The organism is Xanthomonas albilineans (assembly GCF_002939705.1).
In the GTDB taxonomy this organism is placed as follows: domain Bacteria; phylum Pseudomonadota; class Gammaproteobacteria; order Xanthomonadales; family Xanthomonadaceae; genus Xanthomonas_A; species Xanthomonas_A albilineans.
The window spans coordinates 1-57,671 of sequence record NZ_MDCB01000002.1 but is presented as its reverse complement, the minus strand read 5'-3'; the positions used below and the strand labels follow the sequence as shown (position 1 = coordinate 57,671).

Sequence of the window (57,671 nt, the reverse complement as noted above, 5' to 3'; positions counted from 1 at the left end):
GAGAACTTCATGAGCGTACTCAGCCTTCTCGCCTCGCTCCGCGCCCATGCCGGCGAACGTCTGACCCACGGCCTGGACGATGCCGACATCCTCCGTCTGGCCACCTCGCATCCGCAGCTTAGCGCGGCGATCGAGGCCGCGGTGCTCGAACATGCTCACCTTGCCAGGGAATTCGGCGATCTGCTCGATCTCGACGAGGCGGCGCAGATTCGCACCGTGCAAGCGGGCTTCGTGAATTTCTACGCCGACGATGTGGTAACCCCCTATGTGCCACTGACCGCGCGCGGCCCTTGGATCGTCACCCTGAAGGGCGCGGTCCTGTACGACACCGGAGGCTACGGCATGCTCGGCTTCGGCCATACCCCCGAGGCGGTGCTGGAGGCGATGGCGCGGCCGCAGATGATGGCCAACGTGATGACACCCAGCGTGTCGCAACTGCGACTGGAGCGCGCGCTGCGTACGGAGATCGGCCACCGCCGCGGCGGCTGCCCGTACAGCAAGTTCATGTGCCTCAATTCCGGCTCCGAGGCCGTCGGCTTGGCCGCGCGCATCGCCGACATCAACACCAAACTGCAGACCGATCCCGGCGCACGCCATGCCGGTGCCAAGATCAAGCGTGTCGTGGTGAAGGGCAGTTTCCACGGTCGCACCGACCGCCCCGGGCTGTACTCCGATTCCAGCCGCAAGATCTACCTGCGGCACTTGGCCAGCTATCGCGGCGAGGACTCGCTGATCGCGATCGCCCCCTACGATGTGGACGCACTGCGTCGCGTCTTTGCCGACGCCGCGCAGCACGGCTGGTTCGTCGAGGCGGTATTCCTCGAACCGGTGATGGGCGAAGGCGACCCCGGACGCGCACTATCGCAGGACTTCTACGCCGCCGCGCGCGAACTCACCCGCGCGCACGGCAGCCTGTTACTCATCGATTCGATCCAGGCCGGGCTGCGCGCGCACGGCGTGCTGTCGATGGTGGACTATCCCGGCTTCGAGCGGCTCGATCCGCCTGACATGGAAACTTATTCCAAAGCGCTCAACGCCGCCCAATATCCGCTGTCGGTGCTGGCGCTCACCCAGTCCGCCGCCCAGCTATACCGCAAGGGGACCTACGGCAACACCATGACCACCAATCCACGCGCGTTGGACGTGGCCACCGCCACCCTGACGCAACTGACCCCGCAATTGCGCGCCAACATCCGCGAACGCGGGGCCGAAGCTGTGCGAAAACTGGAGACGCTCAAGGCGCAACTCGGCGACGCGATCACGCATGTGCAGGGTACCGGCCTGCTGTTCTCCTGTGCGCTGGCACCGCAGTTCAAGTGTTACGGCGCCGGCTCCACCGAGCAATGGCTACGCCAGCACGGCGTCAACGTCATTCACGGCGGCGACAATTCGCTACGCTTCACCCCGCATTTCGCGATGGACAGCGAGGAGCTGGACCTGCTGGTCGGGCTGATCGGCCGCGCGCTGCGCGAGGGACCTCGACTGGCGCAGGCCGCCGCGGCCTGAGCCCAGGTGCGACATACGCTCGGCCCGCGCGCGATCCGAGCGACGCCGATGCCTGCCGCTTCGTCATCCGTTCGGGCTGAGGCCACACGCTACGGCACAGATCACCGGCGCACAATCGTCATTCAGCGCTGCAACACCTGCAACGCCGTGCTGACGTAGACCAGCGGGGCGTTCCAGTTGATCGCCACTTCGTTGGTCGCGTAACTGCACTCCTTATCTAGGTAGGACAACGCCGGCAGCGTCGAGGTGTAAGCATGCTTGCACACCTCTGCATCCTGCTGACCCGGCTGCGGACCGCCGACCAACAAACCGGGCACCGGCGTGGCGAGGCCGTCTGCAATGGAGATACGGTGATGAATGTGCATCGGCGAACGCGCGCCGATGCCGGTGACGAACGACATTCCAAGTGGGTTACGTCCCAGCACATAGTCCAATTGCGACTGTGCGGCCTGCAGATACTCTGGCTTGGGCTGCACCTGATAGGCCTGCAGTAACAGCATCGCCTGCCCCAGCACAGCGCTGTTGCTGCCCCACTGGAAATCCTGCGAGGTCATCGCGACCCGCCAGGCCGAGTGTTGCCAGACCTGCGTCAGATGGTCGGCCAGACCCTCGATCTCACGGGCGATGAGCGCCTGGTCGGCATGCCGGGTCAACCGCGCGCGATGCTGCGCCAACGACATCCAGGCCAAACCGCCGACATTGCCCCAATACGGCACGTTGATCGGCACATGGCGCGCCATCGCCGCGTCGTAATACGCGTTGTCGGCGGTGGCCAGATACAACTCCGTGGCGGCCCAGGCAAACTCGTCGTCGAGGTGGTCGTCCGCGTAGGCGCCGGTGTGCACATCGGGCGGTTGCCGATAGATCGCATCCGGATGCGCCTGCGCCCAGGCCCAGGCGCGATGCGCGGCCTTGAGCATGCGCGCGGACACTCCGCCGAACTGCGCATCGAACGGCGCATAAATGCGACTGGCCTGCGCCATCACCGCAGCGAAATCGAGCGTGGCCGCCGTGCTTTTCTGCACCACATAGCGCGGCGCATTCGCCTGATCCGGCATCTGCATGCCGGAAAACTCCAGGTTGGTCAGTTTGTGGTACACGCCGCCATCGTGCGGGTCCTGCATCGCCAACATCCACTGCAGGTTCCAGTCGACCTCGCGCAGGATATCCGGGACACCGCCGCCGCTGCCGGGAATCCCTTCCTTGTGCGTAGCGAAATACCCAGGGAACTGCTCGTAGGCGGCCAGCAATGTGTAGACGGTGATACCGGAATTGACCACGTACTTGTTGTAGTCGCCAGCGTCGTACCAGCCCTTGGGCGCGGCGATCACGGTACCAGCCGGACGCGCGGGCGACGCTGCCGAGGCGTGGATCAGCACGTGGTCGTCGGGATGGCCGGCGGCGCGCGCGTGACGGCCGGCGTACTTGCCGGACAACGCAGTGCTGGCGCGGTTGTAGTAATAGGCTTTGAGCGCGGCACGCGACAGCGCGTCGTAGGCGTTCTCGGCGATGGCGAAATCGTCTGATGGGGTTAAGCCATCCACCCGCAGCCGATAGTGGCCTGGGGCGCGCAAGGCGGAGAAATCGGCAATCCGCACCGTCTCTTGCGCCGGTGGCCAGAGCGCCGCCGCGCCGAGGGTACCGCGCAACACCACCTCGCCCGAGTCGGCCCGCTCCACCGCGAACGCGGTGCCGTGACCATCCGGTACTACCGCCAGCTTACTGGCAGCCGGCAAGAAACCGACCTGGTTGAGCCGGATCGGCGATGGTAAGGCCTCCTCATCGGCGCGCGACGCGCAACCGCCAACGAGCAGGCACATCAGAGACAGGGACCACAGAGGATGGGATCGTTTCATATGCCGATACTCGCCGGCCACGATGACGGCTGCAAGCACGGCGTCGCTGCCCTCCCCTGCCACGACGCCGTTCAGCCTGCCAGCGCGTGCGCCTGTAACGCCGACAGTGCGTGCGTGGTGACGAACCGGCCCTTGGGGTCGCGCTGCAACTGCGCCAGCGCACAATCCGGATCGTGGGTGAAGAACAGACGCACATCGCGCGCCAACGCATCCTCCAGGAACGCGCGCTTCTCGTCGATCAGCAACTCGGCGTTGCGGTCGTACCCCATGGTGATCGGCACATGCACCCAGGCACGACCCGGGATCAGGTCGGCACAGAACGCAACCCCGCTATGCGCCCGGCCATCACCGCCATTTGTGGGGCCGACGATCTCGGCCAGCATCAGCCCCGGCGTGTGCCCGTCGCTGAAACGGAACCGCACCGCCTCGCCGAGCGTGCGCGAGTACGCGCCATCGACCAGTTCCAGGCGGCCGCTGGCCTGGAGCAATTCCGGCAGCTCGGGGATGAAACTGGCGCGGTCGCGCGGATGCGGCTGCAGCGCGCGCTGCCAGTGCGCCGCACCAACCAGGAAGCGCGCGTTGGGAAACAGCAACTCCGGCGCGACGCCCTCACGCCACGGTGCCAGCAGCCCGCCAGCATGGTCGAAATGCAGATGACTCAGCACCACCACGTCGATATCGGCATGCGCGAAGCCGGCCACCTGTAACGACTCCAGCAGTACATGGCCCGCCTCCTGCACGCCGTAGCGCTCGCGCAACGCGGGCGGGAAGAACGCACCGATGCCGGTCTCGAACAGCACGGTCTTGCCGGCCAGCGGACTGGCCAACAACGCGCGGCAGGCCAAGGCAATGCGGTTACTTTCGTCGGGCATCGCCCATTGCTGCCACATCGCCTTGGGCGCGTTGCCGAACATGGCACCGCCATCGAGTTTCTGGGAATTGCCTAGGATGGACCACAGTTTCATTGCCCAATGCTAACGCATCGACATCCGCGCATCTGCACCGATGCGGACTCCCCTCGCATCGCGGCGGGCCGGCACCCAATCCACACTGGCCTCAATGGCGCATGGCTTGCGTAACAAAATACAGTGACCGCCGCAGTGAGCGGACTCAAGTCTGATTCTCAACGCAGTTGAGCAAGCCCTCGGCGAAAGCTCCGAAGCGCGTTTTAAAATGGCACCGCGCGTGCTGGTTGCGACGCAGTTGGTGGCTGATCGTGCTCGGGGCACATTCAAATATCTCAGCAATGGCACGCATCGACATGCCGATTTTTACAGCGCATGGAGACAGTATGGTGCTGACAGATTCAGGCGTCTGGATGACATGGGCCACTCCACTCAGCCGCGAAGTCGTCCAGATCAGGTCGCCCGGAGCACGTCACAAACACCGCTGTTGCGATCCAGAGTTGAACTTGCCCTGCTCACATTGTCTACCTAGCGCCGACGATACTCAGCATACTGAATATTTAATTGGTCAGCGTAACGTGATGCTAGTCCACGACGATCACCGATACGCCGCTGACACCGCTGTCCGGCACCAACCCGCAACCGCCGGCCGGCCCCGGCGGCTTGGCAAATACCAAACTGGAAACCTATTTCCAGGATAGCCACAGCGACTACAACTTCGCGTTCAGCCGGCTAAGCGATCCCCCAACGCTCAACCAAAGCTCCAAAGAGACCCCATGAAACAACGAACGCTCGCGACGCCACTGACCTGGAACAAGCCATTGTTGTATCAGCACCTGCAAGGTGCGATGGATCTGGAACTGTGGACCATTCCCTACTACCTGACCGTGCTTTACTCGATCAAGGACATCAGTTCGGTCCCCTACCGGCTGATCCAATCGGCGGTATACCAGGAAATGCTGCATGTACAACTGGTCAGCAACATCGCCAATGCCTACGGCTATTCACCGACGCTGACCACACCTGTCTATCAAGGCACTGCGGTCCCGCACCTGGACTTCAACTTAGACACGCCCAACCCTACCGAGGAATTCACCCCATATAGCGCCGAACTGGGGCCACTGGACGCAGCGCGCATCAACACCATGTGCATGATCGAGTATCCGCAATGGCTGACAGAACGCGAGCCGGACCTGTCCGACACACAACAGAAATATGGTTCGATCGGCGAGTTCTACGCTGCACTGCGCAACGGCATGGCGGAACTTCGCCAGCATGTGCAGGGCGGCGTGCGCCAAATGGACGAGTTCGGCCCGTTCTACCAGAAAGCCGGCGACCTGACGGTGAGCGAATATGGCGACGCCGGCTTTCGTCAGGCACTGACCCTGACCGACATCATTATGGACCAGGGCGAAGGCCAGAGTGAGGCAACCGAAACCGTGGACCTGCCATACCAGAGTACCGCCGACAGCTTCCACAACGCGTGGTCGCACTTCCAGAAGTTCGACTACGTGCGCTGCTTGCCACAACGTCCAGACACCTATAGCGGGCAAGCCAACCCCGCAGAAGATACGCCGGGATATGCGGCGCAGCAGATACTGATCCGAGATTTCGCTTCGTTCCTTGGGACATTGAATGGGATTTTCCGCGGCGAACAGATCCCCCCCGCATTCGGCGTGCAAATGGCCAAGCTCGGCGGCGACGTGCTGTCATGCTGGCAACACAACGCAATCCCACGTTTCTCCTAAGAGGCGCCCATGTCGATATCCAAGGCAGTGTTTCGCATCCATCCGGCGTTCGGCATCGCACGGGTAGGCAACAGCGAAGAGTTTTATCTCGGACCGGAAACGATGGCAGGTCTGCCTATCCCCGAAGGGATCGACACCGGCAATCCACATGTCAGCGGTGGCCTGCCGATCAAGCCGGATACCGAGGCGGAGGTCATCTCCAGCAACGATCTGCGCGACCGCAGCGGCCGCATGAAGCGGCAGGCAGCGCGGTTCCGCATCTATCACTATCCATCCGGCAGCAGCGACAACTATCCCAGTGGCGCCGGCACCGAAGTGGTCGTGGGCACGAAAGTGGGCAGCAAACGGGTGCGCGATATCGTCTGGACAGTGCACCTTGCCAACAAGAAAGCCAACGCGCACGTACTCAATGACGAGCTCGGCATCGCGGTCTACGAATCGGCCAACGCCGCACAGCTGCGCCTGCGCAATGCCGCCGAGGGCAGCGATCCGAACAACGCCGCGCGCCTGAAGAAGCTTGTGATCGATCCCGGTCCGCGGGCCATTCGTGGCACACAATCCGAGGGCGTGCACCTGGACAAGGCGACCGTCGCCAGCTATGCAGATGCCGACACGACCATCCGGCCGATGCCCTACTACCCCAAATCGTTCCCGGACGATGGGTTCGGCAAGCTCTATACCCCCACGGGCAAGATCGAGACACTGGGCGAGCTGCGCACCGACGCGCGGGGCCGCTTGTTGGTGCTACCGGGCTTTGGGCGCGCCTGCAGTTGGCTACAGCCGGACGGCACGCCGTTCCCGTTGCTCAGCGGCATGATCGCCCCACACGAATATGGCGACGTCAATGCCGACGGCTGGTTCGACGACACCGGCGACGGCCCGGTCTCGGCGCTGATCGTGTTCGATGACGACAGCATTGCCGAGGTGGTGCCTGCCTGGGCCATCACCACCGACCCGAGCTACGCCCCCCAGGCACTGAACGTGGTGAGCCTGTGGGACGACATCTACGACACCTGGGTCAGGCGTATGAAATTAGTGCCGGCCCTGTTCAAGAATCGCTTCGACTCCACGTTCCGGCCATCGTTCGCAGATCACTTGCAACCGATCTTCCGCGCGCCGGCACTGCAACGCTGGAATAGCAATCTGCCGCAGCGCGCGATCGCCGCGCACGACGCCGTCGGCGCGATCAGCGCGCACAACGCACCGGCCGAGACGATCATGAATGGGCTGGCCTACGTCCGCGATCCAAACCCAGCGGCGCAATCGAACATCGGCGCACCGTTCATGCCCTTGGCGATGGGTGACGTTGGCAAAGCGTTCCTGACGGTGACGCGGACCCAATACTTTTTCCTCAGCCAGTGGAACCGCGGCGAGTTCGAGGCCGAGGCACAGATCGAATTCGGACCTGGCGAGTACTTGGACCGCGCTGTGATGGTCAACTGCCAGGGTGGAAGCTTCGCTCCCGGCATCGAGATGACGTTCGTCGTGCGCGATCCGGCGCTCTACCGCGCCGACTGGCAAAGCAGCGGCTGCGGACCATTCCGAATCCGAGGACGTGCGTTGGACTACGCCAGCGTGCAATACGGCCAGCCATTTCTGAGCGTTGGCTATCTCCCCTACCAACCCGGTCCGGATGGCATCGACCCCGCGCCGCTGGAGCCAGGCGACCTCTCCAAGTTTATGTCGATTCCTTGGCAAACCGACTACAACGCCTGCGCGACGTTCACTGCCGACCCGAATCCGGACAACAGCACCACACTTTACTGGGCCTGGCCAGCACAGCGCCCATTCACCGTGCATGTAGCCACCGATGTCAGGGACGGCAAGCCAGGCCCGCAACGCTATTCCATTCGCGGTGCGGGCACCACATCCGACGATCTGAGTAACGCTGGCCGTTTCCAAAACCATATCGACATGGTGAACAACTGGCACCGCATCGGCTTCGTCATCCAGGGCAGCGCGATCGACGGCGATATTCGCTACAGCCCGGACATGTACCTGGAAGTGGCCAGTCAACTGGACGAACCGGAGATCGCGCCCTGGCCGATGAATGCCAACAGCGCGGACACTTGAAGCATGAATACCCACTGCGACGTGGCGGTCATCGGCGCAGGGCCGGCGGGATGCGCGGCAGCCATCGCATTGCGCCGTGCCGGCGTCGGCAGCGTGGTCCTGATCGATGCCGGCGACGGTCAGCGCCCGCGTTACGGCGAGAGCCTGCCTCCGGCGACCGGCCTGCTGCTGCATGCACTGGGCGTGGCCGATACCTTCGCTGCGCTGGACATGCGCAGATGCATCGGCAACGCCTCGTCATGGGGAGCGCAAACGTTGGGCTACAACGACTTCCTGTTCGATCCACACGGGCCCGGTTGGCAGGTGGATCGCCGCGATTTCGATGCGTTCCTGCTGCAACAGGCGAGCAGCGGCGGTACCGGCGTGCGCTTGCACACCCGCCTGGAGAGTGCCTCCGACGCGGACCCGGATGGTCTGCGACTGCGCTTGCGCTCGCACGGCACGGCACTAACCACGCTGCATGCCCGTTTCGCCGTCGATGCCAGCGGCCAACGCGCACGGCTGGCACAGGCGCTGGGCGCCGAACGCGTCACCGGTGATCGCTTGGTCTGCCTTGCCGCGCTGTTGCCGGTGGACACCACGAGTCGGCTCGGGCAACGCTCGCTGCTCGAAGCAGTCGACTATGGCTGGTGGTATGCGGCACCGTTGACGTCCGGCGAAGCCATCGTCGTCCTCGCCACCGATGCGGCGGTCCTGCGCGAACAGCGTCTGCAAGAACCCGCGCGATGGTCGGTGCGGTTGGCACAAACCCACCATATCGGCGCCACCGTCGGCTGGATGCGCAGGGCACCACCATACTGCCTGTCCACGCGCCAGGCGCGCTCTGCACGATTGAGCCACTGCTGTGGAGCGCGCTGGCTGGCAATCGGCGATGCAGCGTCCAGCTACGATCCGCTGTCCTCACAAGGCGTGCATAAGGCATTGGCCGATGCGCTCGCAGCCGCCCCGCGCATTTGCGCCGTGCTCGAACGACACCAAGACACTGCGGTGATGGAACAGGCACAGCAGATGCTGGCGCGTTTCGAAGGCTACCAGCGCATGCGCGAGCATTTCTATCGGCAGGAAGCACGCTGGCTGGATGCGCCATTCTGGCGCCGGCGCCGTGCCGCGCAAATACCTGCCCCGCCCCACACGGACCATTCCCCTATAAAAACCCACCGCATGAACGTATCGCCTTGAGCGATCATCAATACAACCAAATACCCACGACATAGGTTCATGCTGGGACGACGACACTGCACCTGAACCACATGCCGATGTTCGGCTAGCAGGACCGCATCCTGAACAGCGCTGCCGCCCGCGCAGCACGCAAGCCCGCCCGGATGCACGACGTGCAGCGCGGCACCAGGATCGCCGACGCGCGCATCGCGTGGTCAGTGCGCCGGCATTGCCAGTTGCACCTCGGCACTACCGACCTTGTTGCGCGGGTCGCTGGCGGCACCTAGCTCATCGCGGCGTTTGTCCCATTCCACCGTCTGCAGGTTGCCCCAGACATGGCTGGAACCGCGCCCGTCCTTGGCGCTGTCGCCAGGCAACTTGAGCGGATGGTCCATCGCCTTCAGCCCCTGCACGGTGGCTGCATCGAAGGTACCGGTCTCGGCCTCGATCACGTCCGGCAACCACTGGTGGTGGTAGCGCTTCAGCGCGGCGACCTGTTGCGGATCCAGACCGTCGTCGTAGCCGAGGATGCCAAGCAGAACCATGGTGATGATACGACTACCGCCCGGAGTACCGAGCACGATCGCCTTGTCCGCGTTCTCCATGAAGGTCGGCGTCATCGAGCTGAGCGGGCGCTTGCCCGGTTTGGGTGCATTGGCCGCATAGCCCATCACCCCGAATACGTTGGGCGTACCCGGACGCAAGGCGAAGTCGTCCATCTCATCGTTGAGCAGCACGCCGGTGCCCTTGGGGATCAGTCCCGAGCCGTACAACAGATTGACCGTCTGGGTGGCGCCGACACGATTGCCTTCACGGTCGATGATCGAAAAATGCGTGGTCTCATCGTCTTCCAGCGGGGTCGGCTGACCCGACAACAGGTCGCTGGGCGTGGCCTTGTCCGGGTTGATGGTCGAACGCAGGCCCACCGCATAGTCCTTGCTCAATAAAATGCGCTGCGGCACAACGGTGAAATCCGGGTCGCCCAGGAAGAAGGTGCGGTCACGGTAGGCACGGCGCATCGCTTCCACGGTCAGATGGATCCGGTGCACCGGGTCCATCGCCTTGAGATCGTAGGCTTCCAGGATCTGCAGCATGCTGGCCAGCGCAATGCCGCCGGAGGATGGTGGCGGCGCCGTGGTGATCGTCCAGCCCTTGTAGTCGAAGCGGATCGGCGTGCGCTGCTTGACCGTGTAGCCGGCCAACTCGTCAGCGGTCCAGCGGCCACCGGCCTGCTTGACCCCAGCCAGCAGCTTCCTGGCGGTGACGCCGCGATAAAAGCCGTCGAAGCCCTTGTCGGCCAGCAACTGCAGAGTGACGGCCAGTTCCGGCTGCTTGAACAGGTCGCCCTCGGCGATCGGCCGGCCATGACGCAGATAAACCTCGCGCGTGCCCGGATAACGCTCCATCACCTTACGCCGGGCCTGATAGCCCTCGGCCATGCGCGCATACACCGGGAAGCCGTCGCGGGCGATGCGGATCGCCGGCGCCAGCGACTGCCGCAGCGGCAACCGACCATGCCGGGTCGCCAACTCCACCAGCGCCGCAGGCAGACCGGGAATGCCAGCGGACCATGGGCCGTTGACCGAGCGGTCGTGGTCCAGTGCGCCCTTGGCGTCGAGGAACGTGTCGGGCGTCGCCGATTCCGGCGCCACTTCGCGCGCGTCCAGCATCGTGTCCTGGCCCGTCCTGGCATCGTGCAGGAGAAAGAAACCGCCGCCGCCGAGACCGGAGCTGATCGGTTCGACCACCGACAGCGTCGAGGACACCGCCACCGCCGCATCGAAGGCATTGCCGCCCTCGCGCAGGATCTGCAAGCCCGCCTCGGTGGCGAGGCGGTGGCCGCTGGCGATTGCGTCACCGGGCGGATGCGACGTGGGCGCAGCGGCGCTCGCACCGAGCGAGGCCTGGGCCCACGCCGATGACATCAGCCCCCAGGCAAGCAACAGGACACAGCGAACGCTACGCCTCATGCGCAGCCCCCGCTCCGTGTGGGTACAACTCGGGGTGGTCGCGGCGCAACCGCGCCAGCTTGGCCAGCAACTGCGGATGGGTTTCCGGAATCGCCGGATCCGGATCGATGCACTCCACGGGGCACACCACCACGCACTGCGGCTCATCGAAATGACCGACGCATTCGGTGCAGCGGGCCGGGTCGATCACGTAGATCGTCTCGCCCATGGAGATGGCCTGGTTTGGGCAGGCCGGTTCGCAAACGTCGCAGTTGACGCAGAGCGCGTTGATCTTGAGGGACATAGTGCGCCATCGGACCCTGACCAGCGCATCTTACCGGATCGTGATGACACGACCATGCATTGACCTGTACAACGGCGCCACCGCCTACGCCTCGCCGCTGCGGGCGACGCGTGCGTGAGGACGCCGGCGCGCGCAACGCGCGCCGGGGATGCACAACCTACTTGGCTTCGACGAAGATGTAATCGGCGCCGGTCGGCTTGACCACCGCCTCGACACGGGCATTGTCGGCCGGGGCGCCGATATAGACCACGCGCACGCCCTTCATGCTGTTCGGCTCGACCTTGGCGAAGGCCGCTGCGATCAGGTCGGCCATCTTGGACGATGCCGAGGAGCCGAACGCCAGCATGTTCCCCGGCTGAATACCACGACCGACGGCGGTGGTGGCGCTTTCGACCTGACGCTCGTACTTGGCCTGGAACTCCGCATCCGACTCCGGCGGCAAGTAGTACAGGAACGGGCTGTTGGTGACATTGCCCATGTTCTGGATTGCCACTTGCTGCAGGTATTTTTTCCAACCGGCATCGTCGTCCTTGGCCGGGGCAGTCAGCGCCGGTTGCGCATCGGCGACCGGTTTGGCCGCCTCTTCCTTTTTGCAGGCGCTCACGCCCAGGGCCAACGAGACAATCAACAACGCGCGTGCGGTGGTCTTCATGGAACGGTTTCCTCTGTGTAGTCGATGAATGACGGGCGGCTCAGCCCCGCGTCGCGGCCTGGCGGGCCTGAACCAGCGCCTGCAACACCGACGGCGGAACGAAGCCGGACACGTCCCCGCCGAGGCGCGCAATCTCGCGCACCAGCGAGGACGAGATGAAACTGTGTTGCTCAGCCGGGGTGAGGAACAGCGTCTCCACCTCGGGGATCAGATGCCGGTTCATGCTCGCCATCTGGAACTCGTACTCGAAATCGGACACCGCGCGCAGGCCGCGCAGCAGAACCCCACCACCGACCGAACGCACGAAATGCGCCAACAGGGTGTCGAAGCCGATCACCTCCACGTTGCGGTGTCCAGCCAGCGCCTCGCGGGCCAGGGCCACGCGCAATTCCAGCGACAGGGTGGGCCCCTTGGACGGACTCTGCGCCACGCCGACCACCACCTGCTCGAACAGCGGTGCGGCCCGATTGACCAAATCGATATGCCCATTGGTGATCGGATCGAAGGTGCCGGGATAGACGGCGATGCGGCTATTGGCCACGGTCATGCGTAGGATACCGCGTGAAAGTCGCCGGGCAGTTTAGCAGCGGTGCGTCGGTACAGGGCAGCACGGACCTCGCGGCTACCGCCCTCGCGGTACAACGCCCAGCCGACCGGCAGCGCTGGCGCCTGCCCGGCGGGCGATTCCAAGTACAACCAGGCATCGACCGCCAGGCGTGCCGGCAAACGCTGCAACGCCGTCTCCCACAGACCGGCCGTGAAAGGCGGGTCGACGAAGGCGATATCGGCCAGCGCGGCGCCATCGTGTTCGGCCAGCCAGCGCAGCGCATCGCCCTGCACCACCTCCACCTGAGTCTGGGCCTGCAATCTGGCGACGGTGGCGCGCAACTGTGCCGCCTGGGCCGGGTCGCGTTCGATCAGACAAGCGCTGTGCGCGCCGCGCGACACCGCCTCCAGCCCCAGTGCACCGCTGCCTGCGAACAGGTCCAACACGCGCGCACCGGGCAGTATCGGCTGCAACCAATTGAACAGTGTCTCGCGGACCCGGTCGGACGTCGGGCGCAGCCCGGCCAGGTCGGGCACCGGCAAGCGCGTATTGCGCCAACGCCCGCCGATGATGCGTACCTGCCCCGCACCGGGACGGTTCATCGGCAGCCTCGCGCGGGTGTGACGGCAACAGAAACCAGGCGCAGGGTCGGCATCGACGGCAAGCGTTGCGGAACGGAACCCGGATGATAGACCAGCCCCCTCTGCGGCGTATGCATCGGGCACGGCTTGAAGCCGGCCTCTGCCGCCACCATGTCCGCTGACAGAGCCGCGCGCCCCCGCGCACGGCCATCCGTCCTCCATGGAGCACCTACCGATGAGCGTGGAAACCCAAAAAGAAACCCTGGGCTTTCAGACCGAAGTCAAACAGCTGCTGCAGCTGATGATCCATTCGTTGTATTCCAACAAGGAGATCTTCCTGCGCGAGCTGATCTCCAATGCCTCCGACGCGGCCGACAAACTGCGCTTCGAGGCACTGGTCAAGCCGGAACTTCTGGACGGCGATGCGCAACTGCGCATCCGCATCGGCTTCGACAAGGACGCCGGCACCGTCACCATCGACGACAACGGCATCGGCATGAGCCGCGAGGAGATCGTCGCGCACCTGGGCACCATCGCCAAATCCGGCACCTCCGATTTCCTCAAGCATCTGTCCGGCGATCAGAAGAAGGATTCGCACCTGATCGGCCAGTTCGGTGTCGGCTTCTACAGCGCCTTCATCGTCGCCGATCAAGTGGACGTGTACAGCCGCCGCGCTGGGCTGCCGGCCAGCGACGGCGTGCACTGGTCCTCGCGTGGCGAAGGCGAGTTCGAGGTCGCCACCATCGACAAGCCCGAGCGCGGCACCCGCATCGTGCTGCACTTGAAGGAGGAAGAGAAAGGCTTCGCCGACGGTTGGAAGTTGCGCAGCATCGTGCGCAAGTACTCCGACCACATCGCCTTGCCGATCGAGCTAACCAAGGAACACTACGGCGAGGACAAGGACAAGCCGGAAACCCCCGAGTGGGAGACCGTCAATCGCGCCAGCGCGCTGTGGACACGGCCGCGCACCGAGATCAAGGACGAGGAATACCAGGAACTGTACAAGCACATTGCCCACGACCACGAAAACCCGGTGGCGTGGAGCCATAACAAGGTCGAAGGCAAACTGGAATACACCTCGCTGCTGTACCTGCCCGGCCGCGCCCCGTTCGACCTGTACCAGCGCGATGCCTCGCGCGGGCTCAAGCTGTACGTGCAGCGCGTCTTCATCATGGACCAGGCCGACCAATTCCTGCCGCTGTACCTGCGCTTCATCAAGGGCATCGTCGATTCCAGCGATCTGCCGCTGAACGTCTCGCGCGAAATCCTGCAATCTGGCCCGGTGATCGACTCGATGAAATCGGCGCTGACCAAGCGCGCACTGGACATGCTGGAAAAGCTCGCCAAAGACGATCCCGAACGCTACAAGGGCGTGTGGAAGAACTTCGGCCAGGTGCTGAAGGAAGGTCCGGCCCAGGACTTCGGCAACCGCGAAAAGATCGCCGGCCTGCTGCGCTTCGCGTCCACCCACAGCGGCGACGACGCCCAGAACGTGTCGCTGGCCGACTACGTGGCGCGGATGAAAGACGGCCAGGACAAGCTGTACTACCTGACCGGGGAAAGCTACGCGCAAATCAAGGACAGCCCGCACCTGGAGGTGTTCCGCAAGAAGGGCATCGAGGTGCTCCTGCTCACCGACCGCATCGACGAGTGGCTGATGAGCTATCTCACCGAGTTCGACAGCAAATCCTTCGTCGATGTGGCGCGCGGCGACCTGGACCTGGGCAAGCTGGACAGCGAAGAAGAAAAGCAGGCGCAGGAAGAAGCCGCCAAGGCCAAGCAAGGGCTGGCCGAGCGCATCCAGCAGGTACTCAAGGACGAGGTCGCCGAGGTGCGGGTCTCGCACCGGCTGACCGATTCGCCGGCGATTCTTGCCATCGGCCAGGGCGACATGGGTCTGCAAATGCGGCAGATCCTGGAAGCCAGCGGGCAGAAGCTGCCGGAGAGCAAGCCGGTGTTCGAGTTCAACCCCGCGCATCCGCTGATCGAGAAACTGGATGCGGAACCCGATGTCGATCGTTTCGGTGATCTGGCGCGGGTGCTGTTCGATCAGGCCGCGCTGGCCGCCGGCGACAGCCTCAAGGACCCGGCCGCCTACGTGCGTCGGCTCAACAAGCTGTTGCTGGAGCTGTCGGCGTAAGCAGTGACGCACCTGCGCGTCGCACCGCGCGACGCAGTCCACAGCGCACCGACATTGCAAAGAAAAGCGGAAACGAAAAAAGGGCCTACGGGCCCTTTTTTCTTCCATCGTCGACATCGGCTTGCAGCGCACGAGCAACGCTGTAATGCGCCGGTGCATCACGCTCCCGACGCGACCAGCAGCACTCACGCCTGCATTAACTTAAAACCTCACCAGCTTAGAACTTCACCGTCGCCCGCGCCCAGTAATAACGCCCGAGTAGATCATAGGTCGCCACATCGGTGTTGGCATTGACGACGTTGTTGGCGTAGTACAGTGGCGGCTGTCGGTCGGTCAGGTTGTCCACGCCCACTTCGAAGCGGGTGTGCCACGGCTTGACCTGATAGCCGACCTGCACGCTGTGATAGACATAGGTACCGATGTCGCGCACCACATTGGCCTGACCGATATCGGCCGACAACCCCTGACGCGCGTCGGCACTGCCAATCTCGGTGCGGCCGACATAACGCACGCGCCAAGACGCACTCCAGTCGCCCAGATTCCAGCTCAACGTGCCGAGGCCACGCCAGCGCGGAAAATTGCCGTAAGCGTAGGTGTACTTGCCGGCATTGTGGATGGTGACGGTGTCGGGATCGGCGGTATTCGGATTGATATCGTAGCGGATCACATAGGTGCCGTTGAGGCTGGCATTGAAGCTACCCCAGGCGGTCTGCGGCAAGCGATAGTTCAGGCTGAAATCGGCACCGCTGGCCCACAACTTGCCCAGATTCACGGTCGGCTCGGCGATATAGTTGATCGTGCCATTGTCGTTGCGATGGATCAGCGGACAGAACGGACTCGCGTCGTTGGCGTAGCACTGGTTCAGCACGGTCTGCGCCGACACCTGGGTGATGGTGTCCTTCAAGTCGATCTTCCACAGGTCCGTGCTCAGCGACAGGCCGTCCACCCAACCCGGGTCGTAAACCATGCCGAAATCGTAGGACTTGCCGGTTTCCGGTTTGAGCCGGTAGCCGGCCACCACCGCGCCTGAAGCCTTGGCGGACACCTGATTGTTCTCCTGCTGGTAGCTGCCATCGGTGGGCACGTGGGCACAGGCAGCCGCGTGTCCGCCGCTGTAGCCGTCGCACGGATCGTTGACCGCCGGGGCATCACCGACCACGCCGGAGTAAAGCTCGCTGATGTTGGGCGCACGGAACACCTGCGAGACCGTGCCGCGCAGCAACAGGTTCTCGACCGGACGGTACTCCAACGCCAGTTTGCTGTTGGTCTTGCTGCCGACCGTGTCGTAATCGGAAAAGCGGCTGCCGACGGTCAGGTTCAGCGAATGCACGCCAGGCAGCTCCGCCAGCAACGGGAACAACGCCTCGGCATAGGCTTCCTTGACGCTGAAACTGCCACCGAGCACGCTGGCGCAGTATTCGAGCACCCCGCAGATGCCGTTCTCGTCGCCCGTCCACAGCGGATCGGCGGCGGTCGAGGTGCGTTCCTTGCGGTAGGCCACACCGGCCGCCAGACTCACCGCGCCGGCCGGCAGATCGAACAGGTTGCCGTTGACGTTGGCTTCGAACTGTTTGACGGTATACACGTTGGTCACCATCGGATTGACTTGCAGCGCCCGCAGCGCGGCCTGGTTCCCTGGGTTGTTGAGGTTGAACACGTCGATCGGGGTGCAGCCGGCGATCACCGCACCGGCGCTGCCGCACTTGACCGTGCCGTCGCGATCCAGAAACGACGGCCCGACCGCGGCATTGAAACCGGCGTAGTCCAAGAAGCCCTCATTGATCGATTTCTGCTTGACCTTGCCGTAAGTGACGCTGGCATCCCACTGCCAGGAACTGTCGCCGAAGCTGCCGCGCAGACCGGGAGTGATCTGGAAATTGTAAGTGTTGTATTCATAGCGGCGGTTGCCCAGCACCGTGGCACGGGTATTGAAGCTGCTGTAGGAGTTGCCGGTACTGCGGTCGGTGCCGAAGTCGATGCCGAATGGGTTGTAGTAGCTGTTCGCCGAAACTAGAAAATTGTCGCCGTTGGCGAAGAGTGGGATCGGCGCGATCACCGAGGCCGAGGAGGTCTTGCTGAAGTACGTGTTGACGTAGCCTTCCAGGTGATCGTCGAAGCGAAACGTGCCGATCACAAAGGCATTGGTGCGCTTCTGTGGCGTCTGCAACAGGTTGTACGGCTGATAGTTGTAGGAATCGGTGGAAGCGACGTAGCAGTGATACTGGCTGGGGTTGGTCGGGCTGCTGCTGCCTCCATTGAAGGTCACCCGCGAACAGCCGTTGCTGGCCGCCAGCGCATCGGCGGCGGGCGAGCCATCGTTGAAGCTGACGGTGCCGGTGGGCGTGGCCGAGGAACCCTGCTTCACCGACTTGCCATTGATCAGCGACAGCGCGTTCCTGGAGTAGCTGCGCGCCCCGGCAGAAACCGGATCGATGTCGTGATAGGACAGCCCCGCGACGAGACTGCTGCGCTCGCCGGTCTTGCCCGCTGTGAGCGAAAAATTGCGCCGGTTGCCATCGCTGCGCGCGCTGGTACCGAAGTCGCTACTGAATTCGATGCCATCGAAGCCCTTGCGCAGAATGAAGTTGACCACCCCACCGATCGCATCCGAACCGTATACCGCCGAAGCACCGTCGCTGAGCACCTCCACTCGCTCGATCATCGTCGCGGGAATCGCGTTGACATCGTTGTTGGCCAGACGCGTACCGTTGACCAGAATCAGCGTGCGCTTGTCGCCGAGACCACGCAACGAAACCACCGAAGCACCGGTACCGCCACCATTGTTGGTATTGGGGTTGGTCGCGTTGCCGGCGATCGACGGCAGTTCCTGCACCAGGTCGCCGAGCGTGGCCTTGCCGGTCGACTCGATCTGGGCGCGGTTGATCGTCACCACCGGATTGGCGGTCTCCGCATCGACCCGACGCAACCGCGAGCCGGTCACCACAACACTATCCAAGGTCTGCGGTGCACCGTCGGCAGGCATCTGTTGCGCTTGCACCGACCACACACTCCCCAGCGAGGAGGCGACGGCGACCGCCAGTGCCAACGGCGATACGACATGACGATGAGAAGAAGGGTATGGCGGCGGAAACGGCATGGAAAATCTCCTTGGGTGATGACGAAGCAAAACAGCATTGGAAAAACGCAGACCGAACGGCACCACACCAGCACTGCGCCAGCGGGCGGACCACATAACGAACATGGCACCTGGAGGGCACCGGAGACGCTACGGCGGGTTCAGTCCGTCGACCGGCCGCATTGCGGGATGAAAAACCTCCATCGCGTTGCGCAAATCCCGACGCGTGCATGAAGGACGAACCAGACCGCCTGCGCGCTGCAATCTCGCGCGTAGGCGGATAAACCAAAAAAACTTAGATCAAATCTTCATAAACTGGTCACAATTTGCACCGGATCACGCATTCGCGTCTTGTCGCAATTAGCGGTTTCGCATGCGGAATAACGCATGGTCGTGGTGACGCGGCACGACGACGCCAGCGAGCGGCAGGCATGCGCAATGTGTCCGATCAGAGCAGACACCGCAGCCATCGACCGCTCTATCGGGCCACACGCGCAACACACAAGCGAATGCGCGGCGTCGCCGATGCCGCGCACGACACTGCATCCACCTTGCTGACGACTCAATGCCTGCGTGCAACCTGCGGCGGCGACAGCCGCAGCAATACCACGCCATGTGCAGCGACCTGCACGCTGCGCAGTTGGCGCGCCAGGCGCGTCTGGCCCTGCCATAGATCGCGCCAGCGCCGGCCCTGCAATGCGGTTCCGGCATCCTGCGCGGTCAGCGCCACCCGGTGCGGCTGTGCGTCGCGGTTGAACACGCCCAACACAACGCCGCCATCGGCCAACGGCTTGCGCCAGATTTCGATGGCGCCGTCCTTGCGCACTGCCCTGCCCTGCACACCCAACGCATCCTGGTCAATCGCCAACACCGCTCGGTTACGCAATAACGCCACCGTGACCGGGGTCATCTGCCGCAGGTCGTTACCCAACAGCAACGGCGCCGCCGACATGGCCCACAGCGCCAGATGCGTGCGGTATTCGTCCTCGCTCATGCCGCCATTGCCGATCTCGAGCATGTCCGGATCATTCCAGCCACCAGGTCCGGCATCGGCCGGATCGCCGTTGTGGTCGAAGCCGTTGGCGGCCATTTTCGCGTAGGTGTCCTCGATGTCGCCGGTGGTGCGCCACAAATGCCCGCCGACCTCGCGGCCCCATTGGCCGACATGATCGCGCCCGTACTCGCACAGGCTATAAACGATGGGTCGCCCACTGGCGCGCAACGCCTGGCCCATCTGCAAGTAGGCGCGGCGCACCTGCTGCGGTTCGCGGAAGATGCCTTCGCCCGAGCACAGGTCGTATTTGAGATAGTCGATGCCCCAGCCCGCCCAGGTGCGCGCGTCCTGTTCGACGTGGCCGTAGCTGCCGGTATAGCCAGCGCAACTCTTCGGCCCCGGCGAACTGTACAGGCCGAGCTTGAGCCCCTTGGCATGCACGTAGTCGGCCAACGCACGCATGTCGGGGAAACGTGCGTTCGGCTGCAATACGCCGTCGCGGTCGCGCTGGCCCTGCCAACCGTCGTCGATGTTGACGTAGACGTAACCGGCATCGCGCAAGCCGGACGCGACCATGGCATCGGCGATGCGGCGCACCGTAGCGTCGTCGATATGCTCACCGAAGCGGTTCCAACTGTTCCAGCCCAGTGGCGGAGTTCGCGCCAGGCCATCGCTCGGCAACGGCGTGTAAGCCGGCAGCGGTGCGAATTGGAACGCCAGCCGCGCTGCGTCGGTCTCGCTGCCGCGGGTAGCACGCAGGTCGATCTGTTGGTACCAGATGCGGCCGACCAGATGCAGTTGGCCGTGTTCCAGTGTCGCGGTCCATGGCTGCGCCGGCAAGCGCGTATTGCCGTTGTCGATCGCGAACCGGGCCACTGTGCCGTCCAGGCGCAACAGCTGCATCGGCAGATCGCCGTACCAGTCGGTGGTGATGCTGCCCTGCGCCCGACCGTCGCGCTGGGCGATACGCAGATAACGTAGACCGGGAAACGCCGCCCCCTGAGCAATTACCCACACCCCTTGCAACGGACTGGCCGCCACCATCGCGGCGGCTGAAGGCGGCGCATGCGCGCAACCCGCGCCGCCAAGTGCAGCCAGAGCGAACAGGCACCGCCACAGCCAGCGGCTGACGGAGGGCACGGCGCGCACGCGCGAGGCAGCCATCGAGTCGCGCTCGAACACGCCGCCCGGTGCAACGCGGGTGGTCATGCGCGGGCGGCTGGGATCAGCCAACCGCCAAACAACGGCCCAGCGGTATCGCCATGCTGCGGTTCCAGGCGAAAAGTCAGCACCGCGGCATCGCGGGTCAACGCCGGCGGCAGCGAATAGTTGCGATCGACGAAATCGATCACCTGCCCGCCTTCCACCTGGACCTCCACGGCCAGTTTCCCGTTCACCAAAATATTGAAGCGACCCTTGTCGCTGCCCCAGAACCGCAGGCGCAGCGCCAACGGCTGTTGACCACCACGCATCTGGAACTCGACGAAACCCTTGCCGCGCACATCGCGACATTGCTGGCGGCGGTAGGCGCCACCGAAGGAGGTATCGCTGCGCAGTTTGTGCGCTTTCTCCGACGCCTCGTCGCCGAACTGGATCATGTCCACCGCAATCGCGCGCAGACTATCCTGCTCGGCCTGCCGGCGCGCGCGCCGCGCCGCTTCCTGCGCCCACTGCGCCGGCTGCATCCGCTTGAAGTACAGCGCACTGCGCCGTTCGTACTGGGCATAGAACGGCACGAAGGTCAGGCCCGGCGGCTGCGTGTCGCTGGCGAGGAAATGCCCGGGCTGCGGCAGTTCGACAAAACCGGCCAGCGGATCGGCCGTCGCCACCAGCGCCGGATCCGGTGCATCGTAAGGCGTACTGACCGGCCCGAGATCGGCGGCCAAGGCCAGCGGACCGCGCATCACCACCACGCTCTCGGGATCGCCCGCCGCATGCTCCAGCCGCAGCGGCGTCGCCAGTTCCAGTTCAATCACGTCGCCACTGCGCCAGTCGCGCTCCAACGCCAGATAGCCATCGATGGGCGTGCGCCGCAGCGGCTTGCCATTGAGACGCAGCGTATAGCGTCCCTGGCACCAGGCGGGCACCCGCAACAGCAGGCGCCGCGGCGCGCGCGCACCGGCACGCAGCACATGCAAACGCACTTTGCCGTTTTCGGGCACGCCGCTGTCCAGTTCCAGCGCCAGATCGCGCTCGCTCCAATCCAGACGCGAGGGAATGTACAGGTTGACATACAACGCCGCCTCATCCTGCCAGTAGATCGCGTCGCCGAACTGCGCATGCGCCTCCATGCCGCTGCCCACGCAGCACCAGAACGAATCGAATTTCTCGGAAAACCCGCGCTCGCCACCGCTGATCATCGGCGTCATGTAAGTAAACATGCCGGTGGCCGGATGCTGCGCGGCCATCGTGTGATTGTGCAAGGTGCGTTCGTAGTAGTCGAAATAGCGCGCCTGCGGCGTCCATTGGTACAGATGCCGGGTCAGCTTGAGCATGTTGTAGCTGTTGCAATGCTCGCAGGTCTGCTCGGTGAGGAACCCGGCGATGCTGTCCGGCTCCTGGAAATACTCGCGATCCGAATTCCCGCCGATCACATAACTGTAGTGCGCGGTCACCGTCTCCCAGAAAAAGCGCGCAGCCGCCGCCGCATCGGCATCGCCTGCGACTTCGAACTGGCGCGCCTCGCCGATGAACTTGGGCACCTGGGTATTGGCGTGAATGTGCGGCAGCACATCGTGCCCGGCCGCCAGCGGATCGATGATCTTCTCGTGGCGCAGGCGCTTGCCGATCGCAATCCAGCGCTCCTGTCCGGTGCGCGCGCCCAGCTCGATGAAGGATTCGTTGAGCCCGCCGAACTCGGTGTCCAGCAAGGTCTGCATCTGCGCATGGTCGAGCGCGTCGAACACCCCGGCGAAGTAGCCGGCCACCTTCACCAGCACCGTCAGCGCCTGCGCGTTATCGCCCAATGCATGCGCGTCGAGCAGGCCGGCGAACAGCTTGTGTTGGGTGTACAGCGGCGACCAACTGCCGTTGAGATTGAACTTGCCGCCCTTGATGATGCCGCGGCGCAGATCCTCCAGCACTGCCTTGCCGCCTTCGATCTTGCCGTTGTCGTTTTTGCGGGTAAAGCCGCCGACATAGCCGTCCGGATCCTGCGCCTGCGCGCGCGCCAACTCGGCGACGATGTAGTCGATGCGCGTGCGCAAGCTGCTATCGCGGGTCTGCGCGTGCATCTTGGACAACGCGCTGAGGTAATGTCCCAGGGTGTGCCCGGCGATGGTATCGCCCTCCCAGCCGCCGTAGACCGCCCCCTTCGGCGGCAACCCGGCATACTGCAAGAAGTTATGCAGCAGGCGGTCCGGCTCCAGTTCCAGCAGGTAGCGGCGGTTGGTTTGCAGCGAATCCAGAAACAGCGACGGCTTGAGCGTGACCTGCCGCAGCGGCAATGCCTGCACCCGGCCGGGGGTGGAGGCGGCGGCATCTTGCGGGAAGCGCAGCAATCCGGCCGCCATCGCCAACGCGCTCCATTGCAGGAAACGACGCCGCGACGGATCCAGCGCCGCGCCTGCGGCGTGATCGCGATGACGCCCGAAGGCATCGCCCATTGCGCCATCGCAGCTCCAGGGTGTCTTGCTCATCGCACGCCCTCTTCCAGACTGACGAACGATACACGGCTCAACATCGGCATCTGGCACTCCTCCTCGACGACCACCCGCACGGCACGGATGGGATGACGCACGTGCATTTCGGAATGACCCAGACACAGCAACAGCGCATCACCCCGCACAACGCCCCGCACTCTGCTTGGACTATCCCATCGCACCAGCGCACTGTCTTGTCGGCGACGGCGGCAATGCATGCGGAAGTTGGCACGAATTCCGACCATCGTCCGCCTCCTCGGCGCTGCATCGACCATGCCAGCAACCGACACCGCATGCCCCCAACGTGCGGTATCGCAAGCGCGACCCCAGCGCATTGCGCGGTGTTCTCGCCAGCGCTGCGTTCCGCATGAGGTTGACAGTCGATGTCGGAAGCGACGTGCCGCGCCAGCCGCTACCGAGGCAAACCCGGCCACGCTCGGCTCAATTCCAGTTATAACGGATCGCAAAGCTTGCCGATCGCGGTGCCAGGTAGGCGTGCCCGTCGTACCGGTTCTCTCTGACCAGGGTCGAGCCGTTGTAGTAACCGTAATACGGGTCGACGAATACAAGCGTTTGCTTGTTCAGGAGATTGCCGATGTTGAACTCCAGGCGCAGCCGGTGCGGCCCCCAGGCATGCTCCCAGGCGGTATTGGCGTTGAGTAGCCACCAGCTCGGCAAGCGCCCCAGACTGCCGCGACTCACCGCGACGCCCCCACAGTAATAGGCATGTTCGCCCGCGGTGCTGGCGGCATCGGTCAGGATGGGATACTGCGAATAACAGGATTTGTTCGCACCGCTCTGCCAGTTCACCCCCAGTCCGGCGCTGAATCCGCTACTGCCAAACGTATGCGCGGTATTGAGCACAAACGCGTGGCGGATGTCCTGCGGCAGGTTGCCGCTCGCCCCATGGGTCAGCGCGGCGTATTGGAAGACCTGCGATCCGAGCATATTGCTGGCCGGGTCGCCTTCGGCGTAATAGCCTTCGTAATTGCCCCAGACATGCTTCCAGGTGTAGCTCGCCTGTAGAAAGAAGGGCTGCTCCGGGGTTTCCGGATGGACCATCTCGGCGACGAAGGTATACGCCTTGCGCTTGGGCTTGGGCAAGCCCGAGGCCCAGGCCGGAATGACAACGGTTTTCAGCGTGCCGTCGTGATCGAAGTCGTTGGTCAGGACGATATCCCGCCCCGGATTGACCAGCACGACGTTATCGATGTGAGGATCTGCATCACCCAACGATCGCAGGTAGTGCTCGGCGGCGCTGCCATGGCCCGGCGTGCTGAGGTCGCGCCAGGCTGAAATCGCACGCTTGACGTTCGAATAGTTCAGCTCAACCGTTTGCGACCAATTCGGGAACGTTCCGTTGTCCTGGAAATACAGCCCGATGTTCTGCTGCTGCGAGGTCTTGATGTTCCGCGACGCCACCACACGCGGGTCGGAGACCTTACTGACGACGGTGTAGCTGCCGAACTGTCGTGGATCGACCGGCGTCCCATCGGCATGGATGCCGGCATAGGTGTAGTAGGTGTACTGCTGCATGGAATCGTTCAGGGCGTTGTCCAGAATCACCCCTGGCACCGCCATGCTGTACAGGCCATAGGTAAAACCGGCCTTCATCGAACTGTCGCCCCTGACGTCCCACGACAGCCCGAACCGCGGGGACGTGGTCCAGAAATTCAATGCCCTCTGACCGGTGTCGAGCATCGACTGATTGTTGTCGCGGCGCACGCCCGCATACACGACCAGATCGTCCAGCGCCTGCCAGTAATCCTCCACGTAAGTACCACGATTCACCTGGGTCAGCGGCCCACCGTAATAGGACACGAAGGAACGCAAATACGGCGTATTGGCGGGAATGGCGATGCCGCTGACGTCGTCTCTGCTCGGCGATGCCACGGCGTAGTCGAAGTAGGTGTAGTGACCGCTCTTGCCGTACGTGCTTTGGTTGTTTTCGTAGAACCTATAATGCTCGGCACCCGCGCCGATCTTGTGCGCACCCAGTTGCCAGACCCAGTCCGCGCGGAACCCACGTTTGGAGTATTGGAAAGGAGTTTCGCTGTCGGGGGAGCCATCGGAGAGCACGTTGTAGATGTTTTTCCCAGCCGAATCGTGACTGATCCGCTGCGCGAAGATGTCCGAGCCTGTGAACAGGTTCTGCTCGGAATGAGTGAAATAGCCCCCCATCAGCGACAGGTCCATGCTGTCGTTCATGTGCCAGCGGTAGCGTCCGACGTAGAAGTCTTCCTTCATGTTGAACAGCACGTTGCGGAAATAATCCTTCGACGATTGCGGGTCTCCAGGCGTCTCCAATTTCCAGATCGTGGTGTAGTCCTTGGTCTTGTTCCTCGCCACCACCAGGTCCAGCGTCTGATTCTCGGTGATGTTCCAGGTCAGCGTCGCTGCGGGGTTGTGGTAGGTATGCATGAACTGCGCGAAATAGCCCAGCGTGCTGCCATACATATAACGGCTACGCGAGGCCGGCTCGGCATCTTGGTAGGCCAGATTGACAAACAGGCGGTCCTGCACCAGCGGGCCGGAAACCCAGAAGGTATTGTTGAACGCGGTCTGCTGCTGCCCGTTGGTGGCGCTGCCGCCCTCCAGGAACCAGGTCCTGTTGCCGTCGGCGTCGATCAGCGCATAGTCCTCGGTATGGCGCCTGAGCAGCCTCGAGTAAGGCGGGACGATATAGGAGGAAAAACCGGCACGCCAGGTGTTGTCACCCGACTTTGTCGCGGCCGACACCGAGCCGCCCATCGCATTGGAATACTTGGCCGAAGCGCCATTGGCGATCACCGTGGCGTAGCCGATCATCTCCCCTGGCACCATGTTGGCGCCAGCGCCGTTGTAATCGAAGGTGGTATCGAATTCGTTGACGTAATAGCGCGTCTCGGTGCCGGAACCGCCGCCGAAAGACGCGTAGCCGGAACCGCCATAGGGCTGCGAAGCGACCTGCGACATGAATTGCTGCGGGAGTGCGGTCAGCAGATTGCTGTACGGCCCGCCCGTGCCATTGTTGCCGCTGGTGTCCACGCCGGTCTTGCGAAATAGGTTCTGGGAATATTGCCGCACCAATTCCGGCGTGCTGACGTCGATCGGCGCGGTGTTGTCGGTGGCGTTGTTGATCCCCCTGGCGGTGACCTTGACCTCGCCCAGATCGGTGGCGGCGGCCTGTCGCCCATCCAGTTGCGCCACCGCGGTGGAACTGCCCGGGCGCACCACCGCCCGTGTGCTCGCTACGGTCTGCTCGCCGGACACCAGCGCGATCTCGTACTCCCCCGGACTCAACCCGCTGATCGCGTACTTGCCGGACGCATCGGGCCTGCGGCGCTGCGTGGCGTTGGTGTTGACGTTGCGGATGACGACCTGTGCGCCGGCATCGCGCGCTTGCATGCCGACGGCGCCGTACAGGCCGCCACTGGATTCCTGCGCATGCAAGGCGGGAAGCGCCACCGTCGCCGCGACGATGGCACCGAACAGCAACGACCGGGCCATACGGCCGCGACGACAGGAGTTTCGACAGACGATCTCGCTCATTGAAAATCTCCGTGATCCTTGACGCGTAGGAACATCCGGCATGGAAACCGGGCACGATTGCCACATCCGCGACCAGGCGCGGCAGAACACCCGCTCCCGCTCATCGCACGAGGAACGGGCCAACGACATCCGCCGCCTTTACCGCAATCAACAGATGGCGGCAGCGTCCTGTTCGCAAACCGGTTGCATCCCGACTCGCCGGACGCAACGTCCCACAGCCCTGCCCGCGCGCACCTGCGGCCTCACGGATCTCCGGGGCGCTGCGTGGTGGGCGAACGGTTCCAATCGGGGGTCGGCGCGTGCTGCATCCAACGCACGAAGAAATCCAACAAGCGACGCTCGCCATATGCGCCACCGGCGCCGTGGTCGCCACCGGGCACCAGCAACAAATCGAACTCCTTGCCGGCCTTGATCAGCCGATCGACCACCTGGAAGGTACTGGCCGGATCGACGTTCTGGTCCATGTCGCCGGTCACCAGCAGCAGATGTCCCTGCAAACGCCAAGCGTTGTCGACATTGGACGAGGCCGCGTACCACGGCCCGATCGGCCAGCCCATCCACTGCTCGTTCCACCAGATCTTGTCCATGCGATTGTCGTGGCTGCCGGAATTGGCCACGCCAACGCGGTAGAACTCGGGATGGAACAGCAGGGCGCCCAGCGCATTCTGACCGCCGGCGGAGGTACCGAACACGCCGATGCCGCCCTCGATCGCATACCAGGGATAACGGGCCGCAGCGGCCTGGTGCCACAGAATGCGATCGGGAAAACCGCCATCCTTGAGGTTGTGCCAGGCTACGTCGTGGAAGGCGCGCGACCGGTTGTTGGTGCCCATGCCGTCGATCTGCGCGACCGCAAATCCCAGCGCGGTCAGCGCTGGGACCCACGTGGTGAACGTCTTCGGCACGAACGAGCCCTGCGGCCCGGCATAAATGTCCTCCACCACCGGATACTTGTGCGCCAGATCCAGTGTTTGCGGACGGTGAATCACGCCCCATATCTCGGTGTGGCCGTCGCGCCCGGGCGCATGGAACGGCAACGGCGGCTGCCAGCCGGCGGCGAGCAGGCGGGAAATATCGGCATGCGCGATGGTGCGCACCACCGTGCCGTCCTCGCCACGACGCAATACCAGCACCGGCGCCTGATCCAAACGCGAATACAGGTCCAGCAACCAGTGTCCGTCCGGCGATGGGAACACCTGGTGGTCGGACGCCTCCGGGGTCAACGCCACCGGCTCGCCGCCGTCCAGGCCGATGCGATAGGCATGGCGGTAGTACGGATCCTCGCCAGGGTTCATCCCCGAAGCGGTGAACCAGACCTGGCGCGTCGTCTGATCGACGCGATCGACCTTGCGCACCACCCACGGCCCGCGCGTGACTTGCCGCACGACGCGCCCGCTCTTGCCGTCGTACAGGTACAGGTGTTCCCAGCCATCGCGCTCGGAGGCCCACAGGAGTTGCTTGCCGTCGTCCAGATCCTGGCGGAAGTGCTTGCCGCCGTTGATGTGGTCGCCACTGAGGTCGGAATATTCGATGAAGGTGGGCGAGGTTTCCTCGATCAAGGTGCGCGTGTGGCCGCTGTGGCCATCGGCTTCGATCACTCGATACAGCTGGTGGCCGCGCTGGTTGTACTCGAAGGTGAAGCTGCGGCCATCGTCGCGCCAGCGTGGCGGGCTGAGCTCGAACGGATTGGGAAACAGGGCATTGTCGATCTGGATCGCACGCCGGGAGGCGACCTCGAACAACACCGGACGGATGACAGCCAGTGGATCGCCGGGCTTGGCATAGACTTGTTGATGCAACTTCGGTTGCAACTGATCGGCTGGCGCCGATTCGATGTAATACACCACGTGCGGCGGCGCGGGCGTGACCCGCCAAGCGACCAGCCGGCTGGAATCCGGTGACCAGGCAATGCTGTCGGCGGCGTAGTAGTCGTCCTTGCCGCCATCGCGGCTGAGCTGAACCTTGCCGCTGCCATCGGCGCGCTCCACCACCAGATTACCCTGCTCCACCCACGCACGCTGGCGGCCATCCGGAGACAATTGCGCATGTTCCGGGCCTTCCTGGCGTAGCGGGTTCAAATCGTAGGAATCCTCCGCCTCCGCAGCACTGTCGCGCTGCCGTTCGCAGCGATACGCGTGCAGATCGCAACGCCAGTGTGTCGCGGTACCGCGCGCAAAAGACAGCATGCCATCGGCGCGCATGCTCACCTGACGCAATTCCAGATCGTCGGCGGCAACCGTGCCGTCCCCGCCGTGCGTCAGCGCGTCGGCCAGCCGCTGCGGATCGAACAGGGGATGCTGCTCGCCGCTACGCACATCCACCAGCAGATAGTCCTGCCGTGGCGCCTTGCCCGCGCGCATCCGGCCAATGCGGTAGAGAAAGTGTTCGCCATCGACCCAGACGGGATTGGACGGTTGCTGATCCACCAGCGCGGCATAGCGTGCGCGCAAGGACTGCGCGTTCCGGTAATCGGCCTCGCTGGGAGCGCTGGCCGCCAACGCCCACAAGGGGATTGCCGTCAGCAACAGCATCAGGCAGCCGCGCACTCCCATGGCGACCGCCTGCGGCGACCTCCATGCCTGCTGCAACCATCGTGCGGCAGCCGCCGTCTTCATGGACTCACGTTTTGATTTCATGGCATGTCTACTCTCGTATCACAAGATGCGTCCGCGTGCGGCGGCGCACGCGGCGGTAAAATCTGCGCTCGCGGTGCGAGCATTTCCCACTCCTGCACCGCCACCGCGGCATATGTGCGGCCATCGCCTGAGGCATCGAACACCGCGCGCACGCAGCGCGTGCGCACCGGTGCGAAGGCGACCTGCTGGAATCGTCCCGGCGCGGATCGGTATTGGCTGGCTCCCGGCACCGGCAACCAGCGCCCCTGCGTGCGGTATTCCAGGTGCCAGGCGCGTGGCGGCGCCACACCGATGGCGGCGCCGGCGAGCTGGTCGGCGAAGAACACGATGCGACTGCCGTTCAAGGTCACCGGTACGTCCCAGCTGTACTGGATCCATTGCTGCGGCGGATTGTGCGAGGTCCAGCTCCCCCACATCTGCGGCGGCAACGGATGCGCCTTCACCACGCCATCGTTGAGCGCGGCGATCCAGTACTGCACCGGAATGGCGGGGCCATTGGACGCGGTGGCGATGGCCGCTGCGGCGAGGTTGCGCGACGGCGACGGCGTTGGCCTGGGCGGGCGCGTGGGCACCACCTTGCGCATGCGCGCCGGCGTGACGCTGTCGTCCCACTGCAATGCATCGATGGCGACGCTACGGCGAAAATGACCACCGCCCTTGGCATCGGCGGTGTGATAGACGAGGTACCACTGGCCCTTGAACTGGACGATGCCGGGGTGCGAGGTGGTCGAGGACACCGGATCCAGCACCACGCCGCGATACGTCCACGGCCCCAGCGGCGATGGCGCGGTGCCGTAGGCGATGCAAGCGTGATACAGCGTCGGCGTACACGCCGAGCCGAGGCCGGCGTTGTTGGCGGCGTAGGCCATGTAGTAAGTACCACGACGCTTGAACAACCATGGCGCCTCGAAATATCCATCCAAGGTGTTCACCGCGACCACCGGCCCCTTCGGCGTGACCATGTCGCGTTCCAGTTCGATGCCGAACAATTTCCCGAAGGTGCCCCAATACACATAGACGCGACCATCGTCGTCGACCAACACGGTCGGGTCGATGTTCTGAATCGTGTTGCGCACCGGCAGCGACTGCGACAGGATCGGCCCTTGCGGATGCGCATCGCGCCACGGCCCCAGCGGACTGTCGGCCACCGCCACGCCGATCGCGAACGGATCGGCATTGCGCGAGTGCGCTTCTTGCACCGGGGCATACAGGTAGTAACGTCGATCCGTGCCCTGCACGATCTGCGCCGCATAGGCGTGCCCCGGCGCCGCCCAGGCGAACACCTGCTCCGGGCGCAGCAAGGCCGGATAATGGGTCCAGCGACCACGGCCGACGTCGTCGGTGACCAGCAGTTGCCAACGCGGGATGACGAAGTCGTTGACATCCGGTGGCGCTTCGTCGCGACCGGCGATGATGTACAGCTTGCCGTCGGCCACCAGCGGCGCCGGGTCGGCAGAGTAATCGCGGCCATCGGCCAGGATCGGATTGCCGAGCGCCTGCACCTGACGCGAACGTAGCGCCACTGGCGACGCTGGCACGGCGCCAGTCGTCGCGCAGCATGCCGCCAGCAGCAACAGCGCCCGCGCGCACTGCCCGCTCATGGCGCCAACGCCGGGTCGATCAGCAATTGCACACGGACCGGCATGCCACCGCGACCGTCGCGGCCTTGTACCTGTCCCTCGACGCTCACGCTGCCCGGCATGGCATCGACCGTCGGCGCCAACGGCGACCAGCGCACCGGCACGCGCTCGCGCGAGCCGTCGTTGTACTGCACGCCGACGAAGGCCGGCAGCACCGGCGTTTGCCCGACACGCACATGCAACGGCGGCGGCGCCTGCACCGTGTTGATCTGGCCCGGCGGATTCGCGCGCACCCAGAGGCTGGCGCTCACCGGCACGGCGCCATCGGCCAGGCCCTGCACTTGGACACGGCCCTCGGCGGCCAACGCGGCCGGATCGAGCGGCGACCAGCGCACCCCCAACCAGGCCCAGCTGCCATCGGCGAAATAGCCGGCGATCCGTTCCGGCAATGCCGGCAGTTGCCCCGGCGCCACGCGCACATCCACCGCCTCGGTGCCCACCGCGCGCTCGGCAAACACTTGCCATTCGTCGATGCCAACCGCCGCATGTCCTTCGCCCTGCACAGCCGTCTGCAGGATCACGCGCAGCGCGGTGGTGGTCACCGGCGCGAATGCGACCCGACTCGCTGCGCCGCCACCTAGCACCGGATAGCCACCGCGCACGACCACATCGCGCCACTGCGTGCCATCGCGATACTGCAACGTCCAGCCGCGCGGCAAATCCACACCGCCGTGCGGCTGATCGTCCCAAAAATACAGCGCCGTCGCATTCAAGCGTTGCGGCTGCGGCCATTGGTATTGCACCCACACCGACGCCGGCTGCGCGCGCCCCCAACTGCCCCAGCGCCGATCCGCCGCCGGCACCTGCTCCGACGCCGGCCTCCACCCATCGTTGAGCGCCTGCAGACGGTGATGGGCCGCAGTGAACTGCGCGCTGGGTTCGGCCTCGCTCTGCACTTGCAATGCCTGCTCGGCGGGCAATGCTGGAGCGATCACCTCGACATCCGCATGCCCCTGCAATGCACCGTCGTCGGTCTGCAAGCGCAGCGTGTAAGCACCGGGCACAGTGAAGCGCACTGTACTGCTGGCGTCCTGCGCTTGCGCGAAGATCGCCGCGCCGCCAGGCGGCGTGCGCAGTACCCGCCACTGCAACGCCAGCGTACCGTTCGGTCGCGCGTCGTCGCCAACCCGGCCGGTCAGACGCACGGCACCGTCGGCCGCAACAGCATCCTCCTGCCAGGCATCGACTTGCGGCGCCTGGTTGGCGCTCGCCACAGGCGCCGCGATGCCCGTGGCGTAGGCCTGGATCTCTTTGATGCCAGTGCGCTGCGGGCCAGCGTGGGTCACCTGCACACGCCAGCGCTGCGCGCGCAAGGGCGGGAAACGGATGCGGTTGCGATTGCCCTGTGCGATCGGCCTGTCGCGCACCTGGCCCGGCACGGTCTTCCAGACGCCGTCGTCGAAGTACTGCAACACGTACAACCACGGCGGCGCGTAGCCGGCGCGCGTGCCCGAGGGGGTACCGTGTTGCTCGCCGGGCGGCGATGAACTGCGATAGAAATACACACGCACGTCATCCAGCGTCTGCGGTTGGCCTAGATCCAAGGCGATCCAGTCGCTGTGCGTCGCCGATCCGACGGTGCCCCAGAATGGTTCGTTGGCGGTGCTGCCATCCACCGCCGCCGTGGCCGGGAAGCCCTCGGCGGCGAAGCTGGCGCTGACCGCCGCGCCTTGCGCCAGGTTGCGTGCAGTGGCCGGTAGGCCGATGTCCACACCGGCGTCCGCCAGGACCGCGCCAATCCGCGCCCCTGCGGGGAAACGCACCTGCTGCGGTGTCTGCAACGCCAGCGCGTGCGCGGCCAACACCTGCACCTGCGCGGCGTCGGCGTTGACCGCATCCGGCGCCGCCTGCACGCGACCACTTGCCGGATCGTAGAGCACGTGCGCCAGGCGATCGACGGTGAAGGCGAGCTTGCCATCCAGATACAGCGAATACCCCTTGGGCGCAGCGCCCGCGTAATGACGGCCATCGCGGTCCCAGACAATGCTCAAATCGCGATTGCGATAACGCAGGCGATCGGCGGCGAAGTGATCCCAGCCGATGTCGATGGGATACAGCTCGATCATGGCGTCGCTGCGCGGACGCAGGCCCATCGCGTCCTCGATCACGGTGAAGTTGGTGGCGCCGAGTTGGGTATGGTGGATCCACGAACGGTAGCCGATCCGGCCACCATCAGCGGCACTGCCCTCGGCCCAGAACTCGTTCTGATCGGGATAACGATTATCGCCATCCACATAATGCGCCCAGGCATTCCAGTACAGCAGCTTGCGATAACTGCCAGCGTCCAGATAGGGGCTGGGATAATCGCGCAGCACGCTGCCGAGCAAGCGAAAGGCGACGGTGGCATTGATCACCGAGAAGTTATTGCTACCGCCACCGCCACGCGCGCGCAGGTCGGCCTGGTTGGCGGTGTAGAACGGGAACAGCGGAAACTGCCGGGCGTCGGCGAACAGGCGCAACGCGCGCACGTACTTGGCGGCGTCATCCGGGTCACCGCGCTTGGGCATCAAACCGACACTGAAGGGGTAATAGTTATTGGTTTCCTTCCAGTCCACCGGCAAGCGCGCACCCTCGGCCTGACGTTGCTTGAGCAGGTCGCCATGCAGGCCCATGCTGTCGGTGCTGGCGCTGTGGTCCTGCCACAGCACCTGCAGCACGGCACGGCGGATCTTCGCCGCCAGTGCCTGCATCCGCGTTGCGGTGGCGGTGTCGCCGGCGAGTTGCGCCGCCTGCGCGGCCGCCTGCGCGTTGGCGTACACATAGGCGCTCTCGCTGCGGTCCATGCGCGCCTGGCCATGGTGCCTGGCCCAGTCGAAAGAAACCGCATCGGCATCGTTGCCGGTCATCGCCGCCCAGTCGTACTCGATCAACCCGTTGCCGTTGCGATCGTAGGCACGCAGCAACGCGTCCACGTCGGCGCTGGCGTAGCGCGCCAGTTGCGCGGCAATCGCCGGCGGCCCGCCATGCACCTGATAGGCCCGCCATGCCGCGGCGCTGAGATACTGGGCGTAGGAGTTAGACCAGTTTTCCGGCGCACCGGGGTTGTCCACGTACTTGCCGCCACCGGCGGTCTCGCCCGCACCGAGCCAGGAACCGTAGGCAGCCGTCGGATCGCGCAGGTACTTGAGGTCGTCGATGAACATGCCGGTGGTCAGCACGATTGCGTTGTCGTAGCCGAGTACGCCTTCGATCGCCACCGGAAACTGATAGTCGTTGCCGGGCACCGCGGCATCGAGGAAATTGAAACGCAGCAACCACCAGCGATAGAACAGGGTCTTGTCGAGATTGTCCTCGGGCGTGTCCAGATACGGCAGGTTGTCGGCCCACCAGCGGTTATAGGCGACGACGTGCTCGGTGTAGGCCTGCTGCGGCGACTGCGCGGCGATGCGCCGGTACTCCTGTCGCGAAGCCGGCAGTTCGCGTGTAACCAGGCCCAATTGCACCTTCAACGTGGGCGACGACCCGGTCGCCGGGACAACCACGCGCCGCACCAGGCCGCCACTCTCCAGAGCGAAACCGTCCCCGGACAGGCGCGGAAAAACCGTGGTAATCGCGTTGTGGGTGACGAAGGCACCGATCAACTCCGCGCCATCGACGTGCGTGGCCATCGGCGAGATCGCACGCACGCGCAACGTGCGTGCCACGCCATCGGTGCTGGACAAGGTGATCTCGGCCACGGCCACGTTGTGTTCGGTGATGAACTTGACCAGATGCAGGCGCACGCCTGCGCCGGTGTACACGCTGCTGAAATAGCTTGGTGTCTGCCGCCGTTGCGCGCTGTCCTCGGTCAACGCCAGCGGTGCGCCATCGCCGTCCACCTGCAATCGGAACAAGGCGTCGTGGCCGGTCTTGTGCACATAGGCGACATCGCCGACGAAACCCGGCACCTCGGGTCGATGGGTGTACATGTACGCGGCGCGGCCACGCGTGAACAACCAGCGATTGCCGTCCTCATTATTATCACTATCGCTGCCCCCCCCCGCGACCTCGACGCGCGAGCATGCGATCGATCCAGAAATCCTTGCCGGGCGCACTGCCGGCGCCAGCCGCGCGGTCGGCCGCGAAGACCCGAGGCAGATAGCCTGTGCCCGGAGCGAAGGCCACGCCGGTAGCCGGGACGGGCTGCGCATCGCCCTTGAAACGCGGCATGCCGAGCGCGGCGTTGCTGCGATCCAGACCTTCGCCGTCATCGGCCTGCGCCGCGGCGCTGGCCTGCGCGCAGACCACGGCGAGCCCCAGCAGCGCCGCGCCGACCAGCACGCCGGCAGCGTGCTGCCAGCGCCGCAGGAGCGCGTCCCGGCCTTGCCGCTGCCTCAAAACTCGGTCCTGATCCGCGCCCAGAAATAGCGTCCCAACGTGTCGTAAGTGGAGGCATCGGTATTAGCCGCGCTGGAATAGCCGTAATAGCGCGGCGGCGTGCGGTTGCCCAGGTTGTTCACGCCAGCCGACACGGTGCTGTGCAGGCGGTCGAACTTCCGGCTCAGGGTCACGTCGTGATAAGTCACCGTGCCGACGTGAAAGTACACGCAACTGCCATCGGCGGCGGTGTTAATGCAAAGATCTTCATAGGCGCTGCCGACCGTGGTCCGCCCGATCAGCCGCGTGTTCCAACTGGCATGCCACGGTCCGTTGTCCCAGCTCAGATTGAAGTTGGCGCGCCAGCGCGGCGTGTTGCCGTAGATCCAGGTCTCGCCAACGTAGTTGTGGGGATCGCCACTGAAGGTATAACGGGACAGGTAGGTCGCATCGACACCGGCATGGAAGCTGCCCCAGGCCGTATCGCGCAACGCGTACTTGATGCCGACATCGTCGCCACGAATATCGACCTTGCCGCTGTTGATCGTAAACGGCACGGTCACGCTGACCAATTGCCCGGCAGTATCACGCTGGATCAAAGGACAATACGCATTCTGCCCGTCGTAGCAATTCTGCAGCACCTCGCTCACGCTGGTGCCGTTGAGCATGTCCTCGAGCGACACCCGCCAGTTGTCCACATTCAACGACAGACCCTCGGCCCAGCCCGGATCGTAGACCACCCCCACATCGTAGGAGCGCCCTTGCTCGGGCTTGATCGCGAAACCGGCGTTGGCCGACCCCGTGGTGATCACCCTGAACGCGGAGGTGTTGACGAAACTGCCGTTGCGCGGCACGTTGACGCAGGCCGCAGGATTGCCGCCGCCGGTATAGCCATTGCACGGATCGCTATAGTCGCCAGTGTCGTCGATCACCCCACTGAACGGGGAACCGTACAGGTTGCCCAGCGATGGCGCGCGGAACACCTGCGAGCCGGTGGCACGGACCAGCAGATTGTCGAGCGGCCGCCACTCCAGCGCGACCTTGCTGTTGGTAGTGTTGCCCCAATAGTCGTACCTGGAATAGCGCGTGCCCAGGTCGAGGTTCAGCGCCTGTGCACCGGTCACGCCCTTGAGTAGCGGGACAAGCACTTCGGCGTAGGCCTCCTTGATCGTCTCGTCGTGGCCCTGGTTCATGATGCAGCCGTCGTTGTAGTCACATTTGCCATCCGCATCGGCGGCGGCCACCGGGTTGCTCGTTCCCTGTGCGAAGCCATCCTTGCGCAGCGACAGCCCCAACGCGGCCTGCACAGATCCGGCGGGCATCGCGAACAGATCGCCATTGACGCTGGCCTCGGCGAATTTCATCGTGCTCTTGTCCACCAGATCCACCACGCTCTGAGTGGCCTTGATCCCGGCGATGGTGGCCGGGTCATCCGGATTGAACACGTTGATCGGGGTGCAGTCGGCGATCACATTGCCGGGCGTGCCACATTTGATCGTGCCGTCGCTGTCGCGGAACGAAGCACCCACCGCGTTGTCCAGCCGCGAGGTGACCGAGAAGCCATGACGAATCAGGGTGTCCTTGTAGCGGGCAGTCCCCGCCGCCGCATCCCACTGCCAACTGGTGTCGGCGAATTTTCCGCGCAACCCGGCGACGATGTTGGTCTGGTACATCGTCGAAGTGAACACACGGGTATTGGCCTGCACCGAACGCAACAGATAACGGGTCAGTGCGCTGCCGAACGGGTTGTAGTAGTTCTGCGCGGCATTGGGCATTTCCAGGCCATAGGCGCCGAGTTGCGAGGTGGTCTGGCTGCGGGTCCAGAACATGTCCAGGTACCCCTGCACGTCCGCAGTGAAATCGAAACTGGCATGCGCCGACGCGTTGGTGCGCTGCACCGGGGTAATCAGGTACTGCTCGTCATAGATGTTATGCGTATCCAACGTCAGATCGTAGGGATGAAAATCCTGGGTGCCGACCGCACCTGGCGCAAGCGGATGATTCGGAACCAGTACACGACCGTCGTCCAGAAACGCGCGGGTGCCGCCGCTGCGTATTTCCTTCGGCTGGCCGTTGACATACTGCAACGCCGTCCTGGCGTAAGGGCGATCCGCATCGTAGAGGGCGTTCATGGAATTCTGGCTCAGACCGAGAATCAGCCCGCCACGCTCCCAGCTCTTGCCCCACTCCACACCCAACGTACGGCGATTGCCATCGCCATGCGTACTCTGGCCGTAATCCGCAGTGGCGGCAAAGCCATCGTATTTGTCCTTGAGGATGATGTTGATCACCCCGGCGATGGCATCGGAACCATAGACCGAAGAAGCGCCGTCGGTCAGCACTTCGATCCGTTCCACCATCGCCGCCGGAATCGCGTTGACGTCCACACCGGGGGCCGCGGCGACGCTGCTGGCAGGCCCGGCCATGCGGTGACCATTGACCAGAACCAAGGTGCGCTCGGGACCGAGATTGCGCAGCGAAACCAGCGCGCGACCATGGCTGAAACCGGAATTGAGCGCGATGTTGGGCATATTGCCGGCCATCGCCGGCAGTTGCTGCAGTAACTGGCCCAGGGTGTTCTGGCCGCTATCTTCGATCCGCTGGCGGTCGATGGTGATGACCGGGCTGGCGGTCTCGGCATCGATGCGGCGGATATGACTACCGGTTACGCTGACCCGCTCCAATGTGGTCGCCGAGGCGTCCTGGGTCTGGGCCTCCTGTGCCTGCACTGTAGACAACGGGAGCAGCGCCAGCGCTGCGCAGATCGCCGCAGTCAGCGGGGCTTGCCGCTGCGCGTGACGCCATGAACGGGGAAACAGCGGCACCACGCATTCGAGTAGGGACGGCATCGGATTCTCCTTGGCTGCACGCTGTGCGATCGGTGAGGCGATCCCTTCATCGGGCCTGCACCTCATCGCCAGCGCATGTGGGCGAGTACGGATACGAACGTGTCCACGCGTGCAGCGGGAGCCAAAACGCCCCGACACTGCACGCACGACGACGCCCGAGGTTGCGCTGTATCGTGCAGGAATTTCACCCTCAAAATTCACTACACGGACACAATGTGCGCGTATGGCCGATATCTCGTCTTGTCGTATTTATCGGGAAACCGTGCGGAATATCGCACTGCCCGACACCCAGGAGACGCTCCCGAGATTGCAGACGATTCCGCGACTCAAGCGTAGACGGCGGCAATCGTCAGGGTTTCGGCACGGCCAGCCGGCACCTGCACACGCTCGTTGCGTGGACCGGACAGCGGCACGGCCTGCCCATCCAACATCACCTCGCGCAAGCGCGTGCCGGCCGGCACGCGCAGGGTCAACCAGGTGCGCGGCGGACGCGACGGCGGCAAGCGCACACGCCCATCGATGCGTTGCCGTGCCGGATCCGCGCACAAGCTCAACGACACCGTGCCCCAGCGCGTCGGCGCATCGGCGATGGCGATTGTCTGGCCACTGCCCAACCAGTCGCGCGGCAGCGCCCGCGCCAGGAACAGTTCCTCGCCGGCGCTGTCCTCGAACACCAGCATCCAGCGCAGCAACAGCGGGATCGTCAGTTGCGCCGGGATGCAGAACAACGGCATGCCGCCAGTGATGCCGCTGACCTCGCCCGCGGTCCAACTGCCACGGGTATGCACCTGGTAGCGATGCGCGTACAGGAACAGCAGGTATTCCTCGATCCGGTCCAAACGCAGCAACTGCTGCGCGTAGCCGTAGGAGATGAAACCCAGCAGGTCGCGTCCCTCCGGCGTGGGCGCGGCGATGTTGCCGACCACGCCGAGGCTGGTGCCGCCATGGCCACGCACGCAATCGATGACCAGGTGCGCCAGATCGTCGGGCAGCACGTCGGCCTGCAGCAGTTCGGAATAAGCGCGATGCGGCCAGCCCTGCTCGCTGGGATGCTCCTGTTGCAGCGATTGCCGGAAGGTGAGCTTCACTCCCGGCAGCGGGCCGATGTAGGGCGGGCTCAGATCGCGACGGATGTTGTCGCGCACGCTGCGCTCTACCCGCGCAGCAAGCTGCCGCGCCCGCCGCTGCCACTGAGCCGCGCTGGCCGGCGCGCCGACGCCGGCAATCGCACTCCAGACCCCGGCGATGTCCTGCCAGCCGCGCACGGCCAGCGCGCTGTTGGCGTAGTACGGTTTCCACCATAGCTGCGGATCGGGAGACAGACAGGCGTCGGATTCGTTCCAGCCGTGGATCAGCCCATGCCCCGGCGCCGATGCCGGCAGACGCAGGCTGGCATCGTGCAGTTCCACCAGCACCTGCGCGGTGGCGGCGATCTTGTCGCGATGCTTGCGCAGCAGCGCCGCATCGCCGGTATAGCGCAGGTAGCGCGCCAACAACGACAGGGTCAGGCCGAACTGCCCGGTCTCCGCGCCGCGCATATTGACCATGCCGTCGGCCTGCACGAAATCGCTGAAGTAACCGTCCAGCACCGCCGCGGCCTGGGCGAAGCGGCCCCACTCCAGATTGGCGTACAACGAACTGGTGAAGGTGTCCTGGAAACCATCGTACTCGTTGCCATAATAGTCGCGGTCCACCGCGCCATACTTGGGATAGGTGCCGCCCGGACGGACCACCAATTCGCGTGCGAAGGCAAAACGCGCCATATCGCTCCAACTGGAGTCGGGCAATTGCGCCTGCGCCATGTCGGCGAGCAGGCCGTGCCAATAGCCGGCGAAGGCGAGCAGCGCGCGGTAGAAATCCTCGGCGCTGCGCGGGCCGCGTCGCGGTGGGTAATCCGGATAGCTATACCCGTAGACCACCTTGCGGACCTTGCCGTGTTCGATCAGCGCGCTGCGGTGCCAGGTCTGCACCACGAAGCGGTCCGTGGCCAGCACATCGGCAAACAGCAACAGGTCGTAATAGCGGCCCTCGCCCGCCGGCACCACTTTCCGCACGGCTGGCATCCAACCACCGATCAAGCCTTCGCAACGGCGCTGCACCAATGCGTCTTTCCCCAGTTCCGGAAACGCCTGCACCGCCCGGTAACCGCGTGTGCGCCCGTCCGGATACACCGGCATGGTATCGGCGCATTCGCGAGTGCCGACGAAGGTCGTCCACGGCAAGCGCCCGTTGTAGTCCTTCGGGTCCAGTTGCGAGGCTGGCGGCGGCGCCACGTCGCGCACCTCGTGCGGGCGCGGATCGCCATCGCGCAGCAGCCGGTCGGCGAGCAGATCGGCCTCGGCCAGCGCCACCTCGGCCAGCGCCATGCCGAAATACGGCGCTTGCGCGGCGGGATAGACCGGCTCGGTGCGCTTGCCCAGCACCAGTGCGCCGTCCGGGGCAAGCAGGGTCAGATCGCCATCGGGATGACGCAGATCTTCGTAGACCGTCCAGCGCACACCCGCCTCATCGAAGTGACAGTGCACGGTGTGACCGGCCAGCGCGTCGCTGGACAGCGCACGCAACGGCGGCAACGCGGGCGTGGGACGCGCGGCCGGCGTCGCCGTGGCGGTGCCAGCGAGCGCTTGGACGCCGGCCACCGCACCGACCGCCAGTCCCTGACGCAGGAAATCTCTCCGATCCATCGACCATCCTCGGATGTAGGTAATCGTGCATCGTGCGCTGCGCGTGCCGCAGCGTCTTGCGTGCTGTACCGAGGATCGATGCGGAAAACCGCATAGCCGCAGAGGTCACCGCGCTACCGCGACGCGGCACGCGCAGGATGATGCGACAGGACGTCTCAGGCGAGGACGTCGAGCAGATGCCCGAGGCTGTCGTCGGCCGCGCGCAACACCCGGGCATTAGCCTGGAACGCGTTGCGCGCAGACAGCCCGCCGACCATGTCATCGACCATGTCGCTGCCCTGCCCGTCCGCCACCTGCACCTGGCTGACGACACCGCCGCCAGCCGACTCATGATCCACCGGCACCGCGCGTTGGAAACCGTCGGTGGCGAGATTGGCGATGTTGTTGGCGCGCACCTGCAAGCCGGACGCCGCGGCGCGCATGCCCGAGAGCGCGATCGAAGACGACGAGGCGATGGAGGTCATGACATGCCAACCGGCGGAAGGGAGTTTGTAAGCCTATCGGCAGCGGCAACCACAACTTGAGTGCGAACGCGGGATGCGGAAGCGAGCAGGCTGCCATGCACCGTCGCCTTTGCGCGCCCCGCGTCCCGCGCCTCACTTCGGCAGCGGCCGTGTCACCCCAGCATTCCAGCGCGGCGTCGGCTCACCCAGCAGATGCCGCACGAAGAAGTCGTGCTGGAGCCGTTGCACTTAATCAATAGAAGCGATGGAACGGCCGACGGAATATTCGCCGTCCGGCATGTATGGCACGTATGGCACGTCGAAGTCCTTGCCAGCCTTGATCAACACATCCATCCAACTGCGCGGTCGAGGCTTGGTCGACATTGCGACCTGTATGCAGAGGATCGCAATAGATCGCCACCACGCTATGGCTCAACCAAGTGCGACGATTCTGTTTGATCGGTTGAAAGGCCATTCGACAGACGCGCAATCAAGTCACTTGACGCCTACGGAATGAGTTGCTAAAAAACAACATAAGTACTTGAAATATGTAGGAAATATGTCGGTGCTTATAAGGCTTAGCAATGCGTTCAACACATCATCACTATGAGAGAAAAAATGAAAATGTATAAAAAATCAATCGTAGCATGCGCGCTGCTCTCTGTTGCTGGAGCAGGCAATTGCGGAATAAGTGAAAGATCCTGGTTTTTCATGCCGAATGAAACAGTAACTTATGACTTCACCAAAACAAGAGAATATTTTAATATGGGCATAGAGGCAGGATGCGACTCATTTAATCCCACAAAATCTTCATTCATCATCACATATTCAGGTACACCTGAAGCAGAAAAAAGGCTATACGTCGAAACCAACGACAAAAGCAATGTTATACACGACAAAAATCTAAAGACGTTCTACGTGAAAGATGCCACCCAAATTGCAGTGGGATTCCCTTCCGGCGGAACCTACAGCATTACAAATGTAACACCCACAGCTATCAAAGGCACCCAATGTGACGCCGGATATTATTAAAATAAATAATTCAATAATTTTCAAATGATTCAATGTCTCCGCGTGCAGGCGCTTCACGTCTGCACGCACTTGGACGCAAGGCGAGCATCACTGACAATTTCCGCAGGCACGGCCGGCTTATCGCGCAGACCAGCTATCCAGACCATTCCACCGCGGCGTCGGTTCACCCAGCAGATGCCGCACGAAGAAGTCGTACTGGCGCCGCTGCACATAATCGATGGGACCAGTGGAACGGCCGACGGAATGTTCGCCGCCAGGCACGTTGAGCAGGTCGAAGTCCTTGCCGGCCTTGATCAGCGCATCCACCACCTGCGCGGTCGAGGCCGGGTCGACATTGCTGTCCTGCTCGCCAACGATCAGCAATAGATCACCACGTAACTTGGCCGCATTGTCCACGCCGGAGGCGCGCGCGTAGCTGGCGTCCACCGGCCAACCCATCCACTGCTCGTTCCAACTGATCTTGTCCATGCGGTTGTCGTAGCAGCCGGCATAGGCCACGCCCACCTTGTAGAACTCCGGGTGCCGCTCCAGCGCACCAAGCGTGCTCTGCCCGCCAGCCGAGGCCCCGTAGATGCCGACGCGACCGAGATCGTAGGACGGGTCCTGCGCGGCCAGCGCCTTGTGCCAGGCGATGCGGTCGGGGAAACCGGAATCGCCGAGGTTTTTCCAGGCCACATCGTGGAAGGCCTTGGAACGGTTGGCCGTGCCCATGCCGTCGATCATCACCACGATGAAGCCCAGGTCCGCCTGCGCCTGCATGCCGATCTGCTTGTCGCCACCGGAGTGATAGCCGAACGGCCAGAAGGTCTTGGGCACGAAGGAATCGTGCGGACCGGCGTAGATGTTCTCGATCACCGGGTATTTCTTGTGCGGATCGTAATCGCGCGGACGCACCACCATGCCCCAGATATCGGTGCGCCCATCGCGGCCCTTGGCGACGAAGGTCTGCGGCGCGCGCCAGCCAGCGGCCTGCAACTTGCCGATGTCGCCGCGTTCGACCACTTGCAGCAGCGCACCATCGATTGCATGCAGCTCCATCACCGGCGCCATGTCCGGACGCGAATACACGTCCACGTAATGGCGGCCATCCTCGGCGATGGTCACGTCGTGGTCGGCATCGGCGTCGGTCAGGCGCGTCAGCCGGCCGCCGTCGAAGTCCACCGCGAACAACTGCCGGTTGTAGGGATCATTGCCCGCATCCATGCCACTGGCGCTGAACCAGATGCGCCGTTGCGCATCGTCCACCCGCAGCACATCGCGCACGATCCACGCGCCTTGGGTGATCTGGGTCTTGACCTGGCCGGTGACGCCATCGAACAGATACAGATGGCGCCAGCCGTCGCGTTCGGACACCCACAAAATCTCCTTGCCCAGCCCATCCACATCGTGGCGAAAGCTGCGCTCGGCATTGACGAAGGTCTTGGCGTCTTCGCTCACCGCCACATGCGCGCGGCCGCTGGCGGCGTCCACCGCGATCGCGCGCATGTGCTGGAAACCACGCTGCACCTCATCGAAGACGAAGCTGGCACTATCGCCACGCCACTGGATCGGCGACAACTGATAGGGATTGGCGAACAGCGCATTGTCGATGACAGTGCGCCGCGCCGCGCCACCGCTCGCCACCGCGGCGATGTCGAACAACACCGGACGCTCGATGTCCACCGCATCGCCGGGCTTGGGATACAGCTGGGTGCGCACCAGCGGCTGACCGCCGCCCGGTGGTGCCGCCTCCACCCGGGTCACCTGCCGCGCAAAGCCGGGGCGTACCCGGTACAAGGCCAACCGTTGCGAATCCGGCGACCAGGCGATGGTCTCCGGGTCGTAGAAATCGTCGGCACGGCCGTCCTCGGCCAGCCGCCACACCCGTCCATCGGCCCGCGCACGCAGCACCACCGCATTGCCCTGGACGTATGCTTCCCAGCGTCCATCGGGCGAACGCCGCGGGGTATCGTCGGCCGGTCGGGTCAGATCGCGCACCACGCCAAAACCGCGTGGCCGCGGCTGCGGGCCGCGATCGGCACGCGTGCAGACATACGTGGTCACGGTGCAGCGCCACGGCGTCTCGTCGATCTGGAACGCAATCGCCGCCTGCGCATTGTCGCCCTCGGCTACATAGGCGAAACGCTCGAACGGCAGGCGCAGCGTCGGAAACGTGGTTCCCGTCGCAACACCCAGCGCGCGCGCCAACCGCACCTGGTCGAACGCCGGCTGCTTGCGCTGACTGACCACGTCCTCAAGGACGAAGGCGAAGCCACCCGGCACCGTCTTGCGGTAATAGAACGCGCCAGCGTCGCGCCACTGCGCCGGCCAGGTCACGTTCTCGGTCAGGCCGATCCACGCCTCGCGCAAGCCCAGCGAGCGCTGGTAATCGGCCACGCTCGGCGCGGCCTGCACGGCGGCGGCGAAGCACGCGGCGGCGCCTACGATCATTGCAACAACTCTGTTCATGCTTTCCAATCCACAGCGAATTCGCACTTTCTCACAGCAACGGCAGCACCGAGTGTGACGCCATCTGCCGCTGCAGCAATGCAGACGGCTCGCCTATTCCCCGTCGTCCTCTTCGAGCGCCAGTGCCTCGCTAGGCAGGCCGGTACATGCACCCCAGTAGTAGCAGCCCAGCGCGATCACCGCCACGCTCAGCGTGTCCCAGGGATGGGCGATCTGCCCAGTGCCACCGAACGTGCCAAGAAACGACACCAACAGCACCAACGCAAAGAACGCGATCAACCACAACACACCACGCACCTGTTGCCACAGACGCATCCGACCAGCAGCGTCGGGCAGCCGATAGAGCACGTACAACACGAACATCGCGATCTGTAGCCCGAGCAGCCACGACAGCGTGCTCCAGGTGGACCAGTACACGATCAAAGCGGCGACGATGAACGACAGCGGGCCGAGCAGCGCCATGCCGCGCAATCGAAACGGACGTGGCATGTCCGGTGCGCTGCGCCGCAACGCGGCCACCGTCACCGGCGCCACCGCATAGCTCAGCACCAGCGCCGCCGACACCACCTGGATGAGGGTTTCCCACGAAGGGAACGGCAAGGTCCAGAACACCGACAGGCCCAGGCTCAGCCACAACGCCGGACGCGGGATGCCGGACGCCGCATCGACCCGGGCCAGCACCGGCAGGAAACCGCCGCTGCGCGCCCAACCATAGACCACACGCGGCGTGGCATTCATGTAGATGTTGCCGGTGCCGCTGGGCGAGATCATCGCATCGCAGATCACCAACGCCGCCAGCCAGCCCATGCCCAGCGCCAGCGCGATATCGTGGTACGGCAGTGAGAACACCTTGTCGATGCCGCCCCACCCCTGCGCCAGGTGCTGCGCCGGCACCCCGCCCAGGAACGCCAACTGCAGCAGCACGTAGATGATGGTGGACAGCGCCACCGACAGGATCAACGCGATCGGGATATTACGCTGCGGATCGCGCACCTCGCTGGCCACCGAGACGATCGGGGTCAAACCGAGGTAGGCGAAGATGATGCCGCCAGCGGAGATCGCCATCTCCACCCCGGCCGCGCCGAACGGGGCGAACCCCTGCACGTGCAGGTTGCGCGCATCGAAGTGCGCCATCAACAGCACGATCACCAGCACCGGCACCAGGAACTTGAACACGCTGACGATATTGTTGGCGGTGGCGAAGGTCTTGACGCTGTAGTAGTTGAGCAAAAAGAACGCGACCAGCAACGCCAGTTGCAACAGCCAGCCCGCGATGCTGGGATGGGTGCTGCCGGCCTGACTGAGCCACGGGAACCACGCCGCCGCATACTGCCGCGCCGCTTCCACTTCGATCGCGATCAGGCTGGAGAACGCGATCAAGGTGATGAAGCCCATCAGCCAGCCGAGCAAGGCGCCGTGCGAATACTCCGGATAACGCACCACGCCACCGGCGCGCGGCAAGGCCGCGCCCAGCTCGCAATAGACCAGGCCCAGCACCAAGACCGCCACGCCGCCAGCGATCCACGACACGATGCCGGCCGGGCCGGCCATCGCCGACACATGACTGGCCGAAAACAACCAGCCGGAGCCGAAGATCGAACCTAGTCCAATGAAGGTCAGATCGGTCAGGCTCAAACGCTTGTGGAATTTACCTTGTGTGGCCATGGTGTCCCTCGCTGAATCTCGGTTGCATTGGCGAATCACCGAGGCATCGCCTTTGCACACGACAGCGCACGGCGGCGACGCCCCATTCGCCATGGCGACGCGCGCGTCACTGTGTCGGCGCAGCGTCCACCGCGTCGGCCCACGGCGATTTGCCACCTTCGGCGATGAAACGCGCGATGCGCTGCTCCAGGACCGGCAACGGCACCGAGCCGGTTTCCAGCACCGCATCGTGGAAAGCGCGGATGTCGAATTTCTCGCCGAGCGCCCGCTCGGCCTTGCGCCGCAGTTCCAGGATCTTCAATTCGCCCAAATAGTAGGACAACGCCTGACCGGGCCAGCCGATATAGCGATCCACCTCGGTGGTGATCTCGTGTTCGCTGAGCGCGGTGTTGTCGCGCAAATAGGCAATCGCCTGCGCGCGGGTCCAGCCCTTGTGGTGAATGCCGGTATCGATGACCAGCCGGCACGCACGCCACATCTGATAGGTCAGATAACCGAAGCGGTCATAGGGCGTGTCGTACATCCCCATCTCCTGCCCCAGATATTCCGAGTACACCGCCCAACCTTCTCCATAGGCGGAGATAAAACTGTAACGACGGAAGTCCGGCAATCCGCGTTGCTCGGCGGCCAGCGGCATCTGCAGCGCATGTCCGGGCGAGGATTCGTGCAGGGTCAGCGCAGTGAGGTTGTACAGCGGTCGCGACGGCAGATCGTAGGTATTGACCAGATAAATCCCCGGACCACCACGACCACCAGTGTAGAACGGCGCCAGTTCCGGCGGCACCGGCTCGATCGCGAAGCGCTGGCGCGGCAATCGACCGATGTAGTCGCCAACCTTGGCATCCACGCGCTTGGCAATCCATGCCGCATCCTTGAGCAACTCCTCCGGCGTCTTGGCATAGAACTTGGGATCGGTGCGCAGATAGTGCAGAAACGCGGGGAACGTTGCCTGCCCGGCCGGAGCGACGAAGCCACTGGCGGCGATGGTCTGGTCCATCTGTGCGCGCAGCTTGGCGACCTCCTTCAGTCCGATGGCATGAATCTGCTCCGGCGCCAGGTCCAGCGTGGTGAATTCGCGGATCTGCGCGCGGTAGTACGCCGCACCATCCGGCAACGCCTCGGCGGCCAGTGTGGTGCGCGCCTTGGGCTGGTACTCCTCGCGCATGAAACGCAGCAGCCCGGCATACGCCGGCACCACGCTGTGGGCGATGGCATCCAATGCCTTTTGACGCAATTGCGCCTGCACCTGCGCCGGAATGCTGGCCGGCATCTGCTTGAACGGGGCATAGAACGGATTGGCCTCGCCTGCGGCCTGCGCCACGTCGGCGATGGACTGGTCGCGGCCGGTCAGGGTCACCTGTGGCTGACTGAAGCCACGCGCCAGACCGGCGCGCATGTTGACGATCTGGTCATCGAAATAGCGCGGAATGTCGGCCAGGATCTTCAAGTAGCGCTGGTAATCTTCACGGGTATGCATGGTGGAGCGCGCACTGAAGCCAAGATCGCTCCAAAACGAGGTATCGCTATTGAACGGCATCTCCCAGACATGGAAGCGCTGCTGGTCGAGCAGAACCACGATCTGCTCGCGATACACCTGGTAATCGACCTGTTCCTGCGCCGACAGGTCAGCCGGCTTGATCGCGTCCAATTCGTGCAACACCTGCTGCCAATAGGCAGTGCGCTGGTTCTGCGTCGCCAGGTCCACCTTCGGCAAATGGTCGGCGGGCGCGGCCTTACCGTTTTCGTCGTCGGCACCGGCAGATTGCGCCTGCCGCCACGCCCACTCGCGCTGATACAGCGCCTTGAAGCGCGCACTGGCCTCACTGACATTATGAGCCGGCGTCGCCACCGTCGGCGCTGCCGCCACGGCCATGCCGCTGTGGCAGACAACAGGGCAGACCAACGCCAACGACAATGCTGCGCGAAATGGGGGACTCAGACGCATTACGATTTCTCCGATGGAGCAGACAGATCGGCCGCGCCAGCGACCGCCAGGAAGGATAAACGTTCGGCAAAAGCAACCACCACCGGCATGTGTCGCATGAGCCCGCGCCGGCACATGGCGCGCATCGACACCCGCATCAGGCGAACGGGCGGTCGATCGCCAGCGACGGCGACGTGAACCACTGCGCGCCCGTGTCGGTCACGTAGAAGTGATCCTCCAGGCGCACACCGAATTCGCCCGGCACCACGATCATCGGCTCGTTGCTGCAACACATCCCCGGCGCCAATTCCAGCGCATTGCCGCGTACCAGATACGGCGCCTCGTGGATGCTCATGCCACAACCATGACCGGTGCGATGCGGCAGCCCCGGCAGACGGTAATCCGGACCGAGGCCGGCATGCTCCAGTACCTCGCGCGCGGCGGCGTCCACCGCGGCACAGGCCACGCCGGGACGCACGGCAGCGAACGCCGCCGCCTGTGCGGCATGCTCCAGTTGCCAGATATGCCGCTGTTTTTCGCTGGGTTCGCCAAAGATGTAGGTGCGGGTGATATCGGAGTGGTAGCCCTGCACGGTGCAGCCGGTGTCGATCAACACCAACTCGCCGGGACGCAACGCCTGCACGCCCGGGATGCCATGCGGATACGCGGTGGCGTGACCGAACTGCACAATGCAGAACGTGGATCCGTTGTCGGCGCCGAGCGCGCGATGCGCCTGGTCGATGAAACGGGTCAGTTCCGCCGTGGTGATGCCTTCGCGGATCAACCCTGCTGCCAGACGCTGCACGTGCAAGGTCATGTCGCACGCCTGTTGCATCAGCGCCAACTCCGCCGCCGACTTGCGCATGCGACAGCCGTCCACGATCGGCGCCGCGTCGCGGATCGCGACCGTGCCCAGCACCGCCGACAAGCCGGTATGCACGGCGAAGGCCACGCCCGGGTCCAACGCCAGGGTCTGCGCATTGCATTGCGCCAGAGCCTCGGCGACCCGTGCGTGCGGATCCTCGTGTTCCTCCCACAAACATTTGCGCACCGGCAGGCACAGCACCGCATCCAGCGAACCTTCCTCGAACGCCGGACAGATCAACAACGGATCGCCCGTGGCGGTGAGCAGCATCGCCACCAACCGCTCACTCGCGCCCCACGGCACACCGGTGAAATAGCGTAACGACGCACCAGCGCCGATCAATAACGCATCCACACCGTGGGTGCGCATCAATGCGCGCGCATCGGCCAGACGCTGCCGGTACTCCTGCACCTGGATCGGCGGCGCACGGCGCGGCCACGGCGCCAGCTGCGCGTGCGCCGCCTCCAGGCTTAATCCACCGATTTGCACCGGGTCGCTCATGCACTACGCTCCACGTCGGACACACTCCAGTAGCCGTCGATCAAGCGCTGCACGCCACCGGGATTACGGTCGCGCAGGACGACCGGCAGCATGTCGTCGGGCACACCGTCGTAGCTATGCAAGGCGGCGAAGCGGCGAATCGCCGCCGGCATGCCGACCGCAGTGAAACCCGGGTGGCCAGTGCTCGGATACGGGCCACCATGATTCATCGCCGGACTCACCGCCACGCCAGTGGGCATCTTGTTGCAGATCAAACGCCCGACACGCGGACGCAACGCGGTGATCAGCGCGGCGCAAGCCAGGTCGTCGCTACCGTCGGCGGCGCGGTACACCGTGCCGGTGAGATTGCCTTCGAAGCTGCGCGCCAACGTGGTCAGCTGCGCCAGCCGACTGCTGCGCACGATCAGACTGACCGGCCCGAACGCCTCGGTCTGCAGGGCCTCGGGCTGCTGCAGAAACACCTCGGCCGACACCTGCAGCAAGGTAGGTGCATACCGGTAGCCAGGTGTCGCCGGCGCCTCGCCGCCGGCCAACAGTGCGGCACCGGCGTCGCGCAGCGTGGCCACGCTGCGCTGCAAGTGCTCCAACACCCCACGCGAGAACAGCAGCGCTGGCGCAGCGGCGGCGAAGTGTGCGCTGGCCGCGGCAACAAAGGCATCGCCAGCATCGCCTTCCGGCACCACCACAATGCCCGGATTGGTACAGAACTGGCCGCTGCCCATGGTGCATGAGGCAAAGAACTCCTGCGCCAACGCCGCGCCACGCTCGGCCAACGCACCAGGCAACAGGAACACTGGATTGACACTGGACAGTTCGACATAGGCCGGCACTCCGGCACGATCGGCAGCGGCCTTCAGCGCCAAGCCACCGGCGCGGCTGCCGGTGAAGCCGATCGCACCCAGCCGCGCATCCCCTGCCAATTCCAGGCCCAAGGTCGTGTCGAAGTGGTACAGCAACTGCACCGACGCCGTCGGCAGGTCGTGATCCAGCAACGCCTGGTGCGCAAGCTGCGCCAGACGCTGGCTGGTGGACGGATGCGAGGGATGTGCTTTGGCGATGACCGGATTGCCTGCGGCGATGGCCGAAGCGAAATCGCTGCCGGCCACCGCGTTGAACGCGAACGGGAAGTTGTTCGGGCCGAACACCAGCACCGGCTTGTGCAACGGCCCCAGTTGCGCACGCAAGCCGGCAGCGGTATCGATCACCGGCTGTGTCCAACTATGGCTGCGGACCGCCTGCGCAGCTTGGCGCAACTGGCCGCTGGCGCGCGGCAACTCCACCTTGGCCAGGCGCGGCTCGACCGGCAAGCCGGTCTCGGCATGCGCCAACGCGACCAAGCACTCGCCATCGGCATCGATCGCGGCGGCATAGGCATCCAGGAACGCGGCAATGCGATCCGGCTCAGCCGCGGCCAGCGCGTCGGCAACCAATGTCGCCGCGCTCAAGGCCGCTTCCAGGTCGGCGGCGCCGCTGACGGGAAACTCCGGACCGAACGCCGTGCCATCGCGCGGATCCTCGGCGCGGAAACGACCACGCTCTTCCAGCGAAGGCTGCCAGCGGCCAGCGAGCAACAGCGGTTGCATGCTCATCTTCAGTGTCCTGGGTGGGTGGCGATGGCGTGATCGATCACCTTCAGCGCCGCTTCGCGCTCGACGCCTTCCAGGATCAGGCGCGGCGCACGCACGCGTTCGCTGCCGAGACCGACCTTCTGTTGCACCAGCTTGATCAACTGCACGAACTTGGGCACGGTATCCAGGCGCAGCAGCGGCAGGAACCAATCGTACAGCGCCTTGGCCGCCGGATAGCCACCGTCGCGGGCCAGTTCGAACAGCTTCACCGACTCCTTCGGATAGGCGTTGACCAGACCGGCGATCCAACCCTTGGCGCCCATGCTCAGGCCCTCGACGATGGCATCGTCCATCCCCACCAGCAGGACCAGACGGTCGCCGAGCAATTCGCCCAACGCGGCGAAACGACGCACATCGCCGGAGGACTCCTTCACCGCTTCCAGGTGCGGGAACTCGGCGGCCAGCTCGGCGATCTGCGCCGCACTGAAATCGGTCTTGTAGGCCACCGGATTGTTGTACAGGATCACCGGCAGATCGGTCGCGGCGATCACCGCACGCACATGCGCGCCCATTTCACGCCAGTCGGTGGAGTACACGTACGGCGGCAGCACCATGGCACCACCGCAGCCGAGCTGCTTGGCCGCCTGAACCAGACGCACGGCTTCATCGGTGGACAGCGCGGCGATGCCCGGCACCACCGGAATGCGACCCGCCACCGCCTGCACCAGGGTCTTCAGGATCGCCAGCTTGTCGTCGAAGCTCAGCGTAGCCGCTTCGCCGAGCGACCCCAACGGCACAATCGCGGTGCAACCGGCGTCGATCATCATCTGCGCATGTTTGGTCAGGAACGCATGGTCGATGCTGCCGTCGGCGTTGAACGGGGTGGTGATGGCCGGCAACACGCCGTGCCAGAAGGAAGCCTTGCTCATGGAATTACACCTTGTGGAGAATTGCGAAAGGATGCCGCGTGCGAGCACGCGACGGAAACGGGGTCGGACACTGGCACAGGATGAGCCAGCGCGTCCAATCGCACCGGAAACAGTGGCGGCCGACGGCCGTCATCGGAAAAATCGTCGCTGCGGGGCGTCAACCCCAGCTCGGTCAGCGCACTGCCGCAGATACGTCCCTGACAGACGCCCATGCCGCAACGCGAGACCAGCTTGGCGTCGCGCAGATCGGCATGGCCGCATAGCGCCGACAGCGGCACGTCCTCGCAACGGCACACCAGGGTATCCGGCGCGGCCAAAGCGTGGATGCGCGGATCCAACGCGAACTGTCGCTGCAACAACGCGGCGAACGCGCGCGCGCGCATCCGACGCGGCTGCAACGCCTGCGCCGCGGCCGGCTGACCCGCTGCCATGTGCCCGGCGATCGCACCTTCCACACGTGCGCAGTCGCGCCCGCCGATGCCCAGTGCTTCGCCTGCGGCGAAGACGCCATCGACCGTGGTGCGAAGTTGCGCATCCACCGCCACACACGGATGCGCGCCGCTGCGCGCCAGACGGCAGCCGAGCAGTTGCGCCAATTCGACGTTCGGCACCAGACCATAGCCCACAGCCAGATGATCGCAATCGACCTGGCGGCGACCACGCGGGCCTTCAATCTCCACCGACTGCACGCGGCCCTGGCCATGCGCAGCCACCACCACGCTACCTGCGTGGTAACCGACCCCGGCCAACTGCGCGCGCAGCGCCAGCGCCTGCAATGCCTTGTCCGGCCAGCGCAGCGGCAATTGCACGGCAAAGCCGGCCAGCGCGCGCAGCGGCGCCTGCTCGACGATGCCCTGCAACTGCGCGCCATGGCGGCGCAGCGTCGCCGCCGAGGCCAGCAACAGCGGCCCGCTACCGGCCACCACGACGCGACGCCCCGCCATCGGCCAGCCCTGCTTGGCCAGTGCCTGCGCGCCGCCCGCGCCGGTGACTCCGGGCAAGGTCCAACCGGGGAACGGCAGCAACAATTCGCGTGCGCCGGTGGCCAGCACCAGCGTGTCGTACCCCAACCAGCGCGCCCCCTCCGGACCGTCGAGCAGCACCTGCCGGCCCTGGGTCATCACCAACTGCGTCTGCGGCAGGAACGCGACCGCACTGGCCGCCAACTGCGCCAACGTGCGCGCGGCCAGACGCGGCGGCGCGTGGGTGACGTCGTGGCGCCAGATTTGTCCACCGGCCCGCGCCTGCAGATCGACCAACGCTACGCGTGACCCATGGCTGGCCGCTGCCAGCGCCGCCGCCAAGCCGGCCGGACCAGCGCCAACAACCAACACATCGTAGCGCGCGTGCAACTCAGCCATCTGTCCACACCTGCATACCATCGCGCGCCGGAGTGATGCAGGCGCGCACTTGACTGACGCAGTCGATACGCACCCGGCATTCGCCGCATATTCCCATTCCGCACAGCGGTGCGCGCGGCTGGCCGCTGCGCGAACGACGGAAATGCGTGGTCACCTGCGCCACCGCAGCGGCCACGCTGCTACCATCGGCAACGTTCACCGGCTGACCATCGACCTGTAGGCGCAGCATCGACGCGCTCATGCCAGCGCCCGCGCCGGCGCGAACGGCGTCGGGTCCAGGGCCGGACGCCGCTGCTGCAACAGGTCCAGTAACAGCCGGGCACTGCCCAGCGCGGTGGTCACACCCAGGCCCTCATGTCCCGCCGCGACCCACACGTCGCGACGTTGCGGCACGGCGCCCAAGTACGGACGGCCATCCGGCGTGGCCGGACGCAATCCGGTCCACACGCGGATCGCCTGCAATTGCCGCAACCCCGGCAAGAACCCGAACGCACGCTCCAACATGCGCTGCAACATCGGCATCGACACGGTGCGGTCGCGCGCATCGAATTCGCGCGAGGAACCGATCAACAATTGCCCGGTCGGGCGCGGCTGCACGTTAAACGCCACGCTGCTGCCGTCGCTGCCGTGGGCGCTATCGGCATAGCCCAATTCCAGTAACTGGTGCGCAACGAAACCCGGATAGCGGTCGGTGATGACCAATTGCCCCTTGCGCGCGCGCATCGGCAACTCCGGCAACAGATCCGGCAGTGCACAGCCGGTGGCGACCAAGACCGGGCCGTGCAGCGCGGTGCCGTCGTCCAGGCGCAACCCGACATCGACCAATGCCAGCGCGCGACGTCCGGCATAGAGCCGCGCACCTGCGCCGCAGGCACGATCCACCAGATAACGCGCCATGCGCGGCGGATACACCACGGCTTCGGCAGCCACGCGCATGCCGCCCGCCAGGCCCGGCACCAGCGCCGGCTCCAATTGGTACAACTGCTGCGCATCGACCGCCTCGGCGTGTACGCCGGCTGCGGCCAGACGCTGGATCTTGGCCGGAATCGCATCGAGTTCGCGCGCCTCGCGCGCCACCCACAGCGTGCCGCAACGGCTGAATTCGGCCTCCGGCAACGGCGCGAACTCCTCCCATAACCGCAACGAATACGCCGACAGCGCCAACTCCGCCGGATCCTCGTCCATCGCCACCAGATGACCCATCGCCGCAGCGGTGGAACCGCCACCGATGCTGCCCGACTCGACGATCGCCACACGCAATCCAGCGGCCGCCGCCGCGTCGGCGCAGGCCGCACCAACAATACCGGCACCAACGACGATCAGGTCGAAACCGCTCATCCGGCGTCGATACCCCAAGCGAATGGGTCCTGCGGATCGATCAACAGCTGCGCCCGCGAGGTGATGTAAGCCTGTCCGGTGATGCGTGGCAGCACGCCGCGCTCGCCAGCCGTGTAACTGCCTTCGAACACGCTGCCCAGAATGCCCTGCTGGCGCCAAACCTGGCCCGGTGCCAACTTGCCGTCCGCCGCCAGGCACGCCAGCTTGGCGCTGGTGCCGGTGCCGCACGGCGAGCGGTCATAGGCCAGGCCGGGGCACAACACGAAATTGCGCGCATCGGCGCTGGTATCCGGCGCTGGCCCGTTGATTTCGATGTGGTCGATCTCGCCCTGCTCGGCGCCACGGATGCCCGACGCGTCCAGCGCCAACCGGATCGCTTCGGTGTAAGCGGTCAGCGCACGCTGGTTGCGCAGTTCCAGCGCACACGGCGTCTGCCCGGTGATGAAGAACCAATTGCCGCCCCAGGCGACATCGCCGCGCACGGCACCATACCCCGGCACCTGCACCTGGATGCCAGCGGCATATCGGTAGCTCTCCACGTTGTCCACCGAAACCCGACCATCGTCGTGCAAGGCCACGCCTACCGTCCCCACCGGGGTTTCGATGCGATGCGCGCCCGGCGCCAACCGGCCCAGGTCGACCAAGGTACGGACCAAGCCGATGGTGCCGTGGCCGCACATGCCGAGATAGCCAACGTTGTTGAAGAAGATCACCGCCGCGCAGGCGGCGGGATCCAGCGGCGGCAGCAGCAGCGCGCCGACCATCGTGTCCGAACCACGCGGCTCGCAGGCAATGGCACTGCGCCAGCGGTCGAAACGGTCGCGGAACACGCCACGCCGCTGCGCCAACGTGCCAGTGCCTAGATCGGGAAAGCCGGCGACGACGACACGGGTCGGTTCGCCGCCACTGTGCGAGTCGATGACATCGAGCGTATGCATGCATTCATGCTCACATTCGGGGCCAGAATCGGCTAGCAGCGTTTGCCTATGGTCAATGCGGAAATTCGCACAACACAAACGCGCTCGTCATCCCAATTTAGGCTAGCATCGTGACCCAGAGGCCATGCTGCGGCATGTCCGCGCAATCGCTCACAACCGCTGGTGATGCCCCATGGAGACTTCGATTTCAGCATTGGAAATGCAGACACTGTTCGACGCGTTGCCGGACGTGGTGTTCTTCGTCAAGGACCGCAACGGCCGCTACACCCACGTCAACCTGACCCTGGTGCGGCGACTGGGTAAGAAGTCCCGCAGCGACCTGATCGGCAAATCCGCCGCGGAACTGTTCCCACTGCCGCTGGGCGGCAGTTACCTGATGCAGGACCGACGCGTACTGTGCGGGGAGATGATCGAGAATCAGTTGGAAGTGCATCTGTTCCCAAACCGCACCCCTGGCTGGTGCCTGACATTCAAACGCCCGCTGTGCGAGAACGAAGACGTGGTCGGCGTGGTCGGTATCTCTCGCGACCTGGGCCAACCGGACAGCCGGCACTCTGCCTACGAACGCATCAGCCGCGCGATGGAACACATGCAGGCGCACTACGGCGACAACCTGCGCGTACAGACCCTCGCCGACAGGGCAGAACTGTCGGTGGCGCAACTGGAGCGGCACTTCCGTCGCGTATTCCAACTGACCCCGCAACAACTGCTGACCAAGATGCGCATCGAAGCGGCGATGCGTCTGTTGCACGGCGACAGCAGCATCGCCAGCATCGGCCAGTTGTGCGGCTTCGCCGATCAGAGCGCCTTCGCCCGCCAGTTCAAGGCCACCGTCGGCATGACCCCACGCGACTACCGCGCGATGAAAGGCAAACTGTAGGGGCATTGACGCATCGGAGTGGCACGGTCGCGGTCACCCTCCATCGCCATCACGCCACGCGTTGTAATCCAATCGTGGTCAGACTGCAGCAACCCGCAACAAATCGGCATAGATCCGTGGCAACTGTCGCATGTGTTCCATCACCGCCGCGACACCGAGCTGACGCAGTGTCGCCGCATGACCGGCGGGAATGTGCCCAGCGCCGGTGAAGCCAATCACCGTCATCCCGGCCGCCAGCGCGGCCGTGGCGCCGGTGACGCTATCCTCGATCACCAGACAACGCGCCGGAGCCACGCCCAAGGTGTGTGCGGCCAGCAGGTATAGGTCCGGCGCAGGCTTGGGCAGCGCCACCATGTCGGCACTGAAAAGATGGCCGCCCACCCGCTCGCTCAGCCCGGCGCGCGCCACCGACGCGACCACACTCGCGCGCTGGCTGTTGGAAGCCACCGCCAACGGCAGCGGGAATGCCGACAAGGCCGCGCGCACGCCCTCGATGGGCTGCACCTGTGCGGCGATCAGCGCTTCGGAACGCTGACGAATCTCGATATATAGCCCCGCCGGCAGGTCGAGCGCGAAATGCTGCTGTACGCGCTGCACGATTTGCTGCGTCGTCTGGCCGAAGCTGCCGTCGAGAAAGCGCTCCAACTCGGCGCGAGGGACATACGTGCTCAGCGTGTCGAACATCACCCGGTCAGCCAGCACCTCGCTGTCGACGAGTACGCCATCGCAGTCGCTGATCAACAAATCAAACGGGGTTGCGTCCGTCATCAGCGGACTCCTTCGTAAAACCCCAATTATGCCGTGTAGCGTGTGTACGCCGGCATGCCCGAGAACCAAGGCTGCGCTGGGGAGGTGCTTCGATTACCACCTACAGCTTCATGACCAGCCCCTGCCCTTGCATCTGCGCCGCGCGCTGGGCCTGCATCGCCTGCTCGGCGAGGTTCTGCTGATCCACCGTCTGCAATTGCTGGCTGGCCTGGGCCACGTCCGGCGCTTGCGTCAGTTGCAGCGCA

At 64.6% G+C, this 57,671-nt stretch carries 34 protein-coding genes and 3 pseudogenes; 7 read left to right on the top strand and 30 right to left on the bottom strand.

The genetic code is table 11. The annotated features are described in order from the left end of the window. Window positions 1-9: 9 nt before the first annotated feature. Window positions 10-1,506, top strand: a complete 1,497-nt coding sequence (locus XalbCFBP2523_RS01780; RefSeq protein ID WP_045766744.1) for an aminotransferase class III-fold pyridoxal phosphate-dependent enzyme — start codon at window positions 10-12, stop codon at window positions 1,504-1,506. Window positions 1,507-1,628: 122 nt separating this feature from the next. Here XalbCFBP2523_RS01780 and XalbCFBP2523_RS01775 read toward each other — a convergent pair whose 3' ends face one another. The 3 genes and pseudogenes from XalbCFBP2523_RS01775 to XalbCFBP2523_RS01765 all read right to left on the bottom strand — a co-directional run. After that, complete coding sequence (locus tag XalbCFBP2523_RS01775; protein WP_045765929.1) at window positions 1,629-3,362, bottom strand: glycoside hydrolase family 9 protein; 1,734 nt, start codon at window positions 3,360-3,362, stop codon at window positions 1,629-1,631. A gap of 71 nt (window positions 3,363-3,433) precedes the next feature. Continuing rightward, window positions 3,434-4,327 (bottom strand): MBL fold metallo-hydrolase, encoded by an 894-nt coding sequence (locus tag XalbCFBP2523_RS01770; protein WP_045765930.1) that lies wholly within the window; start codon window positions 4,325-4,327, stop codon window positions 3,434-3,436. A 217-nt stretch (window positions 4,328-4,544) separates the two neighbouring features. Next, a pseudogene (locus XalbCFBP2523_RS01765) lies at window positions 4,545-4,687 on the bottom strand (helix-turn-helix domain-containing protein); the annotation flags it as partial. Window positions 4,688-5,043: 356 nt separating this feature from the next. Here XalbCFBP2523_RS01765 and XalbCFBP2523_RS01760 point away from each other — a divergent pair. From XalbCFBP2523_RS01760 to XalbCFBP2523_RS01750, 3 genes are read left to right on the top strand one after another with little or no spacing between them, the layout of a single operon-like run. Then, window positions 5,044-6,015: a ferritin-like domain-containing protein gene (locus XalbCFBP2523_RS01760; RefSeq protein WP_045765931.1), complete on the top strand. Its 972-nt coding sequence runs from the start codon at window positions 5,044-5,046 to the stop codon at window positions 6,013-6,015. Between the two features lie 9 nt (window positions 6,016-6,024). Then, entirely contained in the window at window positions 6,025-8,088 is a 2,064-nt protein-coding gene (locus XalbCFBP2523_RS01755) for a LodA/GoxA family CTQ-dependent oxidase (RefSeq protein ID WP_162484472.1), read from the top strand. A gap of 3 nt (window positions 8,089-8,091) precedes the next feature. Continuing rightward, window positions 8,092-9,267 carry an NAD(P)/FAD-dependent oxidoreductase gene (locus tag XalbCFBP2523_RS01750; protein WP_045765932.1) on the top strand — a complete coding sequence of 392 codons (1,176 nt, stop codon included), beginning with the start codon at window positions 8,092-8,094 and terminating at the stop codon, window positions 9,265-9,267. 194 nt (window positions 9,268-9,461) lie between these two features. On the opposite strand, the gene ggt is transcribed toward XalbCFBP2523_RS01750, so the two are convergent. From ggt to rsmD, 5 genes are all read right to left on the bottom strand, one after another. After that, the gene (gene ggt / locus XalbCFBP2523_RS01745; RefSeq protein WP_045765933.1) at window positions 9,462-11,216 is read right to left on the bottom strand and encodes a gamma-glutamyltransferase; all 1,755 of its coding nucleotides are present in this window, start codon (window positions 11,214-11,216) and stop codon (window positions 9,462-9,464) included. Continuing rightward, a complete protein-coding gene (locus tag XalbCFBP2523_RS01740; RefSeq protein ID WP_045756914.1) occupies window positions 11,206-11,499 on the bottom strand; it encodes a YfhL family 4Fe-4S dicluster ferredoxin in 294 nt (97 codons plus the stop codon). Before XalbCFBP2523_RS01740 ends, ggt begins: the two co-directional genes overlap by 11 nt. 157 nt (window positions 11,500-11,656) lie before the next feature. Next, the gene (locus XalbCFBP2523_RS01735; protein ID WP_012916428.1) at window positions 11,657-12,151 is read right to left on the bottom strand and encodes a hypothetical protein; all 495 of its coding nucleotides are present in this window, start codon (window positions 12,149-12,151) and stop codon (window positions 11,657-11,659) included. Window positions 12,152-12,191: 40 nt separating this feature from the next. Beyond that, window positions 12,192-12,698 carry a pantetheine-phosphate adenylyltransferase gene (gene coaD / locus XalbCFBP2523_RS01730; protein WP_012916429.1) on the bottom strand — a complete coding sequence of 169 codons (507 nt, stop codon included), beginning with the start codon at window positions 12,696-12,698 and terminating at the stop codon, window positions 12,192-12,194. Then, complete coding sequence (gene rsmD, locus XalbCFBP2523_RS01725; protein WP_012916430.1) at window positions 12,695-13,300, bottom strand: 16S rRNA (guanine(966)-N(2))-methyltransferase RsmD; 606 nt, start codon at window positions 13,298-13,300, stop codon at window positions 12,695-12,697. Before rsmD ends, coaD begins: the two co-directional genes overlap by 4 nt. A gap of 214 nt (window positions 13,301-13,514) precedes the next feature. On the opposite strand from rsmD, the gene htpG reads away from it, so the two are divergent. Continuing rightward, the gene (gene htpG, locus XalbCFBP2523_RS01720) at window positions 13,515-15,419 is read left to right on the top strand and encodes a molecular chaperone HtpG (RefSeq protein WP_045760811.1); all 1,905 of its coding nucleotides are present in this window, start codon (window positions 13,515-13,517) and stop codon (window positions 15,417-15,419) included. A gap of 217 nt (window positions 15,420-15,636) precedes the next feature. On the opposite strand, the gene XalbCFBP2523_RS01715 is transcribed toward htpG, so the two are convergent. From XalbCFBP2523_RS01715 to XalbCFBP2523_RS16980, 11 genes and pseudogenes are all read right to left on the bottom strand, one after another. Then, window positions 15,637-18,516, bottom strand: a complete 2,880-nt coding sequence (locus XalbCFBP2523_RS01715) for a TonB-dependent receptor domain-containing protein (RefSeq protein WP_045765934.1) — start codon at window positions 18,514-18,516, stop codon at window positions 15,637-15,639. Window positions 18,517-19,057: 541 nt separating this feature from the next. Next, window positions 19,058-20,698, bottom strand: coding sequence for a glycoside hydrolase family 27 protein (locus tag XalbCFBP2523_RS01710; RefSeq protein ID WP_230599085.1), 1,641 nt, complete (start codon window positions 20,696-20,698; stop codon window positions 19,058-19,060). Then, window positions 20,695-23,094, bottom strand: coding sequence for a glycoside hydrolase family 127 protein (locus XalbCFBP2523_RS01705; protein ID WP_045765935.1), 2,400 nt, complete (start codon window positions 23,092-23,094; stop codon window positions 20,695-20,697). Before XalbCFBP2523_RS01705 ends, XalbCFBP2523_RS01710 begins: the two co-directional genes overlap by 4 nt. A gap of 477 nt (window positions 23,095-23,571) precedes the next feature. Then, a complete protein-coding gene (locus tag XalbCFBP2523_RS01700; protein ID WP_146084018.1) occupies window positions 23,572-26,661 on the bottom strand; it encodes a TonB-dependent receptor in 3,090 nt (1,029 codons plus the stop codon). Between the two features lie 242 nt (window positions 26,662-26,903). Beyond that, entirely contained in the window at window positions 26,904-29,213 is a 2,310-nt protein-coding gene (locus tag XalbCFBP2523_RS01695) for a S9 family peptidase (RefSeq protein ID WP_045766747.1), read from the bottom strand. 80 nt (window positions 29,214-29,293) lie between these two features. Then, a complete protein-coding gene (locus XalbCFBP2523_RS01690; protein ID WP_045765937.1) occupies window positions 29,294-30,898 on the bottom strand; it encodes a family 43 glycosylhydrolase in 1,605 nt (534 codons plus the stop codon). After that, window positions 30,895-35,086, bottom strand: a pseudogene (locus tag XalbCFBP2523_RS01685) (Ig-like domain-containing protein). Before XalbCFBP2523_RS01685 ends, XalbCFBP2523_RS01690 begins: the two are co-directional and overlap by 4 nt. A gap of 164 nt (window positions 35,087-35,250) precedes the next feature. Continuing rightward, window positions 35,251-38,082, bottom strand: coding sequence for a TonB-dependent receptor domain-containing protein (locus XalbCFBP2523_RS01680; protein ID WP_080928119.1), 2,832 nt, complete (start codon window positions 38,080-38,082; stop codon window positions 35,251-35,253). Window positions 38,083-38,408: 326 nt separating this feature from the next. After that, window positions 38,409-40,766 carry a glucosidase family protein gene (locus XalbCFBP2523_RS01675; protein WP_045765938.1) on the bottom strand — a complete coding sequence of 786 codons (2,358 nt, stop codon included), beginning with the start codon at window positions 40,764-40,766 and terminating at the stop codon, window positions 38,409-38,411. 155 nt (window positions 40,767-40,921) lie between these two features. Beyond that, the gene (locus XalbCFBP2523_RS01670; protein WP_012916441.1) at window positions 40,922-41,230 is read right to left on the bottom strand and encodes a flagellar basal body protein; all 309 of its coding nucleotides are present in this window, start codon (window positions 41,228-41,230) and stop codon (window positions 40,922-40,924) included. 132 nt (window positions 41,231-41,362) lie between these two features. Then, a pseudogene (locus XalbCFBP2523_RS16980) lies at window positions 41,363-41,594 on the bottom strand (hypothetical protein); the annotation flags it as partial. Between the two features lie 233 nt (window positions 41,595-41,827). Between XalbCFBP2523_RS16980 and XalbCFBP2523_RS16215 the strand changes: the two are divergent. Continuing rightward, entirely contained in the window at window positions 41,828-42,241 is a 414-nt protein-coding gene (locus tag XalbCFBP2523_RS16215; RefSeq protein ID WP_146084017.1) for a hypothetical protein, read from the top strand. A 117-nt stretch (window positions 42,242-42,358) separates the two neighbouring features. Here the strand turns inward: XalbCFBP2523_RS16215 and XalbCFBP2523_RS01660 are convergent, their stop codons facing one another. The 10 genes from XalbCFBP2523_RS01660 to XalbCFBP2523_RS01615 form a co-directional block, all read right to left on the bottom strand. Further along, window positions 42,359-44,689: a S9 family peptidase gene (locus XalbCFBP2523_RS01660; protein ID WP_045765939.1), complete on the bottom strand. Its 2,331-nt coding sequence runs from the start codon at window positions 44,687-44,689 to the stop codon at window positions 42,359-42,361. Between the two features lie 93 nt (window positions 44,690-44,782). Beyond that, window positions 44,783-46,354 (bottom strand): APC family permease, encoded by a 1,572-nt coding sequence (locus tag XalbCFBP2523_RS01655; RefSeq protein ID WP_012916444.1) that lies wholly within the window; start codon window positions 46,352-46,354, stop codon window positions 44,783-44,785. A 106-nt stretch (window positions 46,355-46,460) separates the two neighbouring features. Further along, entirely contained in the window at window positions 46,461-48,299 is a 1,839-nt protein-coding gene (locus XalbCFBP2523_RS01650) for a DUF885 domain-containing protein (protein ID WP_045758195.1), read from the bottom strand. 136 nt (window positions 48,300-48,435) lie between these two features. Next, window positions 48,436-49,644, bottom strand: coding sequence for a M24 family metallopeptidase (locus tag XalbCFBP2523_RS01645; protein WP_045765940.1), 1,209 nt, complete (start codon window positions 49,642-49,644; stop codon window positions 48,436-48,438). Continuing rightward, window positions 49,641-51,233: an aldehyde dehydrogenase family protein gene (locus XalbCFBP2523_RS01640; protein WP_045765941.1), complete on the bottom strand. Its 1,593-nt coding sequence runs from the start codon at window positions 51,231-51,233 to the stop codon at window positions 49,641-49,643. Before XalbCFBP2523_RS01640 ends, XalbCFBP2523_RS01645 begins: the two co-directional genes overlap by 4 nt. A gap of 2 nt (window positions 51,234-51,235) precedes the next feature. Then, window positions 51,236-52,141: a dihydrodipicolinate synthase family protein gene (locus XalbCFBP2523_RS01635; RefSeq protein ID WP_012916448.1), complete on the bottom strand. Its 906-nt coding sequence runs from the start codon at window positions 52,139-52,141 to the stop codon at window positions 51,236-51,238. Continuing rightward, on the bottom strand, window positions 52,138-53,502 hold the full coding sequence (locus tag XalbCFBP2523_RS01630) for an NAD(P)/FAD-dependent oxidoreductase (RefSeq protein ID WP_045765942.1): 1,365 nt from the start codon (window positions 53,500-53,502) through the stop codon (window positions 52,138-52,140). Before XalbCFBP2523_RS01630 ends, XalbCFBP2523_RS01635 begins: the two co-directional genes overlap by 4 nt. Further along, window positions 53,495-53,743, bottom strand: a complete 249-nt coding sequence (locus XalbCFBP2523_RS01625; RefSeq protein ID WP_045765943.1) for a (2Fe-2S)-binding protein — start codon at window positions 53,741-53,743, stop codon at window positions 53,495-53,497. Before XalbCFBP2523_RS01625 ends, XalbCFBP2523_RS01630 begins: the two co-directional genes overlap by 8 nt. Beyond that, complete coding sequence (locus XalbCFBP2523_RS01620) at window positions 53,740-54,840, bottom strand: NAD(P)/FAD-dependent oxidoreductase (protein WP_045765944.1); 1,101 nt, start codon at window positions 54,838-54,840, stop codon at window positions 53,740-53,742. Before XalbCFBP2523_RS01620 ends, XalbCFBP2523_RS01625 begins: the two co-directional genes overlap by 4 nt. Further along, the gene (locus XalbCFBP2523_RS01615) at window positions 54,837-55,778 is read right to left on the bottom strand and encodes a 4-hydroxyproline epimerase (RefSeq protein ID WP_012916452.1); all 942 of its coding nucleotides are present in this window, start codon (window positions 55,776-55,778) and stop codon (window positions 54,837-54,839) included. Before XalbCFBP2523_RS01615 ends, XalbCFBP2523_RS01620 begins: the two co-directional genes overlap by 4 nt. 172 nt (window positions 55,779-55,950) lie before the next feature. On the opposite strand from XalbCFBP2523_RS01615, the gene XalbCFBP2523_RS01610 reads away from it, so the two are divergent. After that, window positions 55,951-56,658 carry an AraC family transcriptional regulator gene (locus XalbCFBP2523_RS01610; RefSeq protein WP_012916453.1) on the top strand — a complete coding sequence of 236 codons (708 nt, stop codon included), beginning with the start codon at window positions 55,951-55,953 and terminating at the stop codon, window positions 56,656-56,658. A gap of 78 nt (window positions 56,659-56,736) precedes the next feature. Here XalbCFBP2523_RS01610 and XalbCFBP2523_RS01605 read toward each other — a convergent pair whose 3' ends face one another. Then, window positions 56,737-57,426: an HAD family hydrolase gene (locus XalbCFBP2523_RS01605; RefSeq protein ID WP_012916454.1), complete on the bottom strand. Its 690-nt coding sequence runs from the start codon at window positions 57,424-57,426 to the stop codon at window positions 56,737-56,739. Between the last annotated feature and the right edge of the window lie 245 nt (window positions 57,427-57,671).

Coding starts and splice junctions, on each gene's coding strand:
- XalbCFBP2523_RS01780 (WP_045766744.1), top strand. CDS start 10: ATGAGCGTACTCAGCCTTCTCGCCTCGCTCCGCGCCCATGCCGGCGAA.
- XalbCFBP2523_RS01775 (WP_045765929.1), bottom strand. CDS start 3,362: ATGAAACGATCCCATCCTCTGTGGTCCCTGTCTCTGATGTGCCTGCTC.
- XalbCFBP2523_RS01770 (WP_045765930.1), bottom strand. CDS start 4,327: ATGAAACTGTGGTCCATCCTAGGCAATTCCCAGAAACTCGATGGCGGT.
- XalbCFBP2523_RS01760 (WP_045765931.1), top strand. CDS start 5,044: ATGAAACAACGAACGCTCGCGACGCCACTGACCTGGAACAAGCCATTG.
- XalbCFBP2523_RS01755 (WP_162484472.1), top strand. CDS start 6,025: ATGTCGATATCCAAGGCAGTGTTTCGCATCCATCCGGCGTTCGGCATC.
- XalbCFBP2523_RS01750 (WP_045765932.1), top strand. CDS start 8,092: ATGAATACCCACTGCGACGTGGCGGTCATCGGCGCAGGGCCGGCGGGA.
- ggt (WP_045765933.1), bottom strand. CDS start 11,216: ATGAGGCGTAGCGTTCGCTGTGTCCTGTTGCTTGCCTGGGGGCTGATG.
- XalbCFBP2523_RS01740 (WP_045756914.1), bottom strand. CDS start 11,499: ATGTCCCTCAAGATCAACGCGCTCTGCGTCAACTGCGACGTTTGCGAA.
- XalbCFBP2523_RS01735 (WP_012916428.1), bottom strand. CDS start 12,151: ATGAAGACCACCGCACGCGCGTTGTTGATTGTCTCGTTGGCCCTGGGC.
- coaD (WP_012916429.1), bottom strand. CDS start 12,698: ATGACCGTGGCCAATAGCCGCATCGCCGTCTATCCCGGCACCTTCGAT.
- rsmD (WP_012916430.1), bottom strand. CDS start 13,300: ATGAACCGTCCCGGTGCGGGGCAGGTACGCATCATCGGCGGGCGTTGG.
- htpG (WP_045760811.1), top strand. CDS start 13,515: ATGAGCGTGGAAACCCAAAAAGAAACCCTGGGCTTTCAGACCGAAGTC.
- XalbCFBP2523_RS01715 (WP_045765934.1), bottom strand. CDS start 18,516: ATGCCGTTTCCGCCGCCATACCCTTCTTCTCATCGTCATGTCGTATCG.
- XalbCFBP2523_RS01710 (WP_230599085.1), bottom strand. CDS start 20,698: ATGACCACCCGCGTTGCACCGGGCGGCGTGTTCGAGCGCGACTCGATG.
- XalbCFBP2523_RS01705 (WP_045765935.1), bottom strand. CDS start 23,094: ATGGGCGATGCCTTCGGGCGTCATCGCGATCACGCCGCAGGCGCGGCG.
- XalbCFBP2523_RS01700 (WP_146084018.1), bottom strand. CDS start 26,661: ATGAGCGAGATCGTCTGTCGAAACTCCTGTCGTCGCGGCCGTATGGCC.
- XalbCFBP2523_RS01695 (WP_045766747.1), bottom strand. CDS start 29,213: ATGGGAGTGCGCGGCTGCCTGATGCTGTTGCTGACGGCAATCCCCTTG.
- XalbCFBP2523_RS01690 (WP_045765937.1), bottom strand. CDS start 30,898: ATGAGCGGGCAGTGCGCGCGGGCGCTGTTGCTGCTGGCGGCATGCTGC.
- XalbCFBP2523_RS01680 (WP_080928119.1), bottom strand. CDS start 38,082: ATGCCGTCCCTACTCGAATGCGTGGTGCCGCTGTTTCCCCGTTCATGG.
- XalbCFBP2523_RS01675 (WP_045765938.1), bottom strand. CDS start 40,766: ATGGATCGGAGAGATTTCCTGCGTCAGGGACTGGCGGTCGGTGCGGTG.
- XalbCFBP2523_RS01670 (WP_012916441.1), bottom strand. CDS start 41,230: ATGACCTCCATCGCCTCGTCGTCTTCGATCGCGCTCTCGGGCATGCGC.
- XalbCFBP2523_RS16215 (WP_146084017.1), top strand. CDS start 41,828: ATGAAAATGTATAAAAAATCAATCGTAGCATGCGCGCTGCTCTCTGTT.
- XalbCFBP2523_RS01660 (WP_045765939.1), bottom strand. CDS start 44,689: ATGAACAGAGTTGTTGCAATGATCGTAGGCGCCGCCGCGTGCTTCGCC.
- XalbCFBP2523_RS01655 (WP_012916444.1), bottom strand. CDS start 46,354: ATGGCCACACAAGGTAAATTCCACAAGCGTTTGAGCCTGACCGATCTG.
- XalbCFBP2523_RS01650 (WP_045758195.1), bottom strand. CDS start 48,299: ATGCGTCTGAGTCCCCCATTTCGCGCAGCATTGTCGTTGGCGTTGGTC.
- XalbCFBP2523_RS01645 (WP_045765940.1), bottom strand. CDS start 49,644: ATGAGCGACCCGGTGCAAATCGGTGGATTAAGCCTGGAGGCGGCGCAC.
- XalbCFBP2523_RS01640 (WP_045765941.1), bottom strand. CDS start 51,233: ATGAGCATGCAACCGCTGTTGCTCGCTGGCCGCTGGCAGCCTTCGCTG.
- XalbCFBP2523_RS01635 (WP_012916448.1), bottom strand. CDS start 52,141: ATGAGCAAGGCTTCCTTCTGGCACGGCGTGTTGCCGGCCATCACCACC.
- XalbCFBP2523_RS01630 (WP_045765942.1), bottom strand. CDS start 53,502: ATGGCTGAGTTGCACGCGCGCTACGATGTGTTGGTTGTTGGCGCTGGT.
- XalbCFBP2523_RS01625 (WP_045765943.1), bottom strand. CDS start 53,743: ATGAGCGCGTCGATGCTGCGCCTACAGGTCGATGGTCAGCCGGTGAAC.
- XalbCFBP2523_RS01620 (WP_045765944.1), bottom strand. CDS start 54,840: ATGAGCGGTTTCGACCTGATCGTCGTTGGTGCCGGTATTGTTGGTGCG.
- XalbCFBP2523_RS01615 (WP_012916452.1), bottom strand. CDS start 55,778: ATGCATACGCTCGATGTCATCGACTCGCACAGTGGCGGCGAACCGACC.
- XalbCFBP2523_RS01610 (WP_012916453.1), top strand. CDS start 55,951: ATGGAGACTTCGATTTCAGCATTGGAAATGCAGACACTGTTCGACGCG.
- XalbCFBP2523_RS01605 (WP_012916454.1), bottom strand. CDS start 57,426: ATGACGGACGCAACCCCGTTTGATTTGTTGATCAGCGACTGCGATGGC.